Source organism: Ornithinibacillus massiliensis (assembly GCF_018310345.1).
Lineage (GTDB): Bacteria > Bacillota > Bacilli > Bacillales > Amphibacillaceae > Ornithinibacillus > Ornithinibacillus massiliensis.
The window spans coordinates 519,041-576,711 of sequence record NZ_JAGXBY010000002.1 but is presented as its reverse complement, the minus strand read 5'-3'; the positions used below and the strand labels follow the sequence as shown (position 1 = coordinate 576,711).

Annotated in this window: 61 protein-coding genes (2 of these 61 running past the window's edge); 59 read left to right on the top strand and 2 right to left on the bottom strand. The window is 35.2% G+C overall.

The window, feature by feature from the left end; translation table 11 throughout:
- The 31 genes from KGF86_RS07200 to glnA form a co-directional block, all read left to right on the top strand.
- Positions 1-1,362, top strand: the 3' portion of a protein-coding gene (locus tag KGF86_RS07200; protein WP_186868728.1) for an FtsK/SpoIIIE family DNA translocase. 927 nt of this gene lie to the left of the window's left edge; the window shows 1,362 of its 2,289 coding nt (coding positions 928-2,289); its start codon lies beyond the left edge, outside the window; its stop codon occupies positions 1,360-1,362.
- 287 nt (positions 1,363-1,649) lie between these two features.
- Positions 1,650-2,375 carry a GntR family transcriptional regulator gene (locus tag KGF86_RS07195; RefSeq protein ID WP_186868729.1) on the top strand — a complete coding sequence of 242 codons (726 nt, stop codon included), beginning with the start codon at positions 1,650-1,652 and terminating at the stop codon, positions 2,373-2,375.
- A 103-nt stretch (positions 2,376-2,478) separates the two neighbouring features.
- Positions 2,479-3,606: a BMP family lipoprotein gene (locus KGF86_RS07190; RefSeq protein WP_186868730.1), complete on the top strand. Its 1,128-nt coding sequence runs from the start codon at positions 2,479-2,481 to the stop codon at positions 3,604-3,606.
- Between the two features lie 385 nt (positions 3,607-3,991).
- On the top strand, positions 3,992-5,533 hold the full coding sequence (locus tag KGF86_RS07185; RefSeq protein ID WP_186868731.1) for an ATP-binding cassette domain-containing protein: 1,542 nt from the start codon (positions 3,992-3,994) through the stop codon (positions 5,531-5,533).
- Positions 5,502-6,566: an ABC transporter permease gene (locus KGF86_RS07180; protein ID WP_186868732.1), complete on the top strand. Its 1,065-nt coding sequence runs from the start codon at positions 5,502-5,504 to the stop codon at positions 6,564-6,566. Before KGF86_RS07185 ends, KGF86_RS07180 begins: the two co-directional genes overlap by 32 nt.
- The gene (locus KGF86_RS07175; protein WP_186868733.1) at positions 6,567-7,520 is read left to right on the top strand and encodes an ABC transporter permease; all 954 of its coding nucleotides are present in this window, start codon (positions 6,567-6,569) and stop codon (positions 7,518-7,520) included.
- Positions 7,521-7,690: 170 nt separating this feature from the next.
- On the top strand, positions 7,691-8,983 hold the full coding sequence (gene yfmF, locus KGF86_RS07170) for an EF-P 5-aminopentanol modification-associated protein YfmF (RefSeq protein WP_211741471.1): 1,293 nt from the start codon (positions 7,691-7,693) through the stop codon (positions 8,981-8,983).
- A complete protein-coding gene (yfmH, locus tag KGF86_RS07165; RefSeq protein WP_211741470.1) occupies positions 8,976-10,259 on the top strand; it encodes an EF-P 5-aminopentanol modification-associated protein YfmH in 1,284 nt (427 codons plus the stop codon). The genes yfmF and yfmH overlap by 8 nt, the downstream gene beginning before the upstream one ends.
- 9 nt (positions 10,260-10,268) lie before the next feature.
- Positions 10,269-10,982: an elongation factor P 5-aminopentanone reductase gene (ymfI, locus tag KGF86_RS07160; RefSeq protein WP_186868736.1), complete on the top strand. Its 714-nt coding sequence runs from the start codon at positions 10,269-10,271 to the stop codon at positions 10,980-10,982.
- 88 nt (positions 10,983-11,070) lie between these two features.
- Entirely contained in the window at positions 11,071-11,328 is a 258-nt protein-coding gene (locus tag KGF86_RS07155; protein WP_186868737.1) for a DUF3243 domain-containing protein, read from the top strand.
- A gap of 168 nt (positions 11,329-11,496) precedes the next feature.
- Entirely contained in the window at positions 11,497-12,288 is a 792-nt protein-coding gene (locus tag KGF86_RS07150; RefSeq protein WP_186868738.1) for a DUF3388 domain-containing protein, read from the top strand.
- The gene (locus tag KGF86_RS07145) at positions 12,289-13,221 is read left to right on the top strand and encodes a helix-turn-helix domain-containing protein (protein ID WP_186868739.1); all 933 of its coding nucleotides are present in this window, start codon (positions 12,289-12,291) and stop codon (positions 13,219-13,221) included.
- 71 nt (positions 13,222-13,292) lie between these two features.
- Positions 13,293-13,871 (top strand): CDP-diacylglycerol--glycerol-3-phosphate 3-phosphatidyltransferase, encoded by a 579-nt coding sequence (gene pgsA / locus KGF86_RS07140; protein WP_186868740.1) that lies wholly within the window; start codon positions 13,293-13,295, stop codon positions 13,869-13,871.
- Positions 13,871-15,130: a competence/damage-inducible protein A gene (locus KGF86_RS07135; RefSeq protein ID WP_186868741.1), complete on the top strand. Its 1,260-nt coding sequence runs from the start codon at positions 13,871-13,873 to the stop codon at positions 15,128-15,130. The genes pgsA and KGF86_RS07135 overlap by 1 nt, the downstream gene beginning before the upstream one ends.
- Positions 15,131-15,291: 161 nt before the next feature.
- Positions 15,292-16,329, top strand: a complete 1,038-nt coding sequence (gene recA, locus KGF86_RS07130) for a recombinase RecA (RefSeq protein WP_186868742.1) — start codon at positions 15,292-15,294, stop codon at positions 16,327-16,329.
- A 250-nt stretch (positions 16,330-16,579) separates the two neighbouring features.
- Positions 16,580-18,190, top strand: coding sequence for a ribonuclease Y (gene rny, locus KGF86_RS07125; protein ID WP_186868743.1), 1,611 nt, complete (start codon positions 16,580-16,582; stop codon positions 18,188-18,190).
- Between the two features lie 132 nt (positions 18,191-18,322).
- Positions 18,323-19,120, top strand: coding sequence for a TIGR00282 family metallophosphoesterase (locus tag KGF86_RS07120; protein ID WP_186868744.1), 798 nt, complete (start codon positions 18,323-18,325; stop codon positions 19,118-19,120).
- A 124-nt stretch (positions 19,121-19,244) separates the two neighbouring features.
- Positions 19,245-19,505, top strand: coding sequence for a stage V sporulation protein SpoVS (gene spoVS / locus KGF86_RS07115; protein WP_010093295.1), 261 nt, complete (start codon positions 19,245-19,247; stop codon positions 19,503-19,505).
- 309 nt (positions 19,506-19,814) lie between these two features.
- Positions 19,815-21,392 (top strand): tRNA (N6-isopentenyl adenosine(37)-C2)-methylthiotransferase MiaB, encoded by a 1,578-nt coding sequence (gene miaB / locus KGF86_RS07110; RefSeq protein ID WP_186868745.1) that lies wholly within the window; start codon positions 19,815-19,817, stop codon positions 21,390-21,392.
- Complete coding sequence (locus tag KGF86_RS07105) at positions 21,393-21,821, top strand: YlbF/YmcA family competence regulator (protein ID WP_211741469.1); 429 nt, start codon at positions 21,393-21,395, stop codon at positions 21,819-21,821.
- Positions 21,822-22,211: 390 nt separating this feature from the next.
- The gene (gene cotE, locus KGF86_RS07100; RefSeq protein WP_186868747.1) at positions 22,212-22,793 is read left to right on the top strand and encodes an outer spore coat protein CotE; all 582 of its coding nucleotides are present in this window, start codon (positions 22,212-22,214) and stop codon (positions 22,791-22,793) included.
- 116 nt (positions 22,794-22,909) lie between these two features.
- Positions 22,910-25,495 (top strand): DNA mismatch repair protein MutS, encoded by a 2,586-nt coding sequence (gene mutS / locus KGF86_RS07095; protein WP_186868748.1) that lies wholly within the window; start codon positions 22,910-22,912, stop codon positions 25,493-25,495.
- A 25-nt stretch (positions 25,496-25,520) separates the two neighbouring features.
- A complete protein-coding gene (gene mutL, locus KGF86_RS07090) occupies positions 25,521-27,371 on the top strand; it encodes a DNA mismatch repair endonuclease MutL (RefSeq protein ID WP_211741468.1) in 1,851 nt (616 codons plus the stop codon).
- Positions 27,372-27,489: 118 nt separating this feature from the next.
- Positions 27,490-27,939 (top strand): Dps family protein, encoded by a 450-nt coding sequence (locus KGF86_RS07085; protein ID WP_186868750.1) that lies wholly within the window; start codon positions 27,490-27,492, stop codon positions 27,937-27,939.
- A gap of 26 nt (positions 27,940-27,965) precedes the next feature.
- On the top strand, positions 27,966-28,898 hold the full coding sequence (miaA, locus tag KGF86_RS07080; RefSeq protein WP_211741467.1) for a tRNA (adenosine(37)-N6)-dimethylallyltransferase MiaA: 933 nt from the start codon (positions 27,966-27,968) through the stop codon (positions 28,896-28,898).
- Positions 28,899-28,941: 43 nt separating this feature from the next.
- On the top strand, positions 28,942-29,166 hold the full coding sequence (gene hfq / locus KGF86_RS07075) for an RNA chaperone Hfq (protein WP_186868752.1): 225 nt from the start codon (positions 28,942-28,944) through the stop codon (positions 29,164-29,166).
- 183 nt (positions 29,167-29,349) lie between these two features.
- A complete protein-coding gene (spoVK, locus tag KGF86_RS07070) occupies positions 29,350-30,285 on the top strand; it encodes a stage V sporulation protein K (protein ID WP_211741466.1) in 936 nt (311 codons plus the stop codon).
- A gap of 60 nt (positions 30,286-30,345) precedes the next feature.
- Positions 30,346-31,590 carry a GTPase HflX gene (gene hflX / locus KGF86_RS07065; RefSeq protein WP_211741465.1) on the top strand — a complete coding sequence of 415 codons (1,245 nt, stop codon included), beginning with the start codon at positions 30,346-30,348 and terminating at the stop codon, positions 31,588-31,590.
- A gap of 1 nt (position 31,591) precedes the next feature.
- Positions 31,592-32,821 (top strand): methionine gamma-lyase family protein, encoded by a 1,230-nt coding sequence (locus KGF86_RS07060; protein ID WP_186868755.1) that lies wholly within the window; start codon positions 31,592-31,594, stop codon positions 32,819-32,821.
- A 105-nt stretch (positions 32,822-32,926) separates the two neighbouring features.
- Entirely contained in the window at positions 32,927-33,343 is a 417-nt protein-coding gene (locus tag KGF86_RS07055; RefSeq protein ID WP_186868756.1) for a MerR family transcriptional regulator, read from the top strand.
- 60 nt (positions 33,344-33,403) lie between these two features.
- Positions 33,404-34,735 (top strand): type I glutamate--ammonia ligase, encoded by a 1,332-nt coding sequence (gene glnA, locus KGF86_RS07050; protein WP_186868757.1) that lies wholly within the window; start codon positions 33,404-33,406, stop codon positions 34,733-34,735.
- A gap of 141 nt (positions 34,736-34,876) precedes the next feature.
- Here the strand turns inward: glnA and lexA are convergent, their stop codons facing one another.
- On the bottom strand, positions 34,877-35,500 hold the full coding sequence (lexA, locus tag KGF86_RS07045; RefSeq protein ID WP_186868758.1) for a transcriptional repressor LexA: 624 nt from the start codon (positions 35,498-35,500) through the stop codon (positions 34,877-34,879).
- A gap of 271 nt (positions 35,501-35,771) precedes the next feature.
- Between lexA and KGF86_RS07040 the strand changes: the two genes are divergently transcribed.
- From KGF86_RS07040 to KGF86_RS06905, 28 genes are all read left to right on the top strand, one after another.
- Entirely contained in the window at positions 35,772-36,431 is a 660-nt protein-coding gene (locus KGF86_RS07040) for a YneB family resolvase-like protein (protein ID WP_186868759.1), read from the top strand.
- 85 nt (positions 36,432-36,516) lie between these two features.
- The gene (locus tag KGF86_RS07035; protein ID WP_211741464.1) at positions 36,517-36,753 is read left to right on the top strand and encodes a DUF896 domain-containing protein; all 237 of its coding nucleotides are present in this window, start codon (positions 36,517-36,519) and stop codon (positions 36,751-36,753) included.
- Between the two features lie 100 nt (positions 36,754-36,853).
- Entirely contained in the window at positions 36,854-38,854 is a 2,001-nt protein-coding gene (tkt, locus tag KGF86_RS07030; protein WP_211741463.1) for a transketolase, read from the top strand.
- A 324-nt stretch (positions 38,855-39,178) separates the two neighbouring features.
- Complete coding sequence (gene sirA, locus KGF86_RS07025) at positions 39,179-39,631, top strand: sporulation inhibitor of replication protein SirA (RefSeq protein WP_186868762.1); 453 nt, start codon at positions 39,179-39,181, stop codon at positions 39,629-39,631.
- A 51-nt stretch (positions 39,632-39,682) separates the two neighbouring features.
- Complete coding sequence (locus KGF86_RS07020) at positions 39,683-39,904, top strand: YneF family protein (protein ID WP_026907542.1); 222 nt, start codon at positions 39,683-39,685, stop codon at positions 39,902-39,904.
- Between the two features lie 239 nt (positions 39,905-40,143).
- Positions 40,144-41,061, top strand: a complete 918-nt coding sequence (locus tag KGF86_RS07015) for a tyrosine-type recombinase/integrase (protein WP_211741462.1) — start codon at positions 40,144-40,146, stop codon at positions 41,059-41,061.
- Between the two features lie 200 nt (positions 41,062-41,261).
- Complete coding sequence (locus KGF86_RS07010; RefSeq protein ID WP_211741461.1) at positions 41,262-41,495, top strand: hypothetical protein; 234 nt, start codon at positions 41,262-41,264, stop codon at positions 41,493-41,495.
- A gap of 1,244 nt (positions 41,496-42,739) precedes the next feature.
- Entirely contained in the window at positions 42,740-42,988 is a 249-nt protein-coding gene (locus tag KGF86_RS07005) for a BhlA/UviB family holin-like peptide (RefSeq protein WP_211741460.1), read from the top strand.
- A gap of 4 nt (positions 42,989-42,992) precedes the next feature.
- Positions 42,993-43,415, top strand: coding sequence for a hypothetical protein (locus KGF86_RS07000; protein ID WP_211741459.1), 423 nt, complete (start codon positions 42,993-42,995; stop codon positions 43,413-43,415).
- Between the two features lie 11 nt (positions 43,416-43,426).
- Positions 43,427-43,870 (top strand): hypothetical protein, encoded by a 444-nt coding sequence (locus KGF86_RS06995; protein WP_211741458.1) that lies wholly within the window; start codon positions 43,427-43,429, stop codon positions 43,868-43,870.
- Positions 43,867-44,145, top strand: a complete 279-nt coding sequence (locus tag KGF86_RS06990; RefSeq protein ID WP_211741457.1) for a hypothetical protein — start codon at positions 43,867-43,869, stop codon at positions 44,143-44,145. Before KGF86_RS06995 ends, KGF86_RS06990 begins: the two co-directional genes overlap by 4 nt.
- A gap of 19 nt (positions 44,146-44,164) precedes the next feature.
- Positions 44,165-44,590 (top strand): hypothetical protein, encoded by a 426-nt coding sequence (locus KGF86_RS06985; RefSeq protein WP_211741456.1) that lies wholly within the window; start codon positions 44,165-44,167, stop codon positions 44,588-44,590.
- A gap of 54 nt (positions 44,591-44,644) precedes the next feature.
- Positions 44,645-45,529, top strand: a complete 885-nt coding sequence (locus tag KGF86_RS06980) for an SU10 major capsid protein (RefSeq protein WP_211741455.1) — start codon at positions 44,645-44,647, stop codon at positions 45,527-45,529.
- Between the two features lie 70 nt (positions 45,530-45,599).
- Positions 45,600-45,773 (top strand): helix-turn-helix domain-containing protein, encoded by a 174-nt coding sequence (locus KGF86_RS06975; RefSeq protein ID WP_211741454.1) that lies wholly within the window; start codon positions 45,600-45,602, stop codon positions 45,771-45,773.
- Positions 45,774-45,971: 198 nt separating this feature from the next.
- Complete coding sequence (locus tag KGF86_RS06970; RefSeq protein ID WP_211741453.1) at positions 45,972-46,778, top strand: hypothetical protein; 807 nt, start codon at positions 45,972-45,974, stop codon at positions 46,776-46,778.
- Positions 46,779-47,405: 627 nt separating this feature from the next.
- Positions 47,406-48,320 carry a hypothetical protein gene (locus KGF86_RS06965; RefSeq protein WP_211741452.1) on the top strand — a complete coding sequence of 305 codons (915 nt, stop codon included), beginning with the start codon at positions 47,406-47,408 and terminating at the stop codon, positions 48,318-48,320.
- Between the two features lie 83 nt (positions 48,321-48,403).
- Positions 48,404-48,592, top strand: coding sequence for a hypothetical protein (locus KGF86_RS06960; RefSeq protein ID WP_211741451.1), 189 nt, complete (start codon positions 48,404-48,406; stop codon positions 48,590-48,592).
- Entirely contained in the window at positions 48,589-48,993 is a 405-nt protein-coding gene (locus tag KGF86_RS06955) for a hypothetical protein (protein ID WP_211741450.1), read from the top strand. Before KGF86_RS06960 ends, KGF86_RS06955 begins: the two co-directional genes overlap by 4 nt.
- A gap of 48 nt (positions 48,994-49,041) precedes the next feature.
- On the top strand, positions 49,042-50,649 hold the full coding sequence (locus KGF86_RS06950; protein WP_211741449.1) for a terminase large subunit domain-containing protein: 1,608 nt from the start codon (positions 49,042-49,044) through the stop codon (positions 50,647-50,649).
- A gap of 12 nt (positions 50,650-50,661) precedes the next feature.
- Positions 50,662-51,993, top strand: a complete 1,332-nt coding sequence (locus KGF86_RS06945; RefSeq protein WP_211741448.1) for a phage portal protein — start codon at positions 50,662-50,664, stop codon at positions 51,991-51,993.
- 599 nt (positions 51,994-52,592) lie between these two features.
- Positions 52,593-53,339: a hypothetical protein gene (locus tag KGF86_RS06940; RefSeq protein WP_211741447.1), complete on the top strand. Its 747-nt coding sequence runs from the start codon at positions 52,593-52,595 to the stop codon at positions 53,337-53,339.
- A gap of 64 nt (positions 53,340-53,403) precedes the next feature.
- On the top strand, positions 53,404-53,745 hold the full coding sequence (locus KGF86_RS06935; protein WP_211741446.1) for a hypothetical protein: 342 nt from the start codon (positions 53,404-53,406) through the stop codon (positions 53,743-53,745).
- Between the two features lie 203 nt (positions 53,746-53,948).
- Positions 53,949-54,293 (top strand): hypothetical protein, encoded by a 345-nt coding sequence (locus tag KGF86_RS06930; RefSeq protein WP_211741445.1) that lies wholly within the window; start codon positions 53,949-53,951, stop codon positions 54,291-54,293.
- 4 nt (positions 54,294-54,297) lie between these two features.
- On the top strand, positions 54,298-54,888 hold the full coding sequence (locus tag KGF86_RS06925; RefSeq protein WP_211741444.1) for a hypothetical protein: 591 nt from the start codon (positions 54,298-54,300) through the stop codon (positions 54,886-54,888).
- A 427-nt stretch (positions 54,889-55,315) separates the two neighbouring features.
- Positions 55,316-56,020, top strand: coding sequence for a cytochrome c biogenesis CcdA family protein (locus KGF86_RS06920; protein ID WP_186868763.1), 705 nt, complete (start codon positions 55,316-55,318; stop codon positions 56,018-56,020).
- Between the two features lie 54 nt (positions 56,021-56,074).
- Positions 56,075-56,512: a Na(+)/H(+) antiporter subunit B gene (locus KGF86_RS06915; RefSeq protein WP_186868764.1), complete on the top strand. Its 438-nt coding sequence runs from the start codon at positions 56,075-56,077 to the stop codon at positions 56,510-56,512.
- A gap of 26 nt (positions 56,513-56,538) precedes the next feature.
- Positions 56,539-56,910, top strand: a complete 372-nt coding sequence (locus KGF86_RS06910; protein ID WP_186868765.1) for a response regulator — start codon at positions 56,539-56,541, stop codon at positions 56,908-56,910.
- Between the two features lie 26 nt (positions 56,911-56,936).
- Positions 56,937-57,416 (top strand): CcdC family protein, encoded by a 480-nt coding sequence (locus KGF86_RS06905; RefSeq protein ID WP_186868766.1) that lies wholly within the window; start codon positions 56,937-56,939, stop codon positions 57,414-57,416.
- A 66-nt stretch (positions 57,417-57,482) separates the two neighbouring features.
- Here KGF86_RS06905 and KGF86_RS06900 read toward each other — a convergent pair whose 3' ends face one another.
- Positions 57,483-57,671: the end of a DUF2621 domain-containing protein gene (locus KGF86_RS06900; protein ID WP_186868767.1), read on the bottom strand. 279 nt of this gene lie beyond the right edge of the window; only the last 189 of its 468 coding nucleotides appear in the window; the start codon falls outside the window, past its right edge — the gene reads right to left on this strand; the stop codon is at positions 57,483-57,485.

The following is a 57,671-nucleotide window of genomic DNA, read 5'->3' as shown; positions in this document are numbered from 1 at the left end:
AAGGCACAAATTCAATCCGTTGTTAGGAAGCTAGAGAGAACCTTTCATAGTTTTGGTGTAAAGGCTAGAGTGACAAAAGTTAATGTTGGTCCTGCTGTAACGAAGTATGAAGTATATCCAGAGGCAGGGGTAAAGGTGAGTAAAATCGTTAGTCTACATGACGATTTGGCATTAGCACTGGCGGCAAAGGATATCCGAATTGAAGCTCCCATTCCAGGAAAGTCTGCGGTAGGGATTGAAGTTCCAAATCAAGAAATTGCAATGGTCTCTTTACGCGAGGTGCTAGATACGATTACAACAAACCAAGCCTCCAAACTATTAGTGGGATTAGGGAAAGATATTTCTGGAGATGCAGTTTTAGCTGAACTAAATAAAATGCCACACTTATTAATAGCTGGTGCTACTGGTAGTGGTAAAAGTGTCTGTGTAAATGGGATTATTACGACGATATTAATGCGTGCTAAACCACATGAAGTGAAAATGATGATGATTGATCCGAAAAAAGTGGAATTAAATGTTTATAATGGTATCCCACATTTATTAGCTCCTGTTGTTACTGATCCAAAGAAGGCATCAAGAGCATTGAAGAAAGTAGTTTCTGAAATGGAAAGACGTTATGAACTATTTTCAGATACAGGTACGAGAAATATTGAAGGCTATAATGAATATGTTCGGAAATATAATCGAACAGTTGATGAGACGGAACAACAGCCGAACCTCCCGTATATCGTCGTTATTGTCGATGAGTTAGCAGATCTGATGATGGTTGCCTCCAGTGATGTAGAGGATTCTATTACGAGGCTTGCTCAGATGGCTCGGGCTGCAGGTATTCATTTAATCATCGCAACACAACGGCCATCAGTAGATGTTATTACTGGGGTTATTAAGGCTAATATACCGTCACGTATTGCATTTAGTGTATCTTCTTCAACGGATTCTCGTACTATTCTTGATTCTGGTGGTGCAGAAAAGCTTTTAGGACGCGGTGATATGCTGTTCCTTCCAGTTGGATCCTCAAAGCCTATTCGTGTTCAAGGAGCATTTCTTTCAGACGATGAGGTGGAACGAATCGTTGACCACTGTATTGAACAACAAAAAGCTAGTTATCAAGAAGAGATGATTCCAGAGGATACGAATGATGTAGTAGAAGAAGTGGATGATGAACTATTTGATGAAGCAGTACAACTCGTTACAGAAATGCAGAGTGCTAGTGTATCGATGCTACAAAGACGTTTTAGAATTGGCTATACGAGAGCAGCAAGACTAATTGATGCTATGGAAGCAAGAGGAATTGTTGGACCGTATGAGGGAAGTAAACCGAGAGCAGTCCTTGTAACGCAAACAGAAGAAAAAACTTCATAAACCCTTTATTTGGGTAAAATTATGGCTAGGTGACATCGTTAACGGATGTCATCTAGCCTTTTTTGGAAGTGTAATTGCACCATTATTATGAGTTTTCGATACATTGAAATCGCTTCAGGATAGTGAATAGGCTATTAGTATGTACTAAATGAAATATTCTTCGTAATTTTAGTTAAAACTATTTATTTGTTTTTAAAATAATGATATATTATTCAAGGTATGAGTTGTCAGTATTTGTCGGAAATTAAACACCTTACTGTTTTTGAGCAAATACTAGGGGGGACCTTATGTCCATAAAATCAGATTCTAGGCATTTATACTTACAGGTAATTGATAAAATTAAACAAGATATTCAAACGGGACATTATAAAGAAAATCAAAAATTACCATCCGAATTTGAATTATCTAAATCGCTTGGTGTTTCAAGAGCAACATTGCGCGAGGCACTGCGAATATTAGAAGAGGATAATATTGTGACGAGAAGACATGGAGTAGGCACATTTGTCAATCAAAAGCCAATTGTATCTTCTGGCATCGAGCAGCTTAGTAGTGTTACGTCCATGATTGAGCAAGCAGGCAAGAAACCGGGCTCGCAATATTATTCTACTGAACTCATTGAGCCTACTGAGGAAGAGAGAATTAAATTTAAACCATATGAACTTACTAAACTAGTAAAAATGGAAAGAATTCGAACTGCCGATGGAAAGCCAGTAGTGTTTTGTATAGATAAGGTACCAGAGGAATTACTTCCTACTGAAGTAGCACATAAAGACGATTCATTGTTTAAGCTTATGGAAGAGCATTCTGGAAAACGAATAAGCTATGCCATTACTTATATCGAGCCAGTTAGCTATCATGAAAAGATTTACAATATATTACATTGTGAGTTTGATCAATCACTTTTACTACTAAAGCAAATGCATTATACAGAAGATGATAAGCCAATTCTGTATTCTTTAAATTATTTTCGGTCTGATGTATTTAGTTTTCACGTTTTAAGGAAGCGGGTTTAATATGTCTATCACTTTTAGGGGGTGATTTTCGGAATATAGGAATAAAGGCTTAGTAGTAAACGAATAAATACTTATTTTAAAAATGATAATGGGGGTATTTTCTATGAAGAAATTAAGCTTTCTATTAGTGCTTATCCTTGGATTAGGATTAGTATTAGCTGCTTGTGGTGGAGACAATGACAACAGTAGCGACAATAGCAACAATAGTAATAATGAATCAAATGGAGATACGGATAGTAAAGAAGGAACAGAAAACGCGGGAGATTTTAAAGTCGGTATGGTTACTGATTTAGGTGGCGTAGATGATAAATCATTCAACCAATCAGCATGGGAAGGTTTAGTATCTTTCGGTGAACAAAATGGTTTAACGGAAGGGGAAGGTTATTCTTATGAACAATCTAATGCAAAAGAAGACTACGTTCCTAATTTAACTCGTCTTATCCGTAATCACTATGACTTAATTTATGGAATTGGTTTTGAACTGAAAGAAGATTTAACAACAATCGCTGAACAAAATAAAGATGTTCACTTCGGTATGGTAGACGAAGTAGTTGATCTTCCAAACGTTGCTAGTATTACATTTAAAGAACACCAAGGTTCGTTCTTAGTAGGTGTCGCAGCTGCGCTTAAAACAAAAACGAATAAATTAGGTTTTGTAGGAGGACTAGATTCTCCACTAATTAATAAGTTCGAAGCTGGTTTTGTCGCAGGTGCAAAATCTGTAAACCCTGATATTGAAGTAGAAGTGCAATATGCAGAGAGCTTCGGTGATCCTGCAAAAGGTAAGCTAATCGCAGCAAACATGTATGACAATGATGTCGATGTAATTTATCATGCTTCTGGTGGAACAGGGAATGGTGTGTTTAACCAAGCAAAAGATATTAAACAAAATGATCCAGATCGTGAAATTTGGGTAATCGGTGTAGACCGTGACCAACATGAAGAAGGACAAGTTGGTGATCAAAACGTAACATTAACATCTATGATTAAACGTGTAGATGTTGCTGTAGAATCTGTTTCTACGATGTCTCTTAATGGTGAGTTTCCTGGTGGAGAGCAATTAGAATTTGGTATCGAAGAAGATGGAATTGGCTTTGCTACTACTAACTCTGACGCGATGACTGAAGACATTATTAACACAGTGAACGAATGGAAAGATAAAATCCTTAACGGGGAAGTAACAGTTCCAGCAACTCGTGATGAATTAAAAGCATTCGAAGAAAGTCTTTAAGAAACACCTGAGGCTGTCTGAAAGAACCAAATCCCTCTTGGGTAATGGGTCCTTTTGGACACCTCAATCTTTATACAAACCTAAGATCCTCAAATGAAGAAGATGCGAAGCATCTTTTTCATTTGGTGATTTTATTCGCATAGGAAAGTGTAGCAACCTTTTCAATTGCATAAGAAAAACGAACACTTTACTGAAGAATGATTACTATGGGACTCAGACAATTTTAGTACTAGTTTCTAATTAGTAGTCTGAAGTTTTAAGTTCTCAGAATGAGTGATTCGGTGGAAGATTTACCAGAAAGGTAGATGTCCTATTTTTTCTACAATAAAATCATATTTTATAAAAATAATAGCAATAGAATAGAGATTTAAGAGGGGTGACATTAGTGGAATATGTGATTGAAATGTTAAATATCCGAAAAGAATTTCCGGGGATAGTAGCTAATGATAACATTACAGTCCAATTAAAAAAAGGTGAGATTCATGCATTATTAGGTGAAAATGGTGCAGGGAAATCTACTTTAATGAACGTTTTATTTGGGTTATATCAGCCAGAAGCTGGAGAAATTCGAGTGAAGGGTGAAACAGTCAAAATAACAAACCCAAATATCGCCAATAATTTAGGTATTGGGATGGTACACCAACATTTTATGCTAGTTGAACCATTTACTGTTACACAAAATATCATCCTTGGTAGTGAACCTAAAGGAAAATTTGGTAGCATTAATCTCAAGAAAGCGGAAAGAGAAATACAAGAAATATCAGATCGTTATGGATTAAAGGTAGATCCTTCCGCAAAGATTAGTGATATCTCCGTTGGGATGCAGCAACGCGTGGAAATTTTAAAAACGTTATATCGTGGTGCAGAGGTGCTGATATTTGATGAACCAACTGCAGTGTTAACTCCTCAAGAGATAAAAGAACTAATTGAAATTATGCGTTCCTTAGTTAAAGAAGGGAAATCTATTATACTTATTACCCATAAATTAAAAGAAATCATGGAAGTATGTGATCGTTGTACAGTAATTCGAAAAGGGAAGGGTATCGGGACAGTAGAAGTCAAGGATACTAACCCAGATGAACTTGCATCGCTAATGGTTGGGAGAGAAGTTAACTTTAAGACAGAGAAGCAACCAGCTAATCCAAAAGGGGTCGTTCTTCATATTAAGGATTTATGTGTTCAGGATGTGAGAAAAGTAGATTTAGTAAAAGGCCTGGACTTAGAAGTACGTGCCGGTGAAATTGTTGGAATTGCTGGTGTTGATGGTAATGGTCAGACAGAATTAATTGAAGCAATTACAGGACTGCGAAAGTCTCGTTCTGGAAAAATTCAATTAAAAGAAAAAGACATTACGAATCTTAGCCCGAGGAATGTTACGAAAAGTGGGTTAGGGCATATCCCACAAGATAGACATAAATATGGTTTAGTCTTAGATTATCCAATTGGCGCTAATATTGTACTGCAAACGTATTATCAAAAGCCGTATTCAAAAGCCTCAGTTTTAAATTATAAAGCGATATACAAGAAGGCAAAAGAAATTATTGATGAATATGATGTGCGTACCCCGAGTGAGTACACTCCTGCCCGTGCATTATCAGGTGGAAATCAGCAAAAGGCGATAATTGGCAGAGAGATTGACCGCTCTCCTGATTTATTAATTGCGGCTCAACCAACACGTGGATTAGATGTTGGAGCAATCGAATTTATTCATAATAAGTTAATAGAAGAACGTGATAAAGGAAAGGCAATTTTACTAGTATCCTTTGAATTAGACGAGATCATGAATGTTAGTGATCGAATTGCAGTAATGTTTGATGGGAAAATTGTCGCTAATCTAAAGCCTGAAGAGACAAATGAACAGGAATTAGGCCTGTTAATGGCAGGTAGTACAATAAATGGGGCAGGTGATTCAAGTGACATCAAATAAAAAACTATTTGGTATTATTGTTCCGATAATATCTGTACTTCTAGGATTAATTGTTGGAGCAATTATTATGATTGCTTCTGGACACAACCCAATAGATGGTTATAAAGCCCTTTGGAATGGTGCCTTTTATGACGCGTTTACAATTGGTGAGACCATTAGAAGAATAACTCCTTTAATCTTAACAGGGCTTGCTATTGCATTTGCGTTCCGTACTGGATTGTTTAATATTGGTGCAGAAGGACAAGTTATCGTTGGCTGGTTAGCTGCGGTTTGGGTTGGTTTATCAATTGATGCACCAATGGTTATTCATTTACCATTAGCTGTTCTAGCCGGAGCGATAGCTGGTGGACTATGGGGATTTATACCTGGTCTGTTAAAAGCGAAAATCGGTGTGCATGAAGTAATTGTAACGATTATGATGAATTACATCGCTATGTTTGTTTCAAATGAAATTGTACGCTCTGTATTAACTGAAAATAGTACCACAACAGATAGAATAGCATCCACAGCCTCCTTAGGGTCGGAATGGTTGCAAAGCCTAACATTTTACTCGCGTATGCACTATGGATTCCTAATAGCATTATTTGCTGCTATCATTATGTGGTTTATCATTGAACGTACTACACTTGGTTATGAATTAAAGGCTGTTGGTTTTAATAAACATGCATCCAAATATGCTGGTATGAACGTTAATAAAAATATTATTCTGTCCATGGTTATCTCAGGAGCGTTTGCTGGATTAGCTGGTGTGATGGAAGGATTAGGAACGTATGGTAATGTATCCGTCATTTCAGGATTTACGAACCTTGGTTTCGATGGAATTGCGGTTGCCTTATTAGGTGCAAACAATCCTTTAGGCGTAGTTTTAGCAGCCATTCTTTTTGGAGTGTTAAAAGAGGGTGCTGGAGAAATGCCTAGTGCTGGTGTCCCGACAGAACTAGTGGATATTATCATCGCTATCATTATATTCTTTGTCGCTTCTAGTTATATCATTCGTTGGGCATTACAGCGTGTTAAAAAGGAGGGGAAATAAATGCTTCATATATTAGATTCCATAATACCTACTGTACTGTTCTTTTCCGCTCCCCTTATTTTTACTGCATTGGGAGGAGTTTTTAGTGAACGTTCTGGAGTCGTCAATATTGGGCTTGAAGGTTTAATGGTTATCGGTGCGTTTACTGGAATTGTCTTTAATCTTACATTTGCTGATGTATTTGGTGCTTGGACACCGTGGATTTCTTTAGTTGCTGCTATGATCGCAGGGGCTATTTTCTCTATAATCCATGCCGTTGCATCTGTGTCATTTTATGCGGATCAGACTGTTAGTGGTGTCGCAATCAATATGTTGGCACTTGGGTTAGGTATATATTTGACAAAGATTTGGTATGGAAAGGGTCAAACCGATATGGTAGCAGAACCATTTAATTCCACTACAATACCATTCTTGTCAAAAATCCCAATTATCGGTCCTATCTTTTTTGACGGGGTTTATATAACGTCTTACATCGCCATTATCTTTGCCTTTATAGCATGGTATGTACTATATAAAACTACCTTCGGATTACGTTTACGAGCGGTGGGTGAGCACCCAATGGCGGCAGATACGAACGGTATAAATGTATCTAGAATGCGCTATATCGCAGTTATTATATCTGGAGCGCTAGGTGGTTTAGGGGGATCTGTATTTGCACTGACGATTGTTTCTAATTTCTCCCATTCTACGATTGTCGGACAAGGATTTATGGCACTTGCTGCGGTTATCTTTGGAAAGTGGCATCCACTAGGAGCTATGGGAGCTGCGTTATTCTTTGGATTCGCACAAAGCTTGAGTATCGTAAGTTCTGGAATTCCTGTACTTGGAGATATTCCTCAAATTTACTTATTAATCGCTCCATATGTGTTGACTATTCTTGCCTTAGCAGGATTTATCGGTCGTGCTGAAGCACCGAAGGCAAGTGGAGTTCCTTACATTAAGGGAAGTAGATAATCTATATTAAAACTGACTTGAAGGTATTAATTCAGGTCAGTTTTTTTTTTTTTGGTTGTTTTCTTTATAAATGGTAAACTATGGTTATTAATAAAACATTCATTGATTATGAAAAAAGGTACAAACTAAAGATTAGCTTGTTTTGAATGTATAAAATTGGAGGAAGAGATATGGTTATGATTCAAGAAGATGTGAAGAATCTGAATGGTTTAAATTTACATTTGATACCAAATGATAAATTCAAAACGGTAAACATCGTTATAAAATTTAAGGCTCCATTAAATCGTGAAACCATTACGAAAAGGGCATTGTTACCTTATGTGTTGCAGCAAGGTCCTAAAGAATATCCAAGCCGAAAGGAATTGCAAATCGCATTAGATAATCTTTACGGGGCTGTATTGTCTATTGATGGTGGGAAAAAAGGTAATCATCATATCCTCAGTTTTCGATTAGAAGTTGCCAATGAAAAATTCATCCCGAATGAGTCGAATATTATAGAAGAGGCGGTTAGGCTGCTTAATGAAGTCATCTTTCATCCGAATGTTAGGAATGATTCCTTTCATGAAGATATTATCAATCGGGAAAAAGAAACCCTCAGACAAAAAATAAAGTCGGTTATTGATGATAAAATGAAATATGCCAATATGAGATTAATTGATGAAATGTGTGATGGGGAAGCATATCAATTACATGTTAGTGGTTACGAAGAAGATTTAGATGATATATCAGCAACTGATTTATATCAATATTATGAGAAGCTATTAAAAGAAGACCAAATCGATATCTATGTGCTTGGTGATGTGAAGGAAGATAAAATCCAAGAGCTAATCGGAGTAAATTTTGAAAGAAAAAGTGAAGGTACTTCCAATAAGGTAGTAGAGGAAGAACCGAAAGTTACTTCAAAGGATCCAAAGGAAGTAATTGATAAACAACATGTACAACAAGCAAAGCTTCATATCGGTTATCGTACAAATATCCGTTTCCAAGATGAAAAGTATCCTGCTCTTCAAGTTTTTAATGGAATATTAGGTGCTTTTCCAAGCTCTAAATTGTTTATAAATGTCCGGGAGAAGAATAGTCTGGCGTATTATGCATCGTCAAGGTTAGAGAGTCATAAAGGCTTATTGTTAGTATTCAGTGGGATCGCTCCTCAGGATTATGAAAAAGCAAGAGAAATTATGGAAAAGCAAATGACAGCTATGAAAAATGGCGATATTACAGAAGATGAACTGAAAGAAACAAAGGATTTAATAATCAATCAATTATTAGAAACATTAGATCATCCCCAAGGAATTATAGAAATGCTGTATCAGCAGGTAATCGCAGGTACTACCTTACAGCCAGATCAACTCATCGAAAAGATTAAAGAGGTAAAAGTGGAAGATGTTGTGGAAGTAGGTAAGCATATTGTAGAAGATACCGTCTACTTACTGACTAGTGAAGGGGGATCAAATAATGGATAAGAAACAGTATACGCATATTGAGGAAACATTATATCACCGCAAGTTAGATAATGGATTATCAGTATTTTTATTACCAAGGCCACAAATGTCTAAAACCTATGCCATATTCTCGACCAATTATGGATCCATTGATCGGACATTTGTACCAATTGGCGAAAGCGAACAAATTACGGTTCCGGATGGTATTGCCCACTTTTTAGAGCACAAATTGTTTGAGAAGAAGGACCGGGATGTATTTGCTGATTTTGGAAAAAATGGAGCATCCGCAAATGCCTATACATCGTTTACCAAAACGGCTTATTTATTTTCTGCAACGGCAAATGTGGAAGAAAATGTAAAAATATTACTGGACTTTGTACAAGACCCTTATTTCTCTGAAGAATCAGTTGAAAAAGAAAAGGGGATTATCGGACAGGAAATCAAAATGTATGACGATCAGCCTGATTGGCAATCGTTCATGGGAACATTGAAAAGCTTATTTCAAGAAACTCCTGTCAATATCGATATAGCGGGTACAGTCGAATCCATAAATGAAATTACGAAGGATGACTTATATACATGTTATAACACGTTTTATCATCCGGAAAACATGACACTTTTTATTGCGGGTAAATTTGATCCGGATGATATGATGCAGTTGATTGAAGATAATCAACGTTCAAAGAGCTTTGAAAAACTGGAAGAGATTCAACGCGATTATCCGAAAGAACCTATTGAAGTGGCTAAAAAGGAAAACAACATCGTAATGCCGGTTTCAGTCGCTAAGTGTACGGTTGGTATCAAAGAATCAACAGAAGAACTTAAAGGGGAAGAATTTGTAAAGAAAGACATTCTGCAGGATATGATACTAACGTATTATTTTTCGAAGAGCGGGCAGTTCTATGAAGAACTATATCAAGAAAAAATCATCGATTCGAGCTTCTATTTTGAAACGAATTTAGAAAAAAGCTTTGGTTATTCTATTCTTGGTGGAAACTCAGATAACCCAGACCAATTTGTTTCGAAGCTGAAAGAATTGTTACTTTCGACTACAACACATGAAATACATGAGGATGACTTCGAACGAATGAAGCGAAAGAAAATTGGTCAATTATTACGTTCTATGAATTCACTTGAAAATATCGCAAGTAAGTACATTCATTATCATACTGTTGGTGTGGATTACTTCGAATTAATTCCTATGATACAAAGCTTATCCGTAGAGGATGCAAATAAATTTTTAAAACTATGGATTACAGAAGAGCGATTAGGTGTTTGCAAAATTGTAGCAGAGTAAGGAGAAGAAATGGGGAACGTATTAATTATTGGAGCAAGTGGAGAGATTGGGAGTCAAATAGCACTTCAATTAGGGAAAGAAGGTTATTCTCTCATCCTTCATTATCATCAAAATTATCACTCACTCGAACAGTTGATAAAAGAGATTCCAGATCATCAGTTGTTAGACTGTATTCAAGCTGATTTGACAAATGAACAAGGCATTAACCGTTTAATTGGAAACATTGCTTATCCAATTGATGCAGTAATTTTCTCAAGTGGAATCGCATATTACGGCCTATTACAAGATACGCCGGAAAAAGTGATGGATGACATGTTATCCATTCATGTAAAAGCGCCATTAGCTATAGTGAAAAGTATCCTACCTGATATGATAAGAAGAAAATCTGGGAAAATCATTATGATTTCCTCTATTTGGGGGGAAATTGGCGCAAGTTATGAAGTGGTTTATTCGACTGTTAAAGGAGCACAAAATGCATTCGTAAAGGCTTTAGCAAAGGAAGTTGGACCAAGTGGAATTACAGTCAATGCAATTAGTCCGGGTTTTATCGATACAAAGATGAATCCATTATCTCAGGAAGAAAAGGCGCAATTAATGGAAGAAATTCCTCTTAATCGTCCAGGGAAGCCTGAAGATGTAGCCAATGCGGTTACTTTTTTGCTAAGTCAACAAGGTGCATATATACATGGAGAAATATTGCGTATTAGTGGTGGATGGGACTAAATATTTTCTTTCTTCCTAGCAAATCATGCATAATCAATAGAAAAAATCAAATACTATGCATGATGTATTATGAGAAGGAGGAATGAACATGTCTGTACTTGACAACTTTGACTCATGGAAGCAATTTTTAGCTAATAGATTAGAACAAGCTCAGTCACAAGGGATGTCTCAAGACACCATTTCACAAGTGGCTTATGAGGTTGGAGATTATCTTGCCAAAAGTGTTGATGCAAAAAATAGTGAGGAAGCGGTGCTTCGTGAACTATGGAATGCAGCTTCCAAAGAAGAACAGCAAGCAATCGCCAATTCCATGGTAAAATTAGTCCAAAATCAAGCTAATCAATAAGTGAACAACTGCTATAAAAGAAGCTACGTATCATTCGTAGCTTCTTTTATATTCAAAAATATAAATCTTTAAGGATAATTTGAATTAATAGCTTTAAACAATAGTCAAAATCATATATTATAAAGGTATAGGTACTTTGGGGTTAATTTGGGAAATGGAGAGTTTTGAGTGGCAAAAACAGAATGGTATTTAGAATATGAAATTCAAATTAATCGCCCTGGTTTATTAGGGGAGATATCTTCTTTGCTAGGGATGCTTTCGATTTTTATTGTAACCATTAACGGTGTCGAAAACGGTCGAAGAGGTATGTTGCTGCTTGCTGATAATAACGAACAGATTACTCGTTTACGACTAATCCTACAAACGATGGACACGATTCAAGTGACCAAGCTACGTAAATCAAAATTACGTGATCGTTTAGCAGTGAGACATGGCAAATACATACATCGGGATGCAGATGACCGTAAGACGGTTCGTTTTGTTCGTGATGAACTTGGAATCTTAGTTGATTTTATGGCTGAATTATATAAACAAGAAGGTCATAAATTAATTGGGATTAGAGGAATGCCTCGAGTTGGGAAAACGGAGTCCATTGTTGCTGCTAGTGTATGTGCAAATAAACGATGGTTATTCGTATCCAGTACGCTGATTAAACAAACAGTACGTAATGAACTAATAGCTGGAGAATATAGTAGTGATAATATTTATATTATTGATGGTATTGTTTCACACCGAAAGGCAAGTGAAAAGCATTGGCAATTAATCCGTGAAATAATGCAGCTTCCGGCAATTAAAGTAGTGGAGCATCCGGATATATTTGTACAATCTACAGAGTATAATATTGATGATTTTGATTACATTATAGAACTACGGAGTGACGAGGATGAGGAAATTACATATGAAGTAGTGGAAAATACGCAATTTAATCAGGATAATGGTTTTTCAATGTTCGATTATTAAATGGATGGTGTTAATATGGGAATAGGTGCGAGATTAAAAGAAGCAAGAATTGCAAATGACATTTCATTTGAAGAGCTTCAGGATACAACAAAAATACAGAAAAGATATCTTGTTGCAATAGAAGAAGAAAATTTCTCTGTTTTACCAGGAAAGTTTTATGCAAAGGCATTTATTAAGGAATATGCAATTGCGGTTGGACTAGATCCCAATGAACTGATGGAGGAATATAAGGAAGATATTCCTTCCCCTGAGGAGGATACTACCACGCAATACACAAGGATTCAACGGTCGAGAAAGGATAATATGCCAACGAAAAGTAGTGCTATATTCTCATTTATTCCTACTTTAACTGTTGTTATATTAGTCATTGGTATTCTCTTTTTAGCTTGGTGGTTTACAACGAAGAATGATGCAAAAGATGAAGAGGCACCAATCGAACAAAATGAAGGTGAGTTTTACCGGTCCGAAAATAGTAATCCGAATACCGGTAATGTAGATGAGAATGGTGAAAACGAAACAGAAGAAGAGTCTAACGAGGATCCTCCTGATGCTGGTGATAATACAGAAGAAAATGAAGAAGATCCAGAGCTTAGCATAGTTGTTACTGAAGAAGGGCAAGTACCAAGACCACAATCGGAGCTTGAATTGACCAATGTTGGTGAAGAATTAATTCTAGAGTTTATTGCTACCCAAGATGTATGGCTTGATGTAGATAATGCAGATGGACAAAAATTCTATGGAGCAATTGTAACAGCTAATGAACCGGTTGAATTGGATTTAACTGGTGAAACACGTATCTTATTGAACATTGGTAATACACCAGGTTTAACTGTTAAAATAAATGGTGTTGAGTTAGAATATCCTGTTGATCCAACATTAAGAGGAGCAGACCATCAACGTTTATGGTTAAACGTAGTTGAATCAAATGAATAGGATAAAAACCCTTCTAGTAGCAATATGCTAAAAGAGGGGTTTTGTCCCTTTATTATGAAGGAGTATGAAAGATGAATATACCAAATCGAATTACCCTATCTAGAATTTTATTAATTCCTATTTTTATTCTGTTACTGATCCTTCCCTTAAATTGGGGAGAGTGGTCTATTGGTGATAATACTTTACCAGTATCCCATTTTATCGCTGCTTTACTTTTCATTATTGCTTCTGCAACGGACTGGATTGATGGTCATTATGCTAGAAAACATAATCTTGTTACCAATTTAGGGAAATTTCTAGATCCTTTAGCAGATAAATTATTAGTTTCTGCCGCTTTAATCTTATTAGTTGAAATTGGAGCGGCACCTGCATGGGTAGTGATTATTATTATTAGTAGAGAGTTCGCTGTAACAGGACTTCGATTAGTTGCTGCTGGTGAAGGGATTGTCCTTGCGGCAGGGAAAATGGGGAAATTAAAAACCGCTACGCAAATGATTGCTATAGCAGCACTTTTATTACATAATTTCCCATTCTCTTTTGTTGGTTTTCCTTTTGCTACAATCATGCTTTATGTGGCATTATTCTTTACCGTACTTTCTGGTTACGACTATTTTGCCAAAAATATTCATGTAATGAGGGATTCTAAATAATGAAGCAGATTAAAACGGAAATTATTGCTGTTGGTACAGAACTTTTGTTAGGCCAAATAGCTAATACAAACGCACAATGGATTTCGGAACAACTCGCTCTCCAAGGAATAAACGTTTATTATCATGGTGTTGTCGGAGATAATTTGACCAGAGTTAAAGATACGTTTGCTTTGGCTAACGACCGATCTGATGTAGTTATTGTTACGGGAGGGCTTGGTCCTACAGATGATGATTTAACCCGAGAAGCATTTCAATTAATGAGCGGTTTAACAATGGTAGAACATCCTGCTTCCATGGAGAAGATAGAGGCTGTTTTTGCTAAACAGAATAGTCAAATGACCCCAAATAACCGTAAACAAGCAAGGGTATTTAAGGATTCTCTAGTTTTTCATAATCCAGTTGGAATGGCACCAGGTATGCTCGTTCACTACAATGATACGATTTGGATTTTCTTGCCAGGTGTTCCTCGTGAGATGAAAGCTATTATGGTAGATGAGGTTTTACCCATTTTAAGAAAAGAATTGAATCTAACGGAAATCATTAAATCGTATGTTCTAAGATTTATAGGAATTGGAGAATCGAAACTTGAACATGAACTAAAAGAGTTAATGGAGCAGCAACAAAACCCAACCATTGCACCATTAGCACAAAGTAATGGCATTGTACTACGATTAACAGCTAAAGCAGCCAGTGAAGATGAAGCTATCGTTATGTTGGAAGAAACAAAGGCAAACGTTTTAGCTAAGGTTCATCCATTCTATGTCGGAATGAATGATGAAACGATTGAACAATCTATTATCAATAATTTAAAAGAGCTAAAACTAACCCTTGCCTCAGCAGAAAGTCTAACCGGTGGGAAGTTTATCGAGAAAATCATCTCCGTACCTGGTGCCTCAGAAGTCTGCAAAGGTTCGATTGTTTGCTATGACGAATCGGTAAAGCGAGATGTATTAGGGGTTTCAGAGGAAATTCTTACATCTTATGGTACGGTTAGTAGAGAATGTGCATTGGAAATGTCTAAGAATGTAGCTCAAAAGCTACATTCTAGTATTGGCATTAGTTTTACCGGGATTGCTGGTCCAGATGCTGTCGAAGGGAAACCAGTGGGGACGGTTTATGTTTCTGTGTTTGTTCAAGATAAAGTTCACCTTGTCGAGAAATTTGAATTGATAGGGGATAGAGCTAGTATACGCCATCGTGCTGTTATGAAAGGTTTTGAACTTTTATTTAATCTATTAAAACAGAATTTATTCGATTAATATTTCAAGAAAAATCGATTATAGGTCTATGGAAATGCCTGTAATCGATTTTTAAAAGGAAAATACCTTATAAAAAAGGGGAACATTTATTCGTTTTTTTGCTTGGCAAAATGATAAAAACAATGTATGATAGATATAGTTAATTTAAGGAGGTAGTTTCGTTGAGTGATAGAAAACAGGCCTTAGACATGGCTTTAAAGCAAATAGAAAAGCAGTTCGGTAAAGGTTCCGTCATGAAATTAGGAGAACAAGCAGGTCAGAAACTAGCGACCACCTCTAGTGGCTCCCTAGCATTGGATATAGCACTAGGTATAGGTGGATATCCGAAAGGAAGAATTATTGAAATTTATGGACCAGAATCTTCTGGTAAGACAACCGTCGCATTACATGCGATTGCTGAGGCACAAAAAGAAGGTGGACAAGCTGCATTTATTGATGCGGAGCATGCACTTGATCCAACATATGCAAGAGCACTAGGTGTTAATATAGATGAATTATTACTATCTCAACCGGATACAGGTGAGCAAGCACTAGAAATAGCGGAAGCATTAGTGCGTAGTGGAGCAGTAGATATTCTAGTAGTGGACTCAGTAGCTGCATTAGTTCCGAAAGCAGAAATTGAGGGAGAAATGGGAGATTCCCATATGGGACTACAAGCTAGACTGATGTCACAAGCTTTAAGAAAACTTTCTGGTGCGATCAATAAGTCGAAAACCACTGCCATTTTCATTAACCAAGTCCGTGAGAAAATCGGTGTTATGTTTGGTAATCCAGAAACTACTCCTGGTGGACGTGCCTTGAAATTCTATTCATCTGTTAGATTAGAAGTGCGCCGTGCGGAAACATTGAAACAAGGTAATGATATGATTGGTAATAGAGCGAAAATAAAAGTAGTTAAAAACAAAGTAGCACCACCATTTAAAACAGCAGAAGTCGATATTATGTATGGTGAGGGTATTTCCATAGAAGGTGAAATACTTGATATCGGTTCCGATTTAGATGTTGTTCAGAAAAGTGGGGCTTGGTATGCTTACCAAGGTGAAAGGTTAGGGCAAGGTAGAGAGAATGCTAAAGTATTCTTAAAGGAAAATCAAGATATTATGGATGAAATTCATCAGGCTATTCGTGATCACTATCAACTAGATGGTGAAGTGGAACGTGAAGAAGGCGAGCCAGAACAAGAAACACTTGATGTTTAAGCAATTTGTTGACTGAAATTGTAAAAGGGTCTTTCACCTTTAACATATATGCTATTCTTTAATGCGTATTATGTTGGGTGAATAGACCTTTTTTTGTATACTAATTAATGGAAAACATATTCATTTTATTTTTGTCGATTCCTTGACATTATTTTTCTGGACAGATAAAATTAAATTGTATAATTTTATATTTTTATTATACGATTTTAAATTATTCATTGAATATGGTACATGCCGACAATTTAAATGAATGAACCGAAACAATTTTATAGCAAGAGGAGGTGAAAACGTGGAAGATTTAAATCTACTCATCTCCATTTTGCTTGCCTTATTATTCCTTATAGTCGGTTTGTTTGTTGGTTATCTGATTCGTAAATCTATAGCAGAAGCTAAAATTTCCAGTGCGGAAAATTTAGCAAAGCAAATAGTTGAAGAAGCACATCGAAATGCAGATGCCGCTAAAAAAGAGGCGCTTCTTGAGGCGAAGGATGAGAATCATAAACTTCGTCAGCAGACAGAGCAAGAATTACGTGAACGTCGTTCTGAAGTACAAAAGCAAGAAAATCGCCTGATGCAAAGAGAAGAAAATCTGGATAGAAAAAGTGAAACATTGGATAAGCGTGAGTTGATGCTTGAAAAACGTGAACAATCGCTTACAGAAAAACAACAACAAATTGAAGAAATGGAAAGCAAAGTGGAAGCAATGTTACATGAGCAGCAAACGGAGCTTGAGCGCATTTCTGGATATACTACTGATCAGGCAAGAAGCATCATTTTAGAGCGACTTGAAAAGGAATTAGCACATGAATCAGCAATTATGGTTAAAGAATCTGAGAATCGTGCCAAAGAAGAAGCAGATAAGAAAGCAAAAAGCATCTTATCTTTAGCATTACAACGCTGTGCTGCAGACCACGTTGCTGAGACTACTGTATCTGTTGTGAATCTTCCTAATGATGAAATGAAAGGTCGTATTATTGGTCGTGAAGGTCGAAACATTCGTACATTAGAAACGTTAACAGGAATCGATTTAATCATTGATGATACACCAGAAGCAGTCATTCTATCTGGTTTTGACCCGATTCGTAGAGAAACTGCTCGTATAGCGTTAGAAAAACTCGTACAAGACGGTAGAATTCACCCAGCGAGAATTGAAGAAATGGTGGATAAAGCTCGTCGTGAAGTGGATGAGTATATACGGGAAGTTGGGGAAGAAACAACATTTGAGGTTGGTGTACATGGTCTACATCCTGATCTAATTAAAATTCTCGGTCGCCTAAAATATCGTACAAGCTATGGTCAAAACGTATTGAAACATTCAACAGAAGTTGCATATTTATCAGGTTTACTTGCTGCTGAATTAGGTGAAGATGTAAGATTGGCAAGAAGAGCTGGATTACTTCATGATATTGGGAAAGCAATTGATCATGAAGTGGAAGGAAGCCACGTTGAAATTGGTAAAGAGCTTGCAACGAAATACAAAGAACACGAAGTTGTAATCAATGCGATTGCTTCTCACCATGGTGATGAAGAACCTACTTCTATCATTTCAGTACTAGTAGCAGCTGCTGATGCTTTATCTGCTGCACGACCAGGTGCTAGAAGTGAAACATTGGAAAATTATATTAAACGTCTAGAGAAGTTAGAAGAAATTTCTGAGTCGTTCGCAGGTGTTGAAAAATCATTTGCCATCCAAGCCGGAAGAGAGATTCGAATCATGGTGAAGCCGGATGAAATAGATGATATAGATTCTGCACGTATTGCAAGAGATATTCGTAAACGTATTGAAAGTGAGCTTGATTATCCAGGTCATATTAAAGTGACTGTAATTCGTGAAACGAGAGCAGTAGAATATGCTAAATAACAGGTAACGAAGTAAGTGGGGGATAATAGCCCCCACTTTTTATATGTCCTTTTTTTCATTGGATTACTTTGACATTAGGTAAAGGATATGAAAAACTAATAACATATTGAAATGATAAGGATGATTAATAAGATGAAGATTTTATTTATTGGAGATGTTTTTGGGTCTCCTGGAAGAGATATGGTACAAGAATATTTACCTAGATTAAAAGACAAATATAAACCGCATGCTATTATTATAAATGGAGAAAACGCTGCTTCAGGCAAGGGAATTACCGAGAAAATTTATAAACAATTTATGGGACTTGGTGCACAAGTGATTACAATGGGGAATCATACTTGGGATAAGAAGGACATCTTTGAATTTATAGATGATGCGAAGAATTTAATTAGACCTGCTAATTTTCCAGAAGGAACCCCAGGAAAGGGGTTAACCTTTATCAACATAAATGGAATTGAAATAGCAGTTATGAACTTACAAGGGCGCACATTTTTACCAGCAATAGACGATCCATTTACAAAAGCAGATGAATTAATTGCGGATGCTAAGAAGAGAACTAATCTAATCTTTTTAGACTTTCATGCCGAAGCTACTAGTGAAAAACAAGCGATGGGTTGGTATGTGGATGGCCGTGTAAGTGCAGTAGTTGGTACGCATACACATACACAAACAGCAGATAATCGCATTTTACCAGGTGGTACGGCATATATTACAGATGTAGGGATGACTGGACCTTATGATGGGATATTAGGAGTTGAACGGGAGGCGGTACTGAAAAGGTTTTTAACCAGTTTACCTGTTCGATTTGAACCAGATACCAATGGGCGGAATCAATTAAATGGGGTCTTAGTATCTATTAATGAGGAAAGCGGAAAAGCAACTAAAATTGAGAGAATCATGATTAATGAAGATCATCCTTTCTTTTCATAGGTCTTCAAGTAGTGGGGATATTTGAATTTTTCGAATTGTTGATGCATAATAAGGTTATAAGCTAACGGTTAAGAGAATATAGTAGCAGTAGGAACTATAATAGGAAATGAAGGAGGTACTAGTATTGGAAATATTAAAGGTCTCAGCTAAATCAAACCCAAATTCAGTAGCGGGAGCACTTGCGAATGTATTACGCGAACGTGGCACAGCAGAAATTCAAGCTATAGGCGCTGGAGCACTTAACCAGGCCGTCAAAGCAGTTGCAATCGCTAGAGGATTTGTGGCCCCTAGTGGAGTGGATTTAATTTGCATTCCTGCCTTTACAGACATTATGATCGACAACGAGGAAAGAACAGCAATTAAATTAATTGTTGAACCAAGATAGCCTACTGAATACATAGTGTTACGCTAATATGCGTAGCACTTTTATTTTTGCTCGGGGAATAATATTGACCAAGTATTTTATCCCGTTGTAAGAAAGTAGCTAGTTAAATATGAGCAGTCTACTGTAGGCCATCGGTAGCTACTTCCGGTTTATATTGAGCACCAGCCTCCACTATTACAAGTGAAGAATAGATTAAAATTAATTGTGTCGTTTTCTCACAATTATTGTTAAATTCATGGAAAGGCTTTATACTGTAATAATGAGTAATGATACATATTTTTTCCTGACCATTAGAAAGGAGATCGTCTGATGAATGAAAAACAACGACTAGAACAAGCACAAATAAATCCAGTTCAATCTACTGAATTTAATTCAGAGCAAGATAATATGGAACGTTTAAAGAAAATGTCTAGTGATGATTTAATTGCCAAATATTTTCAAACTAGTTATCAACCACCTGATTTAAAGAAAGCTAGAAAGCGTCGTAGAGAAGAAGTACAATTTCATTATGACTTTAGTATTCCAGAAGATATGCAGGAAATCGGAAAAGGGAAGAAGTTTCTCATCCGTACATATGGTTGTCAAATGAATGAACATGATACGGAAGTCATGGCAGGTATTCTTACAGAAATGGGATATGAGTCTACCACAGAAACAAGTGAAGCAGATCTCATCTTACTCAATACCTGTGCTATACGTGAAAACGCGGAGAATAAGGTATTTGGTGAAATTGGACACTTAAAGCCACTAAAAGTTGAGAAGCCGGACCTAATCCTAGGTGTTTGTGGTTGTATGTCTCAAGAAGAATCTGTCGTTGATCGTATCATGAAGAAACATCAGCATATTGACTTAGTATTCGGTACACATAATATCCATCGTTTACCACATTTATTAAAAGAAGCAATGTTTGGAAAGGCCCAAGTGGTTGAAGTATGGTCTAAAGAAGGGGACATTATTGAAAACCTTCCAAAGGTCCGAAATGGGAAGATTAAAGCATGGGTAAATATTATGTATGGCTGTGATAAATTCTGTACTTACTGTATAGTTCCAATGACAAGAGGTAAGGAAAGAAGCCGTAGACCAGAAGATATTATACAGGAAATCCGTCAATTAGCTGCTCAAGGGTATCAAGAGATTACGTTGCTTGGCCAAAATGTTAATGCTTATGGTAAGGATTTTGAGGATATCGAGTATCGATTCGGTGATTTAATGGATGATATCCATAAAATTGATATACCACGTGTTCGTTTTACAACATCCCATCCTAGAGACTTTGATGATCACCTGATTGAAGTTCTAGCAAAAGGTGGAAACTTACTTGACCACATTCACCTACCAGTACAATCTGGTAGTAATGAAGTTTTAAAACGAATGAATCGTAAATATACACGTGAAGATTACCTTGAGTTAGTTCGCAAAATCCGTGAAGCTATTCCGAATGTAACATTAACAACAGATATTATAGTAGGATTCCCGAATGAAACGGAAGAACAATTTGAGGAAACGATGTCACTTGTAGAAGAAGTAGGGTTCGAGGCTGCGTATACGTTTATCTACTCTCCTCGTGAAGGTACACCTGCAGCTAAGAAGAAAGATGATGTGCCAGAAGAAGTGAAGAAGAAACGTCTTTATCGTTTAAATGAACTTGTCAACAAGCAATCTGCTGCTTCCATGAAGTCGTATGAGAATAAAGTTGTCAAAGTACTGGTAGAAGGCGAAAGTAAAAAAGATCCTGATGTTCTGGCTGGATATACAGAGAAGAACAAACTAGTTAACTTCAAAGGACCAAAGTCTGCAATTGGTAAAATTGTAGAGGTAAAAATAACTGAAGCAAAGACATGGTCATTGAACGGTGTTATGGTTGAAAATACAGTAGAGGTGAAATAAATGGCTGAATATACTCGTACACAAATATTAGAAGAAGCAAAAAAATTAGCCGATATGCTTGCTAATACAGAAGAAATTGATCGGTTTAAGCAAGTGGAAGCAAAGATCAATGAAAATAAAAAGGTCCAAAAATTGATCCAAAAAATTAAGACGTTACAGAAGCAAGCAGTTAACTTCCAAGCCTATGAAAAAAGAGAGGCGCTAAAACGTATAGAGGAAGAGATAGATCGTCTACAAGCAGAAATTGACGAAATTCCAATTGTACAGGAATTTAAAGAAACTCAAATCGTTGTCAATGACGTATTGCAGCTCGTGTCTAAAACGATCGCACGCGAAGTAACGAATAAAGTAATTGAATCAACTGGTGGAGATCCATTATCAGGGAAAACAGCTACAGGAGAAAAAAATAGTGTAGGTTGTGACCATTAAGAGGTCGGTTTTAAAGAAATAAGCATGTAAATCGTAAAGAATAATGGAAGTGGCTGGGATACAAGAGTATTTATTTTTAAGTCTTTTAGTTTATTTTCAGCCACTTTTTCACATTACCAATACTTTGTAAAATCGCACTAAAAAGGAAATCATGATTAAGTAGTTGAAAAAACATAATAGTGACCATCTATATAACTTGGAAATAATGAGAATTAAAGAGCCTGCTATAAAGGCTCTTTTGCTTTCCCATTCTAAACCCTAAAAGACCTGCTGTGAAACGGTTATCGCCTATTTTACGAAATTCCTTTTCACTCTTTCTTCATTCATTATGCACTTTAGGTATTTGTCTTGCATAAAATGACTATGAAAAAAGAGGAGGTTTACGTCATTATGAGTTTTCTAGATAAAGACTACCGAGAAATAATTACAAAAGCGGTTATCGGTAAGGGTAAAAAATTCACACAGGCAACTCATTCCGTTTCGCCATCACATAGACCTACAAGTATCCTTGGATGCTGGGTAATAAATCATCTATATAATGCAAAGAAAAAATCAGAGGATACCATTGAAGTTAACGGAAGCTATGAGATTAATATTTGGTATTCCTATAATGATAATACAAAAACGGAGGTAGTTACAGAGCGAGTAACATACTGTGACTATATTCCTCTAGGTGTTTTAGATGAGAATTGCATTAACGATGATTATGATGTGATTTGTAAAGTATTACAACAACCTAATTGCTTGGAGTGCAGAATTTCAAACCAAGGAAATAAAATTCTTGTAGATATTGAAAGAGAATTTTTGGTTCAAGTGCTAGGCGAAACAAAAGTATTTGTTAAGGTAAAACCTAAAGCTCACAAACATCAAGATGAAGAGGAAAGCTGGGATTACGCACTTACCGAAGATGAATTGAGTGATTTAAATCCAGACTTTCTAGAAAGTAGTTCAAGTAGTAGAAGTAAAGATTAATCAACTTACGGGGATGTTCCTCGTAAGTTTTTTTTTGGTAAATTGAGCTATAAGTCCTTCTTTTCATTTTATGCTATAATAATAGAATAATATGTAGGCTTTTGGAGGATTTTGTAATGGCAAAATATACACCGATGATGGAACAATATTTAAAGATAAAAGCAGAATATAAAGATGCATTTCTATTTTTCCGCTTAGGCGATTTTTACGAAATGTTTTTTGATGATGCGATTCAGGCATCTAGAGAATTAGAAATCACGTTAACGAAACGTGATGCAGGAAAAGAAGATCCTATTCCAATGTGTGGCGTACCATACCATGCTGCGGAAAACTATATAAAGAATCTAGTTGAAAAAGGGTATAAAGTAGCCATTTGTGAGCAGGTGGAGGATCCCAAGACGGCCAAAGGTGTTGTGAAACGTGAAGTGGTACAACTGATCACACCAGGTACTGTAATGGAAAGTGCCATGTTAAATGAACGGAACAATAATTATATCGCCAGTTTATCCCATTTTCATGATGGATCATTTGTTATTGTATACTGTGATCTTTCCACTGGTGAGAGCCGCATTGCCCAGATTGCTTCTGGTTTTGACCGTGTCATTCATGAGTTTTATAATCAACCGATTAAAGAGATTGTTATTTCTTCTGAACTCCCTGAGGAATTACAAAAGCAATTAACAGATCGGTTACACGTAACATTATCCTATCAGGATGAGGTTACATTCAATGGAGAGTATCGTGACATTTGTGAGAATCTAAACGACGAAAGATTAGTGAAAGCTTTTAGTAGGATATTAAATTACGTCCAACATACACAAAAAAGGTCACTAGATCATCTAAAGCAGGCAGAAGTACTAGAGCTTGATCACTTCCTTTCTTTGGACATGTATTCGAAACGAAATCTGGAACTGACGGAAACAATACTTCGAAAAGGAAGACACGGTAGTCTATTGTGGGTGTTAGATAAGACAGTCACTGCAATGGGTTCGCGTATGTTAAAAAAATGGCTAGAACGTCCACTACTAGACCGCATACAGATAGAGAAACGCTTAGAAGCGGTAGAAGGATTTTATCAGTCATTTATGGAGAGAGATGCACTTCGAGATAGTTTGAAATCTGTATATGATTTAGAGCGATTAGCTGGAAGGATTGCATTTGGTAATGTGAATGCAAGAGATCTTATACAATTAAAAAAATCGTTAAAACGGATTCCGGAGATAAAAGGACTACTTTCAACCATTGACAATAAGGAAATTAGAGGTTTAGCAACACTGCTAGAATATCCAGAGGACTTAGTTAACTTGCTAGAACAAAGTATCATGGAAGATCCACCTATTTCCATTAAAGAAGGGTCCATTATCAAGAATGGTTACAACGAGCAGCTCGACACCTATCGAGATGCATCTAGAAATGGAAAGAAATGGATTGCAGAACTTGAGCAAAAAGAAAAGCAAGAAACTAATATTAAATCATTAAAGATTGGGTATAATCGGGTGTTTGGTTATTATATTGAAGTAACGAAGGCTAACTTACACCTGTTACCTGAAGGAAAATATGAGCGAAAGCAAACGTTAACGAATGCAGAAAGATTTATCACCCCTGAATTAAAAGAAAAAGAGCAGTTGATTTTAGAAGCAGAAGAAAAAAGTGTTGAATTAGAATACACATTATTTACAGAAATACGGGAGCAAATTAAAGCGCAAATTCCTAGAATTCAATTTTTGGCAGATGTTGTAAGTAAAATTGATGTTTTACAAGCTTTTGCGACAGTCAGTGAAGTAAATAATTATCATCGTCCTACGTTTTCGGAAAATAAGCTTCAAGTGAAAAATGGTAGACATCCTGTGATTGAACAGGTGATGAATGATGGAACATTTGTCCCGAATGACATCGTGTTAGATGATGAGAAAAGTATTCTATTAATCACAGGTCCGAATATGTCTGGTAAAAGCACGTATATGAGACAGCTAGCATTAATCGCTATTATGGGGCAAATTGGTTGTTTCGTACCATGTGATGAAGCGGAGCTGATGATTTTTGACCAAATCTTTACTCGGATTGGTGCTGCCGATGACCTTGTATCCGGACAAAGTACTTTCATGGTCGAAATGTTGGAGGCCAATCATGCCATTGAGCATGCAACAGATCGGAGTCTAATCCTGTTAGATGAAATTGGACGAGGCACTAGTACGTATGATGGTATGGCTCTTGCCCAAGCCATTGTAGAATATATACATGATCATATTCATGCCAAGACTTTATTTTCTACCCATTATCATGAACTAACGGCACTAGAAGAAAATCTACCTAGATTACGTAATATTCATGTTCGTGCGGAAGAATATGAGGGAAATGTCGTCTTTTTACACCAAATAAAAGAAGGGGCAGCAGACAAAAGCTATGGAATTCATGTAGCTAAACTTGCAAACCTACCAGATAAATTAATCGGACGGGCGAGTGTTATTTTAGAGCAATTGGAAAATCATGAAGTGAAGGAGAATATCCAGGAGTCCAATCAGCTTTCCTTATTTGAGGAGGAAGTAAAACCAGTGAAGGAGAAGATTACACCTCCTCTGGAAGATAGGAAACTAGTAGATGCAATAAATCAAATCGATTTATTTGATATGACTCCGTTAGAGGCCATGAACGAATTACATCGCTTGCAAAAATTAGTGAAACAAAACATGATATCAAAGTAGTAATTAATAGAAAGGGTTCTTTCTAATGAAAATATTTCAAATGCCAGATTCTCTAGCGAATAAAATAGCAGCAGGAGAGGTTGTGGAAAGACCCGCCTCTGTTGTCAAAGAATTAGTTGAAAATAGTATTGATGCTGGTAGTACCTGGGTGAAAATAGAATTACATGAAGCAGGCTTAGAGCAAATTAAAATTACAGACGATGGTGAAGGGATGGTTGAAGAGGATGTGGAACGGGCGTTTCTTCGCCATGCAACTAGTAAAATAAGAAATGAATCCGACTTATTCCATGTTCATACGCTTGGATTTCGTGGGGAGGCGTTAGCGAGTATCGCGTCTGTAAGTAGATTAACGATTAGAACTTCTCAAGGGGATGCTGCTGGAACGTACTTATCCCTTGAAGGTGGCATCGTAACGGAGCGGGGGAAAAGTGATGCTAGAAAAGGTACTGAGATAACAGTGTCAGACCTATTCTATAATACACCTGCACGTTTAAAATATATGAAGACTATTCACACGGAGCTTGGTCATATTACAGATCTATTAAATAGGCTAGCATTATCCCATCCAGAAGTTCGGTTTGAGGCAACACATAACGGGAAATCTTTATTTAAAACGCCTGGTACTGGAGATTTACTACAAGTTATCGCGCAAATATATGGAATGGGTGTCGCGAGGAAGATGTTACCTATTAAAGGCGAGACTTTAGATTTCAAGATTAGTGGGTTTATAGCTAAGCCAGAAATCACTCGTGCATCACGAAATTACATTTCTATTCTATTAAATGGTCGTTATATTAAAAGTATACCGTTAAATCAAGCGATAATTCGTGGATACCATACGCTGCTACCTATAGGGCGGTCGCCGATTGCAGTTCTAGCAATCGAAATGGATCCTTATTTAGTTGATGTTAATGTCCATCCAACAAAATTGGAGGCTCGTTTTAGTAAAGATAAAGAATTGTTTACACTAGTTGAGCAATTGATACAAGATACATTTAGACAAACTAGACTAATTCCAGAGATTGAACAAAAACCGGTGGTAAAGCCTAGACCATCCATTCAACATACAATGGATTTTGATCGGTCTGCTACAATTTTAAAGGAAACGATAGAACCTACGAATAAATTGGATAATTATCCAGCGTACCAACCAGAAGTAAAACAAGATATTATAGTAGATCAAGATGGAAAGCACCATCATGTTCAAGAAAAAGAAGAACGATTTGGTTCTGAGCCGGAAGAAGTAATTACACCGACTCCTGTAGTACAAGAAGAAGGCATTCCTTCTGAAGACCGAGTTCCAACCATGTATCCAATTGGCCAACTACACGGCACCTATATTCTTGCTCAAAATGAGAATGGATTTTATATGATTGATCAGCATGCTGCACAGGAACGGATTAAATATGAATTCTTTAAGAAAAAGTTAGGAAAAACGACCAATGAGGTTCAAGAATTGCTAATTCCATTAACATTCGAGTTTTCGAAGCAGGAGTCTATCTTTATCGACCATTACCGGGATGAATTAGAAAGTGTTGGGCTATTCTTCGAAGATTTTGGTAATCAAACGTATATTATTCGATCCTATCCAAACTGGTTTCCAAAGGGATTTGAAGAAGAAGTCATTCGTGAAATGATAGATCAAATTATGCATGATGAACGAATTAATGTTGAGTCGATACGGGAAGAGGCGGCCATTTTAATGTCATGCAAACGTTCCATCAAAGCGAATCATCACTTAAACCATGATGACATGTTTCGCTTGCTGGAAGATTTAAGAAAAACGACTGATCCATTTACATGCCCACATGGTCGGCCGATCATTATTCATTTTTCTACGTATGAGTTAGAAAAAATGTTTAAACGTGTGATGTAATAGGTATATTTCATCTGCACTTCGATAATGCTAGTAATAAAAGCCTAAGAATAAGGGATGATATGCCCTGTTTTAAAATGGTACTGCTTTTTCTAGTAGCAAAAGAGGTGGAGTGCAGATGGAAAATCAAAAGCTGATAAATTTTTTAAATCAATTACTATCGAATCAATTTGTTATGTATGTAAAACTACATCGTTATCATTGGTTTGTTCAAGGAAGGCATTTTTTTCAACTACATGCATTGTTTGAAGAAATGTATGCCAAATTCGCAGAAGACCTTGATGAAGTAGCAGAGAGAATACTGATGATTGATGGTAAACCATTAGCGACAATGTCAAAATACTTAAAAGAAGCGACGTTAGTAGAAGCAAACGCAGATGATAAAGAAGATGAAATACTTGATCAACTACATGACGATTACAAACAACTCATTGCAGAGATTAAAGAAGTCGGTTTTAAGCTTGCAGACGAAAGAAATGACGAGCCTACAAAAGACTTATTAATTACGCTAGTAGGAAGCTATGAAAAATATGTTTGGATGCTATCCGCATATCGCGCATATAAATAATAGAATGAATTATTAGGGGAAGAAGAATGAAACAAAAGGTTATAGCTATTGTTGGTCCTACTGCAGTAGGGAAGACAAACTTAAGCATAGAAGTTGCCAAAAAGTTTAATGGGGAAATTATTAGTGGCGATTCCATGCAAGTATATAGAGGCATGGATATTGGTACAGCAAAGATTAAGAAAGAGGAAATGCAAGGGATTCCGCACCATATGATTAATATAAAAGACCCTCACGAAAGTTTTTCGGTTGCGGATTTTCAATACTATGTTCAAAAATACATAAAGGAAATATCAGAACGAAACCACATTCCAATTATCGTTGGTGGAAGTGGTCTTTACATACAATCCGTGCTATATGATTACCACTTTTCTAAAGAAAAGCGAGATGATGCTTTAACGAAATCACTTGAAGCTGAAATGAACAAGTATGGAATAGAGCCATTGTATGATCGTTTAAAACAAATTGATCCAACACAAGCAGAAAAAATACATCCCAATAATTATCGAAGAGTTATTCGGGCATTAGAAGTATATGAGAAAACGGGGCTAACAATGACTGCCTATCAATCACAACAACAAGAAGAAATGCCCTATGATTCGATGTTAATCGGCTTGGAAATGGAGCGTTCCTTGTTATATGAACGAATTAATCTGCGGATAGATGAGATGATTCGTGTGGGATTGTTAGAAGAAGTTCGACAATTGATTAATTGTGGATATGAGAATGCTTCATCTATGAAGGCAATCGGGTATAAAGAATTGATACCATATATTAAGGGAGAGGCGTCATTAGAGACCTCCGTTGAATTACTAAAGCGTAATTCAAGAAGGTATGCTAAAAGACAATATACTTGGTTTAAAAACAAAATGGATGTTCATTGGTATCATGTTACACCATTAACCGTAAGTGAAAAAGTTAATGAGATTTTACATGATTTAGCAGGATTTCTTAAAAGTTAAGTAGAAATATAATAGTATAGATAGAAAAGAGGAGGAAACTTAGGTGGCGCAATCAGTAAACATTCAAGACCAATATTTAAATCAATTAAGAAAAGAGCATATTTCCGTTACTGTATTTTTAACGAATGGTTTTCAGTTAAGAGGAATCGTCAAAGCGTTTGATAATTTTACCGTATTGTTAGAATCAGAAGGAAAGCAGCAGCTAATTTTTAAACATGCAATTTCCACTTTTGCACCAGCTAAAAATGTCAATCTTGATAAAGAATAAACAGGGTGTATCCTTCAAATAAAGTGTGGAGCACAATAGGTCTGTCCTTGACATTGCAACTTTCTCATCTGTTGTATTGTCTAGGTCAGACCTTTATTCTGCTCTATGGGTTATGGTCTTATAGGCATTTGTCACAACTTTATCCTTCTAAACGTATAATAACATGACTAAGGAGTGATAAAGTTGGCTACGCAAAAGATTCATCACAAAAATGGTAAAATTAATATTGTTTTACAAGATAATAAAGTTACTAAGATAGATAACAATAATCATGAGGAATATGTAGGCAAAGACCCTTTTGCGCATATTGATCAAGAACTTTCGTCATTTGTTGGATTAACGGATTTAAAACGTAAAATAAAAGAAATTTATGCCACGATCATCATAAATGAAAAGCGAAGTCAAATGGGGCTTTCCAATACAAAGCAAGTATTGCATATGCTTTTTAAAGGGAATCCAGGTACCGGTAAAACTACAGTCGCGAGAAAATTAGCTAACATCTATTTTGATATGAATTTACTGTCAAAGGGTCATTTTATTGAAGCGGAGAGAGCGGATTTAGTTGGGGAATATATTGGTCAAACAGCTCAAAAAACCCGTGCTCTTATTCAAAAAGCACTTGGAGGAATACTGTTCATCGATGAAGCGTACTCATTAGCCCGTGGTGGTGAAAGAGATTTCGGTAAGGAAGCAATTGACACACTCGTAAAACATATGGAAGATAATGGGGGTGACTTTGTCCTCATCCTTGCTGGATACCCTGATGAAATGGAACGATTTCTAACATTAAATCCGGGGCTAAAATCTCGTTTTCCATTTATTCTTGAGTTTCCTGACTATGATGTGGATCAATTAATGGATATAACAAGACAAATGGCATCGGAAAGAGAATATCAATTATCCAAGGATGCGGAATGGAAGTTAAGAAATTTCCTCTATAAACAAAGGAACGATCCTAATCGTAACTTTTCCAATGCTCGTTTTATTCGTAATGTAGTAGAACACGCCATTCGTATGCAAGCTGTACGTTTATTATATAAAGATGACATTTCGCCAGATGAGCTTATCTTACTTACAGGGAATGATTTAAAGCTAGAAGACATTCAATCGATTTGGTAATAAGTGTCATTTACAAGAGTAAACGAATCATAATAGTAGTTTAAGGAGAGTATGAGCACAATGCCTGAAGAAAAAGTGGTAGTAATCGCTGTAAAAAAGCCGCAGCTGCAGGATGATTATTTTGCGTCTTCTCTAGAAGAACTTGTATCACTTGTCGATACAGCAGGTGGTCACGTAGTAGATGTTGTTACGCAGAATAGGGAACGAATTCATCCTGCTTTTTACATTGGTGAAGGTAAAATGGAGGAAATAAAGCAAAGGATAGATGAACTAAATGTTGATTTAGTTATTTCGAATGATGAATTATCTGCAGGTCAGTCACGGAATTTAAGTGATTACTTTGATAGAAGGGTAATTGATAGAAGCCAGCTAATATTAGATATTTTTGCAGCAAGAGCAAAAACGAAAGAAGGTAAACTTCAAGTCGAATTGGCACAGTTGCAATACTTATTACCGAGATTACGTGGTCAAGGTGTCCAATTATCTCGTTTGGGAGCTGGTATCGGCACAAGAGGACCCGGTGAAACAAAGTTAGAGACAGACCAAAGACATATTAGAAGACGTATTGATGATATTAAAAGACGTTTGAAGCAAGTAGTGAAACAGCGTGATCAATATCGGAAACGTAGAAAACAAAATGAAGTGTTTCAAATTGCCATTGTTGGGTATACCAATGCTGGAAAGTCAACCCTTTTTAATCGGTTGACAAACAGCGATTCTTTAGAAGAAGATAAATTATTTGCAACACTAGACCCACTTACTCGAAAGGTGCAATTACCGTCTGGTTTGAATGTGCTATTAACCGATACGGTAGGTTTTATTCAACAGCTCCCAACCACTTTAATCGCAGCTTTTCGCTCCACCTTGGAAGAGGTCAGTGAGGCAGATTTCATTCTCCATGTTGTCGATAGTTCACATCCGGACAATGAGCAACACCAAGAAACAGTGCTCAAATTATTGGATGAGCTAGAATGTAGTACGATACCTATGCTGACTGTTTATAATAAAAATGACTTACTAAAAGATGATTTTATTCCAAGAAATCGCCCTTATATTGTCCTTAGTGCACTAGAAAGCAGGGATTTACATCGATTAGTAAAAAAGATAGAGGAAGTATTAACGACTGAATGGAATTCTTATCGCATTTTAGTAGAAGTGGAAAAGGGTGATTTGCTAAATCGCTTTGAGCATGAGACAATTCTTTTGGAGAAAAACTTTGATGAAGAAACAGAATCATATAGTTTAAGTGGATTTATTCGTGCAGAGCATCCGCTTAATGGAATAGTAAAGGAGAAAAATACGTAACATGTTAGAGAAATTCGTAGAACAAGCAGAAAATGATATCGCAGAAATACACCGAGAGATTAATAAAACAGTAGAAATAAATCAAAAACGAGTTTTGGATGCTTTTAGAAGGAATAAAGTTAGTGATAGCCACTTTAATTCTACAAGTGGCTATGGTTATGATGATATTGGACGAGATACGCTAGAATCAGTCTATGCCGATGTATTTGGTGGAGAGTCTGCAATCGTTAGACCACAATTGGTATCGGGAACGCATGCCATTACAACGGTGTTGTATGGGTTACTTAGACCAGGTGATGAATTAGTCTATATTACTGGAAAGCCCTATGATACATTGGAAACAGTGATTGGCATTACAGGGGAGAAGACAGGATCATTAAAGGATTTCCAGATTACATACAACGAGGTACCATTAACAGAAGAGGGTCATATCAATTTCCCTAGAATAAAAGAAGTAATCCATGATCGTACGAAAGTGGTTGCTATCCAACGCTCTAAGGGCTACGCCGATCGCCCTTCTTTTACGATAGAAGAGATAGAAGAAATGGTTCGTTTTGTCAAGGAGATTCGTGATGATGTAATTGTGTTTGTAGATAATTGTTATGGTGAATTTGTGGAAGAGAAAGAACCTCTACATGTTGGAGCAGACATCATGGCGGGTTCATTAATTAAGAATCCAGGTGGTGGAATTGTACGAGCTGGGGGCTATATTGTAGGAAGAGAAGATTTAGTGACGTTGTGCGCATATCGTTTAACTGCTCCAGGTCTTGGGAAGGAATTAGGGGCTACTTTCCATTTACTACAGGAAATGTATCAGGGATTCTTTTTATCACCACATGTGGTAGGAGAGGCATTAAAGGGAGCAGTCTTTACTTCCAGATTATTGGAATTGCTAGGATTTATTACAACACCACATTACCAAGAAAAGAGAACCGATTTAATTCAGTCCGTAACGTTCGAAACAGCAGAACAAATGATAGCCTTTTGCCAAGCAATCCAGCAAAACTCGCCTGTCAATTCATTTGTAACACCATATCCTAGTGAAATGCCAGGATATGAGGATGATGTCATTATGGCGGCTGGAACATTTATTCAAGGCTCAAGTATAGAATTGTCAGCAGATGGCCCGATTCGAAAACCTTATACGGCGTTCGTACAAGGTGGACTTACGTATGCTCATGTAAAGATTGCGTTAATGGAAGCTGTACAAGCTATTATAGATAAGAAATAACGGTTGAACTTAACATACATGGTATATGTTAAGTTTCCTAACATCCGGTTGACAGAATAACTGACATTTATTATAATAATTTTGTAGATAAGGGAGGTCATAGTCATGAATGATAAGGATCGACGCTCCATGCCTTTGTTTGGAATCGGTATTGTAATGAAGCTTACCGAGTTAACCGCAAGGCAAATTCGCTACTATGAAGAAAATGATTTAATTCATCCAGAGCGAACAAAAGGGAATCAGCGACTATTCTCATTCAATGATGTAGATCGTCTACTAGAAATTAAGAATTATCTAGATAAAGGTCTAAACCTTGCAGGGATTAAATTATTACTAACTGATGAAGATTCTAATGTAGAAAAAACAGAAGAAAAGGAAAAAGCATTACCAAAAGAGAAGAAATCTGTTCTAACAGATAAGGAGCTTCGAGCGATTTTAAGACAAGAAATTACCGAAGCGAATCGATTTGGTAAAGCTAATCTACGACAAGGGGAACTTGCTAGATTTTTTGTGAATAGGTAGGTATAGGGGAAGTGAATTCCTATAAAATATACTGATTATAATTTAGGAGGAGAGAAATTTATGGGTTACTCGAGAGAAGAGATTGAAAGAAAAATCAAAGAAGAAAATGTTAAATTTATTCGACTTCAATTTACAGACATGCTAGGAACAATTAAAAATGTGGAAATCCCATTAAGTCAATTAGAGAAAGCACTTGATAACAAAATGATGTTTGATGGCTCATCTATTGAGGGATTTGTGCGTATTGAAGAATCTGACATGTATTTATATCCAGATTTAGATACATTTGTCGTGTTCCCTTGGACTTCAGAAAAAGGAAAAGTTGCCCGTTTTATTTGTGATATCTATCGTCCTGATGGTACACCATTTGAAGGATGCCCACGTTATAACTTAAAACGTAATTTGAAGAAAATGGAAGAGCTTGGCTTTGATGCTTTCAATATTGGAACTGAACCGGAATTCTTCCTATTTAAATTAGATGAAAAGGGAGATCCTTCTTTAGAACTAAACGACCATGGTGGATATTTTGATTTAGCGCCTACTGATTTAGGGGAAAATTGCCGTCGTGATATTGTATTAGAACTAGAAGAAATGGGCTTTGAGATTGAAGCATCTCACCATGAGGTTGCCCCTGGACAACATGAAATTGACTTTAAATATTCTGATGCATTAAAACATGCGGATGATATTCAAACGTTTAAGCTAGTTGTTAAGACAATTGCTAGAAAACATAATCTTCACGCAACGTTTATGCCTAAGCCATTATTTGGAGTAAACGGTTCTGGAATGCATACTAACATGTCCCTATTTAAAGGTGGAGAAAATGCATTCTACAACCCGAGTGGAGATTTAGAATTAAGTGACACAGCCTATCAATTTATTGCAGGTATTGTAAAGCACGCTACTGGATTTACAGCGATAACCAATCCAACAGTTAACTCATATAAGCGTCTAGTACCTGGCTATGAAGCACCAAGCTATGTTGCATGGTCTGCAGCAAACAGAAGCTGTCTTATGCGTATTCCAAACTCTCGTGGTTTAAGTACACGTGTTGAGGCAAGAAGTGTTGATCCAGCAGCTAATCCATATATGGCATTATCTGTTTTATTAGCAGCGGGACTTGATGGAATCCGTAACAATATGACACCACCACCTGCGGTTGATCGTAATATTTATGTTATGACAAAAGAAGAACGTGATGAAGTTGGAATTAAAGATTTACCATCATCGCTAATTGATGCATTACAAGAACTTAAAAATGATGAAGTTATTGTAGAAGCATTAGGGGAGCATCTATTTGAACATTATATTGAAGCAAAAGAAATCGAATGGGATATGTTCCGCACAAGCGTACATCCATGGGAAAGAGATCAATATTTAACTAACTACTAATTGAAAAGAAAACCGGTGAGTATAGGAGAATCCTCCTAGCTCACCGGTTTATTTTGATAGAATTTACACTAGCTTTCCGATCCTATTAAAAACGCATTTGCTAAGAGAAGAGCAAATGCGTTTTTGTATTTCGATATATCGTTAATGAATATGACGATAAAGCCCAACTACTTTACCAAGAATCGATACATTCTTATATATTAATGGTTCCATTGTTGCGTTTTCAGGCTGTAAGCGAATATAATCTTTTTCTTTGAAAAATCGCTTTACGGTTGCTTCATCATCTTCCGTCATTGCTACAACAATATCTCCATTTTGTGCTGTACTCTGTTGTTTCACTATTACCATATCACCGTCTAAAATACCAGCCTCAATCATACTCTCACCATCAATTACTAGGACAAATAGATTTTCATCAGGACCTGCAGTTGAGCTAGGGACTGGCACAAATTCTTCAATATTTTCTACAGCAGTAATAGGTATACCAGCTGTTACTTTACCAATAACGGGTGCATAGCGAGCTTCTTCCCTAGGTATATTACTTTCTTCATCCAAATCTAGTATTTCTATTGCTCGGGGTTTAGTAGGATCTCGGCGAATAAAACCTTTGCTTTCTAATCTAGAGAGGTGCCCGTGAACAGTTGAGCTTGAGGCAAGGCCCACTGCTTCAGCAATTTCTCTAACAGATGGTGGATAACCTTTTAATTTGACTTGTTCTTTTATGTATTCAAGTATAGCTTGTTGTCTAGTTGATAATTTTGTCATCTATTAAACACCTCGCACATATTATTTATTAATGCTAGTTTACCATCGTATGGCATATAATGCAAACATTCGTTCGAAAAATCATTGACAAGATCGTATGTTCTGATATAATAAAAATACGAACAAAGGTTCTTGTGATATAATCGAGAAGGGATGATGAAAAAATGTTTGGTAAAGTAAACAAGACAGATTTATTTTATATTGTTGCTTTTGCTGTAACATTAGGTTTCTTATACGTATCATTAATTAGTGCATAATAGGAGTTAATAAATTGAATGTCATTATATACTGCAGAGTAAGTACAGATAAAAAAGTTCAGGAAACGTCATTAGCTAGACAGAAGGAAGAATTATGCCAATTGGCAAATCGGTATCAATTCCATGTTGTAAAATGTATAGAGGAGCAAGCGAGTGGATATGAAGTAGAACGAGATGGAATATTTGACATGCTTGAAACGTTTGAACGTGGACAAGCAGATGCTCTCCTTATTCAAGATGAAACAAGATTAGGTCGAGGAAATACAAAAATAGCATTGTTTCATCAATTAGCGAAGTTGAATATTTCCATCTACACTGCGATTCACGATGGAAAGCTAGAATTATCCGAATCAGATTCTATGGTATTACAGATTGTCGGTATAGTGGAGGAATACCAACGCAAAATTCACAATGTAAAAATAAAACGAGGTATGAAAAAAGCGATAGAGAATGGCTATAATCCAGCTAAGAATCTTGCTAATCAGCATTTAGCTCCAGGTAGGGAGAGAAAGGAAGTACCAATCGAGGAAATCATTCGATTACGAAATAATGGCCTTACCTTCAGTGAAATTGCAAAGACGTTAACTGGATTGGGATATTCTATCTCAAAGGCTACTGTCCATAGAAGATACCAAGAATATCAAATAATTGATTCAGATAAGTTGAACAGGTAATATTAAAAAGCAAGAACGTGTCGTGTTCTTGCTTTTTAATATTAATAATGATGAATAAGATAGATTTATTCTAGGAGGTTATGAGATGATTTCAAAAGAAAAATTAGATCGTATTAATGCACTGGCTAAAAAGGCAAAGACTGCAGAAGGACTAACAAAAGATGAAGAAAAAGAGAGAAAAAAACTACGAGAAGAGTATTTAGGGAATGTCCGCAACTCTTTTAAGAATCAATTGAAGACCATGACGGTAATTGATCCATCAGGAAATGACGTGACTCCTAAAAAGTTACGTGACATGCAGGAAAGAAACCAAAAACATTAGACATAGTAATATCATAATAAGGAATACTAGTACTTGTTAACTATCTACATTTTACAGAAAACAAGTATTACTATTCTTCTGACCGAAAGGAGTATTACGTATGTCTACTAATATAGAGCAAATGTCCATTAATGCAATTCGCACCCTATCCATTGATGCCATAGAAAAAGCTAATTCAGGACATCCTGGATTACCAATGGGTGCTTCTCCAATGGCGTATACGTTATGGGCAGACATAATGAATCACAATCCTAAAAATTCTAAATGGTTTAACCGCGACCGGTTTGTATTATCTGCTGGACATGGATCAATGCTACTGTACAGTCTGTTACATTTATCGGGCTATGACGTAACAATAGAAGATTTAAAGGAGTTTCGCCAGTGGGGTTCTAGGACGCCAGGCCATCCAGAAGTTCATCATACCGATGGTGTAGAAGCAACTACAGGTCCTTTAGGCCAAGGTATTGCAATGTCTGTTGGGATGGCGATGGCTGAGGCGTATTTAGCTGCTAAGTATAATAAAAGTGATATGAACATTATAGACCATTATACCTATTGCTTAGTTGGTGATGGTGATTTAATGGAAGGAATTTCGCATGAAGCGGCTTCCCTGGCTGGCCATCTAAGGCTCGGTAAATTGATTGTTTTATACGATTCTAATGATATTTCGCTAGATGGAGAATTAAACCGCTCTTTCTCGGATAATACGGAAGAACGTTTTAAATCCTATGGTTGGCAGGTTATTCGGGTTGAGGATGGAAATAATGTAGAAACGATTCGCATGGCATTAAAAGACGCGAGAGAAAATATCGAACAACCTACGCTAATTGAAGTGAAAACCGTTATTGGTTATGGATCTCCTAATAAATCAGCTTCTTCTGCTTCACACGGTGCCCCATTAGGTGAGGATGAGGTCTTGTTAACGAAAGAATTCTATCAGTGGCAGCATGAAGAATTCCGTGTTCCGGAAGAGGTATATGCTGATTTTAAAGAGAAGATACAAATAAAAGGCGAGAAACTAGAAGCAGAATGGAATATGCTTTTTGCCACTTATCGAGATAAATATCCACAAGAGGCTAAGGAACTAGAGATGGCCATTGCAGGTGAATTACCGCAAGGATGGGCTGATAACCTTCCAGTATATGAAGTAGGAAAGTCTCTTGCAACGCGAGCTTCTTCAGGCGAAGTATTAAATGGTATTGCTAAAGCCATTCCGTATTTCCTTGGTGGTAGTGCTGACCTAGCTGGCTCTAATAAAACCACCATTACCGGAGAAGAGGACTTTACTAGAGAGAATTATAGTGGTAGAAATATATGGTTCGGTGTTCGTGAACATGCAATGGGTGCTGCACTGAATGGTATGGCACTTCACGGCGGGGTGAAGGTGTATGGCGGTACGTTCTTTGTCTTCAGTGATTACTTACGTCCAGCAATACGCTTATCTGCTATTATGAATACACCTGTTACATACGTATTTACACACGACTCGATTGCTGTTGGTGAGGACGGTCCAACACATGAACCAATTGAACATTTATCAGCGTTCCGAAGCATGCCGAACCTTTCCGTAATTCGACCGGCAGATGGAAATGAAACCAATGCTGCTTGGAGACTTGCGGTGGAATCGACAGATCAACCAACCCTTCTCGTATTAACACGACAGAACTTACCGACATTAGAGGGTACAAAGGAACAGGCATATGAAGGTGTAAAACGTGGTGGATATATTTTACGTGATTCCAATAAAGCAATCCCTGATGCGATCTTAATTGCTTCCGGTTCCGAAGTTCAATTAGCAGTGGAAGCACAAAAAGTACTTCGTGAAGACAATATAGATGTACGAGTGGTTAGCCTTGCATCATGGGATCGTTTTGAACGCCAAGAAGAAAATTATAAAGAAAAAGTTCTACCTAAATCTGTTACCAAACGAATTGCAATGGAAATGGGTTCTCCACTTGGCTGGGAACGTTACATTGGGCAAGAAGGGAAAATTATTGGCATTTCTACCTTTGGCGCATCCGCAAGTGGAGAAAAGTTAATCGAAGAATACGGATTTACCGTTGAAAATGTAGTAAAGCATGTAAAAGATATCGTTATGTAATGGAATCATGCTAGATCTAGATGGTATTAAGCGTATCTATTTTAAATCAGTGCATGATACAAGCTCAGGAATTGCATAGGCTCAAACAGAAGGAGAGGCTTCAGTGAGTTCATAGATATTCTTTCTAGTTAAAAGATAACCAAAAGCAAAATAGCCCCGACTGAAAAACATTCGGGGCTATTTAAAAATAACATAAATGTAGTTCCAACCTATTTTTCATCTATTAATCCATTCGACAAAACTAGTGATAATATATTTCACCGTTTGACATTCTTTTTTAATAGAAAACGTATAATAGATGAAAAAGGGGAGGGGCTATAGAAAATGAAAGAATATACTGTTTATTGGATAAAAGAAGAATTTGCTAAACACTATTACTATAAAAGTGATATTTTATATCGTTTTATCAAAGAGTATCATTTGAATCAATTAAGAAATGATTTACATATGCAATTCCATTATATTACGGAGAACTTCCCTAAGGATTCTTTAACTTCACAATTATGGAGACAGCCTAAAAACACACTTGGAAAAATTAATAGTAGCGAAATGCTAGAGCTTGGTAATAAACGGGAATTTATTACTTTACAGATTGAAGAAAAACATATAAAATTTCGTTGTGAAACATTACAGGATGCTGAAGCATTATTATTTCCTACTTTGAGACGGTTTCATCCATATTTATTCATTATGAATAGCGAATATGAAGATTATGGTTGGATTTCGCCTGCAAAGACAATTACAGCGTATAATAATGATCAAGTATTGTATTCTTAGGACTGTTTTACTATACTGTATAAGAGACAACACGAAGGAGGAAACGAATAGATGGACGTAATTTGGGTCGTATTAATTGCTATAGCAGCTTTAATTGCTGGTGTTGCTCTTGGATTTTTTATTGCAAGAAAGTATATGATGAGCTATTTGAAAAAGAATCCACCTATTAATGAGCAAATGCTACGCACGTTAATGATGCAAATGGGGCAAAAGCCTTCTCAGAAGAAAATCAATCAAATGATGCGTGCAATGAATAATCAAATGGATAAATAAATAATTGGTATGTCAACGTTTTGAACAACTTTATCGAATTATTATTGTGATAAAAAAGTTGTCGGCTTGATTTTACTTTGCACTTATATGATTCGGTTGATTAATTTTACTCCAAGCCACTTTTTCTGTTAAAAAATTAAGCAGAAGAGGTGGTTTTTTATGTTTTATGGGGACATTTGGTTTATTTTTCTCCTCGTTAAGAAAAATCAAGTAAGGCATTTAGTAGGCGGTGATACGCTATGCTACTAGAAGATGTACTGAGGGAGTATGAGTATCATTGTCAAGCACGTAATTTTACTAAAAAAACAATGAAGAATAAACGTCAAGAATTGAAACAAGTATTGGAGTTCCTTCAAACTAAAAGGGGAATTGCTGAATTGGAAAGTGTCACTTCACATGATCTTGATGCTTATTTACGTATTAAACGACAAAAGGGATTGAAGCCACAATCAATTGTGTCTATGGCTAAACAAGTGAAAGCATTTTTTAACTGGTGCGTTAAAGAAGAATACTTAACCATTAACCCAATGGATAAGGTTACCTTACCAAGAATACCTAAAGTATTATTAACTGGATTAACTAGTAGAGAAGTAGTTGATATGATGGAATCATTTAGTAATACTAAGTATCTTGAGATAAGGAATAAAGCCATTTTAGGTATGATGGCAGATTGTGGTTTACGTGCTATGGAGATAGCAGGATTAAAAGAGAATGATGTGCGTGATACAACTATTAAAGTATTTGGTAAAGGTAATAAGGAGCGAATAGTATTTATATCCCCTGCATTAAAAAAGATTCTTATACGCTATGAACGGATTAAAAAGGAATACTTTACTAATAGAATCAAATACAATGACAACTATTTTCTTGCCTATCAAGGTAAAGCAATGTCAACTGTAGCAGTTTATAATTTAGTTATTGAAGCGGCTGAACGTGTAGGAATTAAAGGTAAAAGGGTAAGTCCGCATATGTTTCGTCATTATTTCGCAGTTCAATCGATAATGGCAGGAATTGATGTATATAGTTTATCTAGGTTGTTGGGTCATAGTGATGTATCTACTACACAACGTTACCTAGAATCATTGGATAACGACCAATTACTAGAAAAGGCAACGTCTAGTAGCCCTCTGATGAACCTTAACAGGAGGAATCGGTAATGCTACCATTTCAAAATTATATCTATACAGTCGTTGCCGAATTTGATGGCTGGAGAGTTGACTTACATTTGAATCAAAAGTGACCTTACCTAAAAATGAAGTAAAGAAGAAAGGTTATAACTTATTCGGCTTAAATGCTAAACTTATAGGCTATAAAATGAGGACTGTTTAAATTAAAACAAATTAAAGGGGATAGTAAAATGGAAACTAAAATGCCAAAAGATGTGTTGATTGTGCGTGATACCTGCGATGGAGAGTATGGAGATTTAATAGGACAGGTAGCCACTGTTGTAATAGAGAGTGCTACAGATGATCCTAGACTAAATTTGTATACTATAGTAACAAATAGACCCTCTAAAAATCCATATATGGAAGGCAAGTTTGAGGAAGTAGTCGCTAGTTGTGACGTAAAAATTTTAAGTTATCACGATTGAGGTAAATAAAAGATTATATAAGATTACTTTTACACCTGTCTTAATTGATGGGTGTATTTTTGTTTGTGTCCAACTTTAGAAAATTTAGAGATTACTAGAACGAGTAAGTATCTTTAAATCGGTGTTTTGCTTGTACTTATGATAGAGGTGTAAACAGTCATTGATATTTATCACGATAGCATACATGGTAAAGATCAAGCGTGACATTTTTCTCAGAAACACCTGTCAAACCCAGTCATATCAAGGGGTTTAAGGTGATTCAAAATAATTCTCGTTAATGACCATTAAAGGAAGGGTAAATGTAGATATGAGAAATTACGACAAACTAAAATATCTAAAAACCAAGAAAATCTATCTTAAATACTGTTATATCAACGTTTATAGAAGAATCGAGATAATTCCCTATAAAGGAAGGTATGTAGTTTACTTTACCATTAATAAAAATGACGAAATAGACGGTATTTATCACGATGGAATACACAATGATGTTTTTGGTAAAAACATGAGAAGTGTTGATATATCAGTGTTTGCAGTAGATATTAAGACTTGATCTATAATAGCCTATTAAGGTTTGACGGTATGGAAAGTGCCTTCTTTTGAAGTGCTACGACACCAGTCCTATCAAGGGTTTGAGGAGTCTTTTAAATTATTTTTTGTTAATAACCATTAAAGGAAAGGTAAATCCACGAAAATAAAATATCTAAAAACCAAGAAAATCTATCTTAAATACTGTCATATCAATGTTTTTAGAGGATTGGAGATAATCGTCTACAAAGGAAGGTAGGTAATTAATGCTACCTATTTAGAAAATTTAGAGATTACTAGAAAGAGTAAACATCTCTAAATCAGTGTTTTGTTTGTACTTATGATAAATAATGTCATACAATAGATGGTATTTATCACAATGGAAGTATAAGAGTAAACGGTAGCGATACTAGATAAGACTCTGATTGAAAGATATCTACTCTCACTAGCAAACTCTAAATCGCTGTTTTGGTTGTACTTATGATAGAGAATGTTAGCAATTAGAATGGTATTTCTCACGATAGAATACAGTAATAGATCGCTTTAACTATTTAATCATTTGAGTGGTTACAGGGGTTTATTACCCTAGTCTTACATTATTATTAATCCTCTCTGGTCAAGTTTACATCTTGACCTCTATTCTTTGATGTGTAGTCAATATTTTGGCTACTCTTTTTCTTTTTTTTACTCATATTTATTACTTTTAGGAGGTGTATAAAATGGACATTTTGTCACAAGTGCCTTTTGATATGTTGTTATCACAAGGGATATTTGCAATATTATTTATTTGGTTATTTTTGGATAGTCGGAAGGACTCCAAAACCCGAGAGGATAGGTTGATGGCACACGTGGAAAAGACAACTGACACACTAGATACATTAAGCCAACGAATGGAGAATGTAAGTGTAAAAGTCGATAACATTGACAATCGATTAACTCAATTTGAACGAGAAGTAAAGGGGGAATAGATAAATGGCAGAAATAACTGAGGCCGCATATCAACAATTACGTCAATATATAATTGAGAATTGGCAATTTATTGAGTTGCGAGATCAAACAAATATACCAATTATAAGATTATCACCAGATGACGAGAGAGTAACATGGGTTCATCAAATGATTGAAGGCGAACAGGAGATTGTCGATTATGACGAATTATTTAATCCAATTTATGGCGAGCCAAAAAGATTATTACCTAATACCCTACAATTGCAAATAGTTATTAAAGGGAATGATCCTGATATTACATTACCTCAAACATTTGCTAAATCCGTTATTTATAATGTACCAAATAACGGAGAAGCAATAAGCGAGGAAACATTTGAACCGTTTAATATGCAAAACCAAAACGATCAATTAACGGTGATACATAATATCCAAGTACCGCAACTATAGGCGGTGATTTAATGCAGATTACAGTAAATACTTTTGTAAAACCAATTAATACTTATCTTAATGGTATGCCCCAAAATGAAACTATAAATACTTACACATATATACAGCCATTATCTGACCATGTAGAGCACTTTGTAGTTACTTCCCGTACCGTCAAGGGTTATCTATCGCAATTTTATTTTAACGTCACCACAGACGTTAAAAGTGGCAATATTGATGTAAGGGATATATATAGTTTTGTCAATGCGTTACATTCTGATGTTGTAACAGAGATTTATAGGCAACCATTAAAGGCTAATCGTGATGTAACGAGCCATATAAAGTCAATACAAGCCCATAGGGACGTGTTTATATCTACTGAATATATTCCTATCCAAGCAACCGTAAACGTGCTAGAAAATGGTTCTATGAGTTTTTATATTATAAATCCTAGTCGTAGTGAGGTGATGGAATGATTTTATCAGGCGATACAGTAAGATTACAAGTACAATTTAAAACATTTACAGGGCAAGCAATTGATCCAACAGATATAACACTATCCATCTATGATTCTACCAAACAACAAATTGAACAGTTTAAATTAGATGACACTAACAAAAATGATGTTGGTGTTTATTATTTTGATTACGTTACCCCTGATGATAAACAAGATATTATTTTTGAGTTTAAAGGGGTTCATAATAACTTGCCAATCGTGGTAAGGGATTCATTAAAAATTAAATTTAATTAGACAAGGAGAGATTTAAAGAATGGCAGAAGACAATTTTACACAAGAGCAAGTTGATGAAGCAATTCAAAATGCTAAAGCAGAGTGGCAAGAACAGGAGTTAAATCCTATTGTTGCAGAATTGGAAGAAGTGAAAGGCAAACTTCCAAAAGAGCCAACTCAGGAGGAATTGGATTTACAACAACGTGAACAAGATTTATGGCAAAAGGAAGTAAATCTATCCTTAAAAGATAAAGGTTTAGAACAATTTGCTTCAATCGTCAAAGTCGAGAATGAAGAAGAATTAAAGGAAGTTGTTAAAGTGTTAGGCCAAGTAGTAAATGATATTAAAGTATCTACTGGCTATGTTCCACAGGATCATGCAAAAACAGACGAATATTCAAAATTTGAAAAGGACGGGAACGTTCAAGGAATGATAGCAACAAAATTATCAAAATTATTTGGGTAACAAGTCCAAGTAGGGCTATACATAAAAACTAAAAAAAGAAAAGGAATGATTATATTGTTTAAATCAGATAACTTCACACATGCAGAAAAGATTTCTTTAGCGAAGGAAATCGCAGTTATTGGAGTACAAGCAACACCACTAACATCAATGTTAATGGCAAAAGGTAATATCGAGAAGGCATTATCTACAGTCTATACATGGAGAGAAAAAACTCTTGACCATGATGAAGATTTATCCGCAGTAGAAGGATCGGACGAAATTAAATTTTATGAAAGTGCCCGAGCAGAACTAAACAACATTCTTGAAATCTTTAAGAAAGGTGCAAGCGTTTCAGGGACAGCGGTGGCAATGAAATCTACTCAATTTTCCCAGGAGATTGAAGATCGCCTTCTTGAATTAAAGATCAACATGGAAAAGAAATTTATCAATGGAGTTAAAGCAGATGGTTCAGTTGCACCATTTAAACGTCAAATGAGTGGTTTAATCGAGTTTGCCGATGAATCTAATGCAGTTGAAGTAACTGGTAATGTTACAGAGGATACTGTAAAAGAATTTATGCGTAATCTATGGAATCAAGACCTTGCAGAGGGAACTGTTTATGCTTTAGTTAATGCAGATATTAAAGAGCAGATAGATGCTATCTATAAAGATCGTTACGGCTACAATCACGTAACGACAAACTTTGGTCTATTAGTAGATTCTATCAATACAAATTATGGCACAGTTCATTTTGTATTAAGTAAGCATGTTCCGGCAGATAAGATTGTTGCTTTTAATGATTCTTATGTTAGCCTTGCATATTTACGTGAACCACACTTTGAGCCACTAGCAAAATCTGGAGACAATGTAAAAGGTCAAGTTATCGCAGAATCTACATTAAAAGTAGGTTCTCCAAAAGGTGTCGCAGTAGTAACTATTTCTGGAGCAACAGAGGAATAATCATTGATATAAAGGCATTCCCCAGAGTTGGGGAGTGTCTTTTTTAATTTAAAAAAGGAGAAAAAGGAGAATGAATGAAAAGGAATACTATTTAATTTTAAGAAGGAGGAAGGGGATTGGACAACTAGAGTTATCACAATTATTAAACTGTAGCCAATCTCTAATTAGCAAATTTGAGAATGATGACTGTAAAATGTCTAAAGACAAAATAGAGAGATATAAAGACTACATAGAAAAGAAGTAATTTAATCAAAAATCAAAGAATTGAGGTGAAGATGTGAGCGAGAAAACTTAAACACTTCTTCCTTTATTGTGGCTGTTTGGTAAATCTAAAATAAAATGCCGAACCATATAAAAGTCACAGGAAACAAAGGAAGAAGTTACAGAGTATAAAATGGAGTTTTAATTTGGAGAAGTGTGAGAGAGTTTCTTTCACATTAGTATGGATAAAGAATTAAAGGATAAATTCCCAACTTGGTGTTTTGAGCATAACCCCTTAGCGGTAACTTTGACTGATGATATTGACAGTTTAATTGGTTGCATGGTTGAACAAAAGGCAAAGGGTAATAAAATTAATTATTTTTATACCTTTGAGAGTGTTTATATTATGGACAAAAATGTCCGTAAGCCAACATTAGGGATTGATTTAGCGTTTACTAATGGTAGGTGTTGGGATAATCATGTAACACGTCTAAATCAAGGTAATAAAGTCAATAAACAATCGGCAAATATTAATTCAATTTTAAATATATCAGGTGATAATTACTTTGATAAATATTGTATGAGTACCGCTATTATGATGTGGTCATTTTATGATTTGCCATTACCGGCAAGTAGAGAAGGTAAAATGATCCTACTAGCAATTGATAGTGGGTTTTTAGGTCATTATGATAATAGATTTAAGCAAGTACATAATACGTACTTAGAAATGTTGGGATTTGAGGAACTAATTGATATTCTCAACAATACTACCCAAAAGGAATACGAACTAGTCCAGGAAAAATATAGAATGTCAGAAAAGATAACGATTGATGATAATGGTTATTTACAGACAAAATTACCATTATCGTTGTTGTCAAAAGTCCTTGACATTAAATTAGAATTACCAAAACAACCGTTTACCTTACATAAACAGTTTAAAAACGTTGGTAGACGAGTACAAGGTGATGAAGTCGGGGAACTAGGTAAAAATATTATCAGTTTCGCATTAACTCGTAAAAAATATTACAAATACACAGTAGCAATATAGGGGATTAATATTATCCCCTTATATTTATTTAAGGGAGAATTAAAAATGAACGGAAAATACTTCTTTTGTTACGATAAAAAATTGTCCTCGTGGTTGAGGTTTGAAAAAGGCTATAAATTTATAACTCATGCAATCCACCCTAAAACAAGACAAGATTTTTATTTATACGAATCAAGCAATCAATTATTTAAAGATGTAGTAGAATATAATACTAACAACAAATAAAGTTATGTGATAATACAACCAAATGGGAACGGTTAAGAGTCAATATTATCAAGGGATAAAGAAAAATGTCTTGCTAAATTATAACTTATTCTTATTTATAAATAATATTTTGTGTGATTTTACGACCAAAACGCGATTTGGAAATGAAAATTCATGTGATTTTACGACCATATAGGAATTAGGTATATGGATATTCGTGTGAAATTGCAACCATATAGGTATATAATTAATTAAAATAATAAAATAATAAACTTAAAATAATATTTCATGGTTAAAGTAAACTTTTCCCATCAACTATTTTATTTTTAAGTTCAAAATCAAAACCTTTCCTTACACATATATGGATTTGTTGTTGGTGTCTTTTATAATTATACAATATTAAACAATGGAGGATATACAATTATGGAATTTAATCAATTTGCATTATCGAGTACAAAAATTAAATCTAATTGGTTTGATGGTAAAAAGAAATCTATTTTTAATAAAATTGGTAAAGAAGAAGGTTTGAATTTATATTTGCAATTATTTAGGTTTAGGCAACATCAGATTATCGGTGACGATAAAGAAAATTATAATCATCATGTTTTTCGTATTACTATTGGTGAAATGGTAAAGTTTACAAAAATGAACCTTAAAAAGAAACTTACCCATAATCAGATTCTTGAATTAATGAGGAAAATGGAAAACGCAGGAATTATTAAGTTACATACACCTTATCGGTGGGATCAATTAATTGATGATAATGGAAAAGTAAAATCTGATAAGTTGATAGTGTTGGAAGCCGCAGATGTTCCAAATACTCATATCAAAAAAAATCATAAAGGCCTTGTCGAAGATAAACCGAATACCGAAGAAGATTATTATATTCCTATAAATTTTAAAACGATAGATTACATGTATAATGACTTATTATTATCGTCTAAAGAAGTGAGTGTATATTTATTATTGCTAAAATTGTCGGGTTCAGGAGAACGAAAAGCAAATATTAATATTAATACTATAAAAGAATGGTTAGGTTATGGCAATGATACAATTACTAACATTCTCATAAACTTAAATAAAAATTGTATGGTTGCTACGTACACAAAACGGAGTAAAAAGGGAATCAATTATGAACATGTCCCAGTACGTTCTTATAAATATATTGAATCATTTAAAAAAGTAAATCATGATGCTTTCCGTGTATTTTTGAATCGTTATAAAAATAAAACTAATAATCCATTCATAGAGGTTGAGGAAGGAAATGATAACCCTTTCCATGATGTTGACGATAATGCAATAGGTGATGAATGGGACATTAGTCCAAACGGATATTAATATTAAATTTTCAAGTCCTTAACTTAGGTTAGGGGCTATTTTATTTGCAATTTAAAAATATTAATCAAAGGTGGTAATTATTAATGGAAAATCAAAAAGAAAGAACCTTAGCAGAATCAATTAATAAATTAGTTGACGTTGAGCGTGAGAATTATGATCGTTCCGTCATTAGCCTATATAAGTTAGAGCAGATCAATAAGAAAATAGAAACTATGAGCCAATTAGTTAAAGAAACAAGTGAAATTGCTAGACAAGTAGGTGTTAAAAAATGAATATTTATCAGGCATTAAAGCAAACGGATTTTAGATTTGCAGAATACTTTAAGTATCTCCACCCAGAACTAAGATTTGACCGTGACCGACCGTTAAAGTCAGAGGAAGAATTCCTTAAAACTGTTAATCGTAAATCTATGTCACCATTCTACCGTTGGGAGAAATCAAACGAATATAAAAATTTACTGATGTTGTACCTAGATTACAAGGTTAATGATGATTATGAGGATATATATAATCTAGTATCAAAAAAGGCAAAAGAAACTGGTGATCCTCAAACAGTAAAATTGTTTTTACAATTGCAGAAGGATATACAAAGTAATGCTAAGTTAGTGAAGCATAATTATAAAACGGAAATTGAAGATCACGAAAAAGATGAAGATGAATTTGATTTGAGTTAAGGAGTGTCTTTTTGGCACTCTTTTTTGTTTGAAAATGAGGTGAAATAAATGGCTGCTAAAATAAAATCGAATAATAAGGCATTACAACAGGTTATGGGTGATTTTCGGTTATTTGCAAAAAATTTCATTAAGATTATTGATAACAACGGTGAAAGTGTTCCATTTGTATTAAATCCTGAACAAGAACAATTCATAAATGAAATGGTGAAATATAACATCATTTTGAAAGGGAGACAGATTGGTTTTACGACACTTTCACTTGGTTACATGTTGTGGTCTGCATTAACTAAGCCGGATACAAACTATTTGATGATGACACATCATAACAAGGTAACTCAATCCTTATTAAGAAGGATTAATAAAATGTATCAGTATTTACCGCATGATAAATACCCTGAATTGTTCCCTAAGAAAGTTATCTCCAATAGAGATGAAATCTATTTTGAAAATGGATCACGTATTCAAATGGCAACGGCTGGTGGAGAGGATTCTATTTCAGGGAATACATTTGAATTAATTCACTTGTCAGAAATGGCAAAATATCCAACAGAACAACAAGAAGAAATTATTGCTACTTCCATTCCTGCACTAGCCAAAAACCCCAATTCTAAGATAATTATTGAAGCAACCGCAATGGGTTTTAATTATTACCAAGAGATGTTTATGAAAGCATGGAGAGGCAAGGAATCCGTTTGGAAGTCCCACTTTTATTCATGGTTGTCTAAAGCATATTCTAGTCAATTTAAGCACTCTTTTGATGAAGCAGAGGTATGGTTTAAGGAACATAATCAAGGGCGTAGAATGTCCTTTAATGACCTAGAACATGACGAAAAAATATTGCGAGATAAGTATAAAGCAACGTTCAGACAATTGATGTTTAGGAGATATTATATAGAAACAAATTCATTGGAAAAGTTTCAGCGTGAATTTCCAACTACACCTAATGAAGCATTTCAAACCTCCAATATATCTGTATTTGATACAAATAAGGTTGTTGAACGGTTACAAAATGTTATTGATCCACTACCTACCAATGAGATATATGACGAGATACCCGATATTTTAAAGCCATATTTAAATAAGAGTTTATTTATCTACCATTTACCTAAGCATGGAATAAGAATGTATGGTGGGGTTGATGTTGCTTCAGGTAATGGCGGTAATACGGATAACTCTACATGTTCAATATTTGATGTAGAAGGTCAACAAATGGCTTCATTTTATGCTAATGATGTGCCTGTTTATGAATATGCAAAAGTTATTAATGCATTGGGTAGATTTTTTAACTATGCGTTTCTTTGTGTGGAAAGGAACAGTTTTGGCACTCCATTATTGGAACGTCTTAGGAAGGAACATGGCTACTTAAACTTATTAAAAAGCAAAATATTTAATGAGCGTGGCAAGAAACGTTTCCAGTTAGGTTTCCAGACTACTAATGTCACTAAATCAATCCTTATTAGTGATCTAAAAGAGTATTTTGAGATGAATCAGATCAATATCGAATGTGTTCAAACGTTAGAAGAAATGAAAATTTACATAGATGATAACGGGAAAATGGGAAATAAACGTGGAAGTGGATTACATGACGACCTGGTAATTAGTGTGGCTATGAGTGTCCAAGCCATGAAGCAAGGGAAATATTATGTCGAAATATAAGGAGTTGAGGAAATGGATTTGCAACAATATATAAAAGATAAATATGATAGTGCAAGCGATTGGTTTGTTACTTTTGTAAATGAGGTACATAATCAACGACGTGTCCAAGATGTAATGGCTAAAAAAGAGTATTTAAACGGTAATCATGCGATATTACAGAAAGCCAGTTACAAGTATAAAGGGAAGGAATTTGTACCAAGGAAGATTGTATTACAGTATGCTAAGACCTTATTAAACTTTCAAAAAGCATATCTATTACAAAATACCATTACTTTGACTGGTAACGAAAAGATTGTTAAGAAGTATCAGCAAGTGAATCGTAAAGGTAAATATAATAGATTAAACCAAAAGATATTGGACAAAGTTCTCAAATATGGACAGGTCGCAGAGTACGTTTATATGGAAAATGGAACAATTAAATCTAAGTTGATTGATCCGAGTGAGGGTTATCCAGTTTACGACCATAACAATAATCTTATTGCTTACATACAGGCATTTATGAGTGATGGCATAGAGTATTATACCGTCTATGAACCTAAATATGTGAGTGAATATGATAATAAAGGTGGGGAATTGCGTTTAGTTGGTAGATACAACAACCTTTCGGGATTACCTATTATCTATCACAATCAAAACGAGTTAAACGAGGTTGAAGGAAGGTCAGAGTTAGATGATTGGATCAGTATATTAGACAACATGGAAGATTTAATTAGTAAATATACAGATAGTTTCTATAAGTTTATGAATCCTATTCCTGTTAGTATAGGACAAGAGATAAAAGGTGATGGGCTATCGAGTGATGTAGTAGGTGGCGGTATCTCCTTAGATGATGGTTCTGACTTCAAGTTGGAGAGTAATGGATTGGATTACCATACATTCGAAACGTTGTTTAAGACGTTGTTACAGTCATTGCTTGATACATCTCAGACACCTGCTGTAAGTATGAATAAGACGGACATCAGTAACCTTAGTGAAGTATCTATCAAATTACTATTCCAATTGGCTAACATTAAAGCGGCAGGTAATGAGTTGTTTATGCGTGATGGAATTGAACAGCGTTTCGAGAAGATACGGACATTGTTAGGATATAAAAATATTAAGTTTAGTGATGATGATTTTGATTCATTGGATATAGTATTCCAGTATGCTATGCCTTCAAATGATAAGGAGATTATTGAGATGTTGAAGGAATTACGTGATATGGGTGCTATATCATTAGAATCCTTATTAAGCCATTCTCCTATGACAAGTGATGTCCAAATGGAACTAAATAAGATTATGAGTGAGGGTAATAATAGTACAGTTAGTACAGACGGTAAGGATAAGATTGATACAGTTGAGTAATGGTTAATGATAATGATTATCAATTAAATTGGATTTATTATAAAAGTTGATGTAATGGGGATTGTGAATGGATAGGATATATCGCTGTTCACGTCCCTGTTACAATAGAACAACTACGCTCCTCAATTTAGACAAGAGAACACAAGAGTCAATCCTCTATCCATCTCATTAAAATAGAAATGTCTATATACTATGTATAATAAGACATTTTTTATTCAGTTTTTATACATAAATATACTAGAATCGGCTAGAAACCTTGATAAATTAGCATTTTATGATTAAGTTTTCAATCAGATAGTTTAAGCAAATGATGAAATTTAGTCCTAATAGGTTAATAAGAGACGTTAGAATCGCTTTAAATAAGGCACGGATACCCCTATTATGGGAACGAGGTCGCCTAGCATATGCCTTTACACACCCGAGAAAAATTAACCAAAATCTAATTATTTGAAAAATTTAGGTAAATATGATGACAATATAATATTTTATGGTAAAATAGTTGCGACACCTTAGATATATCAAATAAAAATTTAATTAAATTAGGGGTGTTGCAATGAAAAAAGGAATATTTACTTTTGTTATTTTTTCTATTTTATTAGTTGGTTGGGGAGTTAAACTATGATTATTGGTATTTTTTTGTAATTGTAGGTGTAGTAATTGTTCTTGTTATGTTGATGGGGGATAAAGTGAAAGAATTAAATACTAAAAAAGAAGAATTCGAAAAAAACGAAATAACAAAAATATTAGAAGGGAATAATTTTATTATTTCTAAATCCTATTCGTCGCAGGAATACCGTTTATCAAAAGAAAATAGCAATATTTATTATGATGACTCAAAAATAGCAATTTTAATAATTAACAAAAAGGAGAGACACATCTCAGAAAGAGTAGAGATTTTTAATAGAGAAAGAGAGAAAGGGAATGTTAAAAATTATGAACTAGATTTATTTGCATTTAAATATGAACCAATATTAATAGAGGTAAAAAATATCATTCAATCGGAAATTATTCAGGATGATATATCTATCACAAAAACATCAAGAGGTTCACAAGTGGGTGGTGCATTAGTAGGTGGGGTGTTGGCTGGAGGTGTAGGTGCAATTATAGGTGGTTTAAGTGGAAACCAAACTAATACAGGTGCAACAAGAAAAGTTGAATTAGTTTTTACTATTGACGAACCACTTAACCCAACTATTAAATTTAAGTTTTTAGATGAAATTTCACCTATTAAAAAAGATAATCCAAAATACGAAACTGCAATTAATGAAGCAATAGAATGGCAAAAACTTATCTCAATTTTATTACACAGATACGAGAAAGAGGATAATACCACTTATACTAAATAACTATCTAAGAAAGCAGGATTTTCCATCTCCTTGTCGAATAAAGTAGACAAAGGAGATGATAAGATTGAAAAAAATAACTTTAATGAAAATTTTTGCTCAAGAGTGTGCAATTTTAGTTGATCAAGGTAAAAGTGTAAACGTTCAAACAGTTAAAGAACATATTGAAAAAGGGGACTTAATTAATTGGCTAATTGATAATTATATGGGTAAAAGTTCTCTATATATGGGAGTCAATTCATTTTCAAGTGAGGATATATCATATGTCCATGAAGAGTATAATGCTCTCTTGATGGGGTATTATGATGATGAGTTCAGTAAATGGGGGATACAAAACAATGGCTTCAACTTGTTAGTTAGTTGGGGTATCGAAATACTTAGAGATGTCAACGAGAATGAGAAAGTTTAATTAGAGAGGGGAGAAGGGTTGAAAAGATTTCTAACTAATACTCTTTGTAAATTCTCATAAAGTTGCGTGTGAATAATATTTTGATTTATCCATAAAGATGGGGAAATTATTGAATTTATCATGCTTAAACTATTCTCATTCGGATCTATTTATAGACACTCAATTGGGTGTCTTTTTTATTGCCAAAATTAAGGAGTGATGAAATGAACAATTTACAACGTCTTGAAATGGAAACAAAGGGAATCCAACTAGATCAAAGCGAATTAACCATCTATTTACAAGAAAACAACCTACAACCGTTTGAGCCATACAATCCAGAATCTGCAACTTCAAAAAAATTAATATATCAATCGGCCTTATCTATATTAGAGTCACTAGCCAACAATCCTCAACAGATGAAAAATTATAAGCATGAGGACATGACAATTTCACAATTTCATGAAAATTTAATGTCACGTATTGACCAACTGGAACGTAAAATTAGAACGCTTAAAACAGACGAACAACTTCAAAATGAATCTAACTTCTTTATGTTGTTTGGAGAGTGATTAGATGTTGCAGCATGATTTTAATTTTATGATTAATGAATTTGGTGTCCCTGTCAAATTGAATGATGAAACAAACACACGTAAAGTTCTACTATCTAGCCGTGGAATAAGTAAAATAGAAACTAATTTTGATGATCGAATTATCCATACTAACTTCCCTATAAAGCGTGGAGATACAATGAAATATAACGATGTAATCTACTTAGTTTATTCCGATGTTCAAGCAAAAAAAGGATTTGAATATCAATCACTAATAAGACCAATGACTAATACATTTACCTTTACATACTTGACTGAGGGAGTAATAGATCATTATGACGAACTGGATAACCCTGTTTATGTTCCAGGGCACGAACCCCGAGAAGTTATAGAGAAATTACCTTGCATTGCTTATCAAGAGGGGAATCCTACCTTATCTAGTGGGAAAATCATCCTACCAGAAACTCGTATTAAGGTTATAATGCCTGATAATAATATGACGGAACAGATAAAAATGAATACTACACATACTGTAATAAATCATACATATAACATTGTCGATATTAACTTATTACAAAAAGGGATACGTATATTTACAATGGATTGGGCAATATAGTGAAATATTTAATAGGAAGAAACTTAACCTCTCTAATTATAAATATTGGACAATTTAACCATTATATGCTATATTTTACTTAACAGAAAAAGTGGTTCGTTAGGTAAGAGAAACCTTATTATATCAAGGTTTTAGGTTTTTAATCTCTTTGCCTTCTCAGAAGAAAATCAATCAAATGATGCGTGCAATGAATAATCAAATGGATAAATAGCATACTGCAATCATGTTATACAAAATCAAGTATACATTGCACAAAGATACCCCGTACTATTCCTAGTAGGGGTTTTTTCATGCGATAGTATAATTATCCTTTTAACCATATAAGAGTTTTGTCAATAGGTTATCCACCTAATTGTCAAATTCCAGATGCATAAATTGGTCAACCATCTGATATAATGGATGGCAGAAGCAAATTAGGAGGTTAAGTATGTCTGAGATAAATATTTTTCTTGCATTTGGTGCTGGATTTCTTTCTTTTATTTCTCCATGTGTATTACCACTTTACCCGGCATTTTTATCATACATAACAGGAATGAGTGTTAGTGAAATAAAAGATGACCATAAAATGTTAAATCGTAATAGTATTATTCATACGATATGCTTTTTAATCGGATTTTCTAGTATTTTTATTATTTTTGGATTTGTGACTTCCTCTATAGCTCAATTTCTTTTGACTTATAAGGATATAATAAGACAAGTGGGTGCTTTATTAATTATATTTTTTGGACTTGTCATTGTCGGTATTTTAAATTTTAAGTTTTTAATGAAGGATAGGAAGGTAACTTTTAAAAACCGTCCGTCAGGCTTTTTAGGTTCTGCCTTAATTGGGTTTGCCTTCTCATTAGGGTGGACACCTTGTACAGGACCTATACTAGCAGTAGTATTTACATTAACTGCAACCGATCCTAGTAAAGGTATGGTGATGATGATTGCATATATTTTAGGTTTTTCAGTCCCATTCCTTGTCCTTTCCTTCTTTATTGGGAAATTAGGTTGGATTAAACGGAATAGCCATAAATTAGTTAAAGTCGGCGGTTATATTATGATTGCTTTAGGTATTGCCCTATTTTTTGATTGGATGACGAAACTCACTGCTTTCTTAGCTGGTTGGATAGGTTTCAATGGATTTTAACGGTAAACTATATTATTATAATACCTATAGATTCTACATAAGGAAGTGTTATTTTTGAGCAAACCCAATAACTTAATTTTACAAACTGCAACTGCACTTATTGCCTTTATACTGCTAGGGTTTTCTGTATATTTGTTTTTTGCAGGTCATAACTCTCCAGGTGGTGGATTTATTGGTGGCCTTGTTACAGCAGCAGCTGTAGTATTACTATATATGGCATATGGTATTGATTTTGTAAACAAAATATTGCCAATTAATTTTCGAGCGCTGATTTCAGTCGGATTGTTAGTTGCATTCTTAACAGGTGTAGGTTCATTCTTATTTGATGTTCCATTTTTATCACATACATTTGGTTACTTTGAATTTCCTATATTTGGGGAAGTGGAACTAGCGACTGCAATGTTGTTTGACTTGGGAGTGTATTTAACAGTAGTAGGTGTAACCGTAACAATTATAATAAATATAGCAAATGATACAAAAGCAGAAGTTTGATTTTATATAATTGGGGGATTTGTTAAATGGCAAGAATTTTGGTAGTTGATGATGCTAAATTTATGCGCACGACTCTTCAATCGATTCTAACCAAGGATAACCATGATGTTGTAGGGGAAGCAGAGAATGGGAAGGAAGCAATATCACTTTTCTTAAAGGAAAAACCTGATTTAGTTATTATGGATATTACCATGCCGATTATGAATGGTATCGAAGCTATCAAAGAAATAATGAAGATTGATTCGAATGCTTCCATTCTTGTTTGCTCAGCGATGGGGCATCAGAAAGTGGTTGTAGAAGCGATAGAATTAGGGGCAAAAGACTTTATCGTAAAACCATTCGATGAACACCGTGTGTTGGAGACGGTTAATCGCGTATTATCACACATTACAAGCTAATCTATACACCGGGAAAGAGTGTTACTATGTTTTGGATAATAGCAAGTACAGTTGTAGCATTTGTGATGGCTTCTGTCATGATTGTTGTTCGCTTAAAAGCATCCAGAAAGCCCGCTTCTGTAAAAAGAATTATTTTACCACCTTTGTTTATGAGTACTGGGGCATTGATGTTTCTTTTCCCAGAGTTTCAGATAAAGTGGATTCAAGTATTAGAAGCCCTTACTGTTGGAGTTGTTTTCTCGATTTTTCTTATCAAAACCTCTAACTTTGAAATACGAAATGATAGAATATATTTGATTCCTTCCAAAGCCTTTATATTTATATTAGTTGGCTTACTGATAGCCAGATTAATTTTAAAGATTGCATTAGGAGGAACAATTACATTAGGAGAAACAAGCGGAATGTTTTTCTTATTAGCTTTTGGCATGCTTGGTAGTTGGAGACTAGCGATGTTATATAAGTATAAACAATTAGAAAAAGAATTAAAGGTGCCTTCATCTTCTTGAGGGCACCTTTCTTATTCGAAACGTATTGTTCATCGACATCTAATTCTCTAGCACTTCACACTATACTTATTGGCTTTTCTTATAACTAGCTTGCCAGTTCGTTCTATAATCCTCTTTAGATCGTTTAAATAGATGTTCATATGGAGATACATCGATTTGTTTTTCTTTTAATTTTTTTCGTAAGAATTTATGATCTCGCTTTGGTGTTGCGAGAATATATCCTTCGATGACAACATCCTGATTAATTTTACTCAT

Bases quoted from the DNA above. Each gene is read 5' to 3' on its own strand.
- KGF86_RS07195 (WP_186868729.1), top strand. From the start codon at position 1,650: ATGTCCATAAAATCAGATTCTAGGCATTTATACTTACAGGTAATTGAT.
- KGF86_RS07190 (WP_186868730.1), top strand. From the start codon at position 2,479: ATGAAGAAATTAAGCTTTCTATTAGTGCTTATCCTTGGATTAGGATTA.
- KGF86_RS07180 (WP_186868732.1), top strand. From the start codon at position 5,502: ATGGGGCAGGTGATTCAAGTGACATCAAATAAAAAACTATTTGGTATT.
- KGF86_RS07175 (WP_186868733.1), top strand. From the start codon at position 6,567: ATGCTTCATATATTAGATTCCATAATACCTACTGTACTGTTCTTTTCC.
- yfmF (WP_211741471.1), top strand. From the start codon at position 7,691: ATGGTTATGATTCAAGAAGATGTGAAGAATCTGAATGGTTTAAATTTA.
- yfmH (WP_211741470.1), top strand. From the start codon at position 8,976: ATGGATAAGAAACAGTATACGCATATTGAGGAAACATTATATCACCGC.
- ymfI (WP_186868736.1), top strand. From the start codon at position 10,269: ATGGGGAACGTATTAATTATTGGAGCAAGTGGAGAGATTGGGAGTCAA.
- KGF86_RS07155 (WP_186868737.1), top strand. From the start codon at position 11,071: ATGTCTGTACTTGACAACTTTGACTCATGGAAGCAATTTTTAGCTAAT.
- KGF86_RS07145 (WP_186868739.1), top strand. From the start codon at position 12,289: ATGGATGGTGTTAATATGGGAATAGGTGCGAGATTAAAAGAAGCAAGA.
- pgsA (WP_186868740.1), top strand. From the start codon at position 13,293: ATGAATATACCAAATCGAATTACCCTATCTAGAATTTTATTAATTCCT.
- KGF86_RS07135 (WP_186868741.1), top strand. From the start codon at position 13,871: ATGAAGCAGATTAAAACGGAAATTATTGCTGTTGGTACAGAACTTTTG.
- rny (WP_186868743.1), top strand. From the start codon at position 16,580: ATGAACCGAAACAATTTTATAGCAAGAGGAGGTGAAAACGTGGAAGAT.
- KGF86_RS07120 (WP_186868744.1), top strand. From the start codon at position 18,323: ATGAAGATTTTATTTATTGGAGATGTTTTTGGGTCTCCTGGAAGAGAT.
- miaB (WP_186868745.1), top strand. From the start codon at position 19,815: ATGAATGAAAAACAACGACTAGAACAAGCACAAATAAATCCAGTTCAA.
- KGF86_RS07105 (WP_211741469.1), top strand. From the start codon at position 21,393: ATGGCTGAATATACTCGTACACAAATATTAGAAGAAGCAAAAAAATTA.
- cotE (WP_186868747.1), top strand. From the start codon at position 22,212: ATGAGTTTTCTAGATAAAGACTACCGAGAAATAATTACAAAAGCGGTT.
- mutS (WP_186868748.1), top strand. From the start codon at position 22,910: ATGGCAAAATATACACCGATGATGGAACAATATTTAAAGATAAAAGCA.
- mutL (WP_211741468.1), top strand. From the start codon at position 25,521: ATGAAAATATTTCAAATGCCAGATTCTCTAGCGAATAAAATAGCAGCA.
- KGF86_RS07085 (WP_186868750.1), top strand. From the start codon at position 27,490: ATGGAAAATCAAAAGCTGATAAATTTTTTAAATCAATTACTATCGAAT.
- miaA (WP_211741467.1), top strand. From the start codon at position 27,966: ATGAAACAAAAGGTTATAGCTATTGTTGGTCCTACTGCAGTAGGGAAG.
- hflX (WP_211741465.1), top strand. From the start codon at position 30,346: ATGCCTGAAGAAAAAGTGGTAGTAATCGCTGTAAAAAAGCCGCAGCTG.
- KGF86_RS07060 (WP_186868755.1), top strand. From the start codon at position 31,592: ATGTTAGAGAAATTCGTAGAACAAGCAGAAAATGATATCGCAGAAATA.
- KGF86_RS07055 (WP_186868756.1), top strand. From the start codon at position 32,927: ATGAATGATAAGGATCGACGCTCCATGCCTTTGTTTGGAATCGGTATT.
- glnA (WP_186868757.1), top strand. From the start codon at position 33,404: ATGGGTTACTCGAGAGAAGAGATTGAAAGAAAAATCAAAGAAGAAAAT.
- lexA (WP_186868758.1), bottom strand. From the start codon at position 35,500: ATGACAAAATTATCAACTAGACAACAAGCTATACTTGAATACATAAAA.
- KGF86_RS07035 (WP_211741464.1), top strand. From the start codon at position 36,517: ATGATTTCAAAAGAAAAATTAGATCGTATTAATGCACTGGCTAAAAAG.
- tkt (WP_211741463.1), top strand. From the start codon at position 36,854: ATGTCTACTAATATAGAGCAAATGTCCATTAATGCAATTCGCACCCTA.
- sirA (WP_186868762.1), top strand. From the start codon at position 39,179: ATGAAAGAATATACTGTTTATTGGATAAAAGAAGAATTTGCTAAACAC.
- KGF86_RS07020 (WP_026907542.1), top strand. From the start codon at position 39,683: ATGGACGTAATTTGGGTCGTATTAATTGCTATAGCAGCTTTAATTGCT.
- KGF86_RS07015 (WP_211741462.1), top strand. From the start codon at position 40,144: ATGCTACTAGAAGATGTACTGAGGGAGTATGAGTATCATTGTCAAGCA.
- KGF86_RS07010 (WP_211741461.1), top strand. From the start codon at position 41,262: ATGGAAACTAAAATGCCAAAAGATGTGTTGATTGTGCGTGATACCTGC.
- KGF86_RS07005 (WP_211741460.1), top strand. From the start codon at position 42,740: ATGGACATTTTGTCACAAGTGCCTTTTGATATGTTGTTATCACAAGGG.
- KGF86_RS07000 (WP_211741459.1), top strand. From the start codon at position 42,993: ATGGCAGAAATAACTGAGGCCGCATATCAACAATTACGTCAATATATA.
- KGF86_RS06995 (WP_211741458.1), top strand. From the start codon at position 43,427: ATGCAGATTACAGTAAATACTTTTGTAAAACCAATTAATACTTATCTT.
- KGF86_RS06990 (WP_211741457.1), top strand. From the start codon at position 43,867: ATGATTTTATCAGGCGATACAGTAAGATTACAAGTACAATTTAAAACA.
- KGF86_RS06985 (WP_211741456.1), top strand. From the start codon at position 44,165: ATGGCAGAAGACAATTTTACACAAGAGCAAGTTGATGAAGCAATTCAA.
- KGF86_RS06975 (WP_211741454.1), top strand. From the start codon at position 45,600: ATGAATGAAAAGGAATACTATTTAATTTTAAGAAGGAGGAAGGGGATT.
- KGF86_RS06970 (WP_211741453.1), top strand. From the start codon at position 45,972: ATGGATAAAGAATTAAAGGATAAATTCCCAACTTGGTGTTTTGAGCAT.
- KGF86_RS06965 (WP_211741452.1), top strand. From the start codon at position 47,406: ATGGAATTTAATCAATTTGCATTATCGAGTACAAAAATTAAATCTAAT.
- KGF86_RS06960 (WP_211741451.1), top strand. From the start codon at position 48,404: ATGGAAAATCAAAAAGAAAGAACCTTAGCAGAATCAATTAATAAATTA.
- KGF86_RS06955 (WP_211741450.1), top strand. From the start codon at position 48,589: ATGAATATTTATCAGGCATTAAAGCAAACGGATTTTAGATTTGCAGAA.
- KGF86_RS06950 (WP_211741449.1), top strand. From the start codon at position 49,042: ATGGCTGCTAAAATAAAATCGAATAATAAGGCATTACAACAGGTTATG.
- KGF86_RS06945 (WP_211741448.1), top strand. From the start codon at position 50,662: ATGGATTTGCAACAATATATAAAAGATAAATATGATAGTGCAAGCGAT.
- KGF86_RS06930 (WP_211741445.1), top strand. From the start codon at position 53,949: ATGAACAATTTACAACGTCTTGAAATGGAAACAAAGGGAATCCAACTA.
- KGF86_RS06925 (WP_211741444.1), top strand. From the start codon at position 54,298: ATGTTGCAGCATGATTTTAATTTTATGATTAATGAATTTGGTGTCCCT.
- KGF86_RS06920 (WP_186868763.1), top strand. From the start codon at position 55,316: ATGTCTGAGATAAATATTTTTCTTGCATTTGGTGCTGGATTTCTTTCT.
- KGF86_RS06910 (WP_186868765.1), top strand. From the start codon at position 56,539: ATGGCAAGAATTTTGGTAGTTGATGATGCTAAATTTATGCGCACGACT.
- KGF86_RS06905 (WP_186868766.1), top strand. From the start codon at position 56,937: ATGTTTTGGATAATAGCAAGTACAGTTGTAGCATTTGTGATGGCTTCT.